The 57671-nt window shown below is 42.5% G+C and carries 52 protein-coding genes (2 of these 52 cut by a window edge); 25 read left to right on the top strand and 27 right to left on the bottom strand.

Features of this window, described 5'->3' with window-relative positions:
* Both NST57_RS17705 and tagD read right to left on the bottom strand, forming a co-directional pair.
* Positions 1 to 499: the beginning of an alpha-glucosyltransferase N-terminal domain-containing protein gene (locus NST57_RS17705; RefSeq protein ID WP_341298980.1), read on the bottom strand. It extends 968 nt beyond the left edge of the window; only the first 499 of its 1467 coding nucleotides appear in the window; its start codon is at positions 497 to 499; its stop codon lies beyond the left edge, outside the window.
* A gap of 97 nt (positions 500 to 596) precedes the next feature.
* Positions 597 to 986, bottom strand: a complete 390-nt coding sequence (gene tagD, locus NST57_RS17710; protein ID WP_008343212.1) for a glycerol-3-phosphate cytidylyltransferase — start codon at positions 984 to 986, stop codon at positions 597 to 599.
* 370 nt (positions 987 to 1356) lie between these two features.
* On the opposite strand from tagD, the gene NST57_RS17715 reads away from it, so the two are divergent.
* A complete protein-coding gene (locus NST57_RS17715) occupies positions 1357 to 2127 on the top strand; it encodes a WecB/TagA/CpsF family glycosyltransferase (RefSeq protein ID WP_341298981.1) in 771 nt (256 codons plus the stop codon).
* Between the two features lie 11 nt (positions 2128 to 2138).
* Complete coding sequence (locus NST57_RS17720) at positions 2139 to 3326, top strand: CDP-glycerol glycerophosphotransferase family protein (protein ID WP_341298982.1); 1188 nt, start codon at positions 2139 to 2141, stop codon at positions 3324 to 3326.
* A gap of 17 nt (positions 3327 to 3343) precedes the next feature.
* On the opposite strand, the gene NST57_RS17725 is transcribed toward NST57_RS17720, so the two are convergent.
* From NST57_RS17725 to NST57_RS17780, 12 genes are all read right to left on the bottom strand, one after another.
* On the bottom strand, positions 3344 to 5974 hold the full coding sequence (locus NST57_RS17725) for an N-acetylglucosaminidase (protein ID WP_341298983.1): 2631 nt from the start codon (positions 5972 to 5974) through the stop codon (positions 3344 to 3346).
* Between the two features lie 320 nt (positions 5975 to 6294).
* On the bottom strand, positions 6295 to 7245 hold the full coding sequence (gene manA / locus NST57_RS17730) for a mannose-6-phosphate isomerase, class I (RefSeq protein ID WP_142152858.1): 951 nt from the start codon (positions 7243 to 7245) through the stop codon (positions 6295 to 6297).
* A gap of 146 nt (positions 7246 to 7391) precedes the next feature.
* Positions 7392 to 8213: a carbohydrate ABC transporter permease gene (locus NST57_RS17735; protein ID WP_008343219.1), complete on the bottom strand. Its 822-nt coding sequence runs from the start codon at positions 8211 to 8213 to the stop codon at positions 7392 to 7394.
* Positions 8210 to 9181 (bottom strand): carbohydrate ABC transporter permease, encoded by a 972-nt coding sequence (locus NST57_RS17740; protein WP_341298984.1) that lies wholly within the window; start codon positions 9179 to 9181, stop codon positions 8210 to 8212. Before NST57_RS17740 ends, NST57_RS17735 begins: the two co-directional genes overlap by 4 nt.
* Before the next feature lie 57 nt (positions 9182 to 9238).
* Positions 9239 to 10507 carry an ABC transporter substrate-binding protein gene (locus NST57_RS17745; protein WP_341298985.1) on the bottom strand — a complete coding sequence of 423 codons (1269 nt, stop codon included), beginning with the start codon at positions 10505 to 10507 and terminating at the stop codon, positions 9239 to 9241.
* A 99-nt stretch (positions 10508 to 10606) separates the two neighbouring features.
* Positions 10607 to 12028, bottom strand: a complete 1422-nt coding sequence (locus tag NST57_RS17750) for a response regulator transcription factor (protein ID WP_341298986.1) — start codon at positions 12026 to 12028, stop codon at positions 10607 to 10609.
* Complete coding sequence (locus tag NST57_RS17755; RefSeq protein WP_341298987.1) at positions 12022 to 13464, bottom strand: sensor histidine kinase; 1443 nt, start codon at positions 13462 to 13464, stop codon at positions 12022 to 12024. Before NST57_RS17755 ends, NST57_RS17750 begins: the two co-directional genes overlap by 7 nt.
* Positions 13461 to 14462: a sugar-binding protein gene (locus NST57_RS17760; RefSeq protein ID WP_341298988.1), complete on the bottom strand. Its 1002-nt coding sequence runs from the start codon at positions 14460 to 14462 to the stop codon at positions 13461 to 13463. The genes NST57_RS17755 and NST57_RS17760 overlap by 4 nt, the downstream gene beginning before the upstream one ends.
* Positions 14463 to 14531: 69 nt before the next feature.
* Complete coding sequence (locus NST57_RS17765) at positions 14532 to 14987, bottom strand: GNAT family N-acetyltransferase (protein WP_341298989.1); 456 nt, start codon at positions 14985 to 14987, stop codon at positions 14532 to 14534.
* Between the two features lie 105 nt (positions 14988 to 15092).
* Entirely contained in the window at positions 15093 to 15701 is a 609-nt protein-coding gene (locus tag NST57_RS17770; protein ID WP_341298990.1) for a bifunctional 4-hydroxy-2-oxoglutarate aldolase/2-dehydro-3-deoxy-phosphogluconate aldolase, read from the bottom strand.
* Positions 15673 to 16689, bottom strand: a complete 1017-nt coding sequence (locus NST57_RS17775; protein ID WP_341298991.1) for a sugar kinase — start codon at positions 16687 to 16689, stop codon at positions 15673 to 15675. Before NST57_RS17775 ends, NST57_RS17770 begins: the two co-directional genes overlap by 29 nt.
* Positions 16690 to 16775: 86 nt before the next feature.
* A complete protein-coding gene (locus NST57_RS17780) occupies positions 16776 to 17786 on the bottom strand; it encodes a substrate-binding domain-containing protein (RefSeq protein WP_142152876.1) in 1011 nt (336 codons plus the stop codon).
* Positions 17787 to 18043: 257 nt separating this feature from the next.
* Between NST57_RS17780 and kduI the strand changes: the two genes are divergently transcribed.
* From kduI to NST57_RS17805, 5 genes are all read left to right on the top strand, one after another.
* Positions 18044 to 18871, top strand: coding sequence for a 5-dehydro-4-deoxy-D-glucuronate isomerase (gene kduI, locus NST57_RS17785; protein WP_017368169.1), 828 nt, complete (start codon positions 18044 to 18046; stop codon positions 18869 to 18871).
* Between the two features lie 4 nt (positions 18872 to 18875).
* A complete protein-coding gene (kduD, locus tag NST57_RS17790) occupies positions 18876 to 19649 on the top strand; it encodes a 2-dehydro-3-deoxy-D-gluconate 5-dehydrogenase KduD (RefSeq protein WP_341298992.1) in 774 nt (257 codons plus the stop codon).
* Positions 19650 to 19753: 104 nt separating this feature from the next.
* Positions 19754 to 21220: a spore germination protein gene (locus tag NST57_RS17795; RefSeq protein WP_041507873.1), complete on the top strand. Its 1467-nt coding sequence runs from the start codon at positions 19754 to 19756 to the stop codon at positions 21218 to 21220.
* A gap of 3 nt (positions 21221 to 21223) precedes the next feature.
* On the top strand, positions 21224 to 22324 hold the full coding sequence (locus NST57_RS17800) for a GerAB/ArcD/ProY family transporter (RefSeq protein ID WP_142152881.1): 1101 nt from the start codon (positions 21224 to 21226) through the stop codon (positions 22322 to 22324).
* Positions 22321 to 23466, top strand: a complete 1146-nt coding sequence (locus tag NST57_RS17805) for a Ger(x)C family spore germination protein (protein ID WP_226650564.1) — start codon at positions 22321 to 22323, stop codon at positions 23464 to 23466. Before NST57_RS17800 ends, NST57_RS17805 begins: the two co-directional genes overlap by 4 nt.
* Before the next feature lie 199 nt (positions 23467 to 23665).
* Here NST57_RS17805 and NST57_RS17810 read toward each other — a convergent pair whose 3' ends face one another.
* Together NST57_RS17810 and NST57_RS17815 are read right to left on the bottom strand one after the other, a co-directional pair.
* Complete coding sequence (locus NST57_RS17810; protein WP_341298993.1) at positions 23666 to 25063, bottom strand: bifunctional glycosyltransferase family 2 protein/class I SAM-dependent methyltransferase; 1398 nt, start codon at positions 25061 to 25063, stop codon at positions 23666 to 23668.
* Between the two features lie 136 nt (positions 25064 to 25199).
* The gene (locus NST57_RS17815) at positions 25200 to 26564 is read right to left on the bottom strand and encodes a sugar porter family MFS transporter (protein WP_341298994.1); all 1365 of its coding nucleotides are present in this window, start codon (positions 26562 to 26564) and stop codon (positions 25200 to 25202) included.
* Positions 26565 to 26835: 271 nt separating this feature from the next.
* Here NST57_RS17815 and NST57_RS17820 point away from each other — a divergent pair, with 271 nt between their 5' ends.
* The gene (locus NST57_RS17820) at positions 26836 to 27801 is read left to right on the top strand and encodes an LCP family protein (RefSeq protein WP_008343248.1); all 966 of its coding nucleotides are present in this window, start codon (positions 26836 to 26838) and stop codon (positions 27799 to 27801) included.
* Positions 27802 to 27968: 167 nt separating this feature from the next.
* Positions 27969 to 28850, top strand: coding sequence for a Cof-type HAD-IIB family hydrolase (locus NST57_RS17825; RefSeq protein WP_200831195.1), 882 nt, complete (start codon positions 27969 to 27971; stop codon positions 28848 to 28850).
* A 56-nt stretch (positions 28851 to 28906) separates the two neighbouring features.
* Here NST57_RS17825 and NST57_RS17830 read toward each other — a convergent pair whose 3' ends face one another.
* The 5 genes from NST57_RS17830 to pgsB form a co-directional block, all read right to left on the bottom strand.
* Positions 28907 to 30130 carry a C40 family peptidase gene (locus tag NST57_RS17830; protein ID WP_341298995.1) on the bottom strand — a complete coding sequence of 408 codons (1224 nt, stop codon included), beginning with the start codon at positions 30128 to 30130 and terminating at the stop codon, positions 28907 to 28909.
* A 106-nt stretch (positions 30131 to 30236) separates the two neighbouring features.
* On the bottom strand, positions 30237 to 30407 hold the full coding sequence (locus NST57_RS17835) for a hypothetical protein (protein ID WP_008343253.1): 171 nt from the start codon (positions 30405 to 30407) through the stop codon (positions 30237 to 30239).
* A complete protein-coding gene (locus tag NST57_RS17840) occupies positions 30404 to 31570 on the bottom strand; it encodes a CapA family protein (RefSeq protein WP_142152896.1) in 1167 nt (388 codons plus the stop codon). The genes NST57_RS17835 and NST57_RS17840 overlap by 4 nt, the downstream gene beginning before the upstream one ends.
* A gap of 18 nt (positions 31571 to 31588) precedes the next feature.
* Positions 31589 to 32038: a poly-gamma-glutamate biosynthesis protein PgsC gene (pgsC, locus tag NST57_RS17845; protein WP_007497520.1), complete on the bottom strand. Its 450-nt coding sequence runs from the start codon at positions 32036 to 32038 to the stop codon at positions 31589 to 31591.
* 15 nt (positions 32039 to 32053) lie between these two features.
* Positions 32054 to 33235: a poly-gamma-glutamate synthase PgsB gene (gene pgsB, locus NST57_RS17850; protein ID WP_142152898.1), complete on the bottom strand. Its 1182-nt coding sequence runs from the start codon at positions 33233 to 33235 to the stop codon at positions 32054 to 32056.
* Between the two features lie 747 nt (positions 33236 to 33982).
* Here pgsB and NST57_RS17855 point away from each other — a divergent pair.
* The 9 genes from NST57_RS17855 to rbsB all read left to right on the top strand — a co-directional run bounded on the left by NST57_RS17855 (position 33983) and on the right by rbsB (position 43434).
* On the top strand, positions 33983 to 35464 hold the full coding sequence (locus tag NST57_RS17855) for a spore germination protein (RefSeq protein ID WP_142152900.1): 1482 nt from the start codon (positions 33983 to 33985) through the stop codon (positions 35462 to 35464).
* Positions 35454 to 36551, top strand: a complete 1098-nt coding sequence (locus NST57_RS17860) for a GerAB/ArcD/ProY family transporter (RefSeq protein WP_142152902.1) — start codon at positions 35454 to 35456, stop codon at positions 36549 to 36551. Before NST57_RS17855 ends, NST57_RS17860 begins: the two co-directional genes overlap by 11 nt.
* Positions 36541 to 37683 (top strand): Ger(x)C family spore germination protein, encoded by a 1143-nt coding sequence (locus NST57_RS17865; protein WP_142152904.1) that lies wholly within the window; start codon positions 36541 to 36543, stop codon positions 37681 to 37683. Before NST57_RS17860 ends, NST57_RS17865 begins: the two co-directional genes overlap by 11 nt.
* A 117-nt stretch (positions 37684 to 37800) precedes the next feature.
* Entirely contained in the window at positions 37801 to 38787 is a 987-nt protein-coding gene (locus NST57_RS17870) for a substrate-binding domain-containing protein (RefSeq protein ID WP_142152906.1), read from the top strand.
* The gene (gene rbsK, locus NST57_RS17875; RefSeq protein WP_341298996.1) at positions 38784 to 39662 is read left to right on the top strand and encodes a ribokinase; all 879 of its coding nucleotides are present in this window, start codon (positions 38784 to 38786) and stop codon (positions 39660 to 39662) included. The genes NST57_RS17870 and rbsK overlap by 4 nt, the downstream gene beginning before the upstream one ends.
* Positions 39659 to 40051, top strand: coding sequence for a D-ribose pyranase (gene rbsD / locus NST57_RS17880; protein WP_017360008.1), 393 nt, complete (start codon positions 39659 to 39661; stop codon positions 40049 to 40051). Before rbsK ends, rbsD begins: the two co-directional genes overlap by 4 nt.
* Before the next feature lie 15 nt (positions 40052 to 40066).
* Entirely contained in the window at positions 40067 to 41548 is a 1482-nt protein-coding gene (locus tag NST57_RS17885; RefSeq protein ID WP_341298997.1) for a sugar ABC transporter ATP-binding protein, read from the top strand.
* A 1-nt stretch (position 41549) separates the two neighbouring features.
* Positions 41550 to 42503, top strand: a complete 954-nt coding sequence (gene rbsC, locus NST57_RS17890; RefSeq protein ID WP_341298998.1) for a ribose ABC transporter permease RbsC — start codon at positions 41550 to 41552, stop codon at positions 42501 to 42503.
* Positions 42504 to 42516: 13 nt separating this feature from the next.
* The gene (gene rbsB / locus NST57_RS17895; RefSeq protein ID WP_341298999.1) at positions 42517 to 43434 is read left to right on the top strand and encodes a ribose ABC transporter substrate-binding protein RbsB; all 918 of its coding nucleotides are present in this window, start codon (positions 42517 to 42519) and stop codon (positions 43432 to 43434) included.
* A gap of 235 nt (positions 43435 to 43669) precedes the next feature.
* Here rbsB and NST57_RS17900 read toward each other — a convergent pair whose 3' ends face one another.
* Both NST57_RS17900 and alsR read right to left on the bottom strand, forming a co-directional pair.
* A complete protein-coding gene (locus tag NST57_RS17900) occupies positions 43670 to 44287 on the bottom strand; it encodes a flavin reductase (protein WP_200831196.1) in 618 nt (205 codons plus the stop codon).
* A 59-nt stretch (positions 44288 to 44346) separates the two neighbouring features.
* Positions 44347 to 45234 (bottom strand): acetoin biosynthesis transcriptional regulator AlsR, encoded by an 888-nt coding sequence (gene alsR / locus NST57_RS17905; protein ID WP_341299000.1) that lies wholly within the window; start codon positions 45232 to 45234, stop codon positions 44347 to 44349.
* Between the two features lie 150 nt (positions 45235 to 45384).
* Between alsR and alsS the strand changes: the two genes are divergently transcribed.
* From alsS to NST57_RS17930, 5 genes are all read left to right on the top strand, one after another.
* Positions 45385 to 47085, top strand: coding sequence for an acetolactate synthase AlsS (alsS, locus tag NST57_RS17910; protein ID WP_142152918.1), 1701 nt, complete (start codon positions 45385 to 45387; stop codon positions 47083 to 47085).
* A gap of 44 nt (positions 47086 to 47129) precedes the next feature.
* Complete coding sequence (gene budA / locus NST57_RS17915) at positions 47130 to 47891, top strand: acetolactate decarboxylase (protein WP_445818829.1); 762 nt, start codon at positions 47130 to 47132, stop codon at positions 47889 to 47891.
* A gap of 152 nt (positions 47892 to 48043) precedes the next feature.
* On the top strand, positions 48044 to 48520 hold the full coding sequence (locus tag NST57_RS17920; protein WP_142152922.1) for an AsnC family transcriptional regulator: 477 nt from the start codon (positions 48044 to 48046) through the stop codon (positions 48518 to 48520).
* A gap of 37 nt (positions 48521 to 48557) precedes the next feature.
* Positions 48558 to 49118 (top strand): chromate transporter, encoded by a 561-nt coding sequence (locus NST57_RS17925; protein WP_142156122.1) that lies wholly within the window; start codon positions 48558 to 48560, stop codon positions 49116 to 49118.
* A complete protein-coding gene (locus tag NST57_RS17930) occupies positions 49118 to 49651 on the top strand; it encodes a chromate transporter (RefSeq protein ID WP_255816788.1) in 534 nt (177 codons plus the stop codon). Before NST57_RS17925 ends, NST57_RS17930 begins: the two co-directional genes overlap by 1 nt.
* A 38-nt stretch (positions 49652 to 49689) precedes the next feature.
* On the opposite strand, the gene NST57_RS17935 is transcribed toward NST57_RS17930, so the two are convergent.
* Both NST57_RS17935 and NST57_RS17940 read right to left on the bottom strand, forming a co-directional pair.
* On the bottom strand, positions 49690 to 51009 hold the full coding sequence (locus tag NST57_RS17935; RefSeq protein WP_341299001.1) for a UDP-glucose dehydrogenase family protein: 1320 nt from the start codon (positions 51007 to 51009) through the stop codon (positions 49690 to 49692).
* Positions 51010 to 51123: 114 nt separating this feature from the next.
* Positions 51124 to 51267, bottom strand: a complete 144-nt coding sequence (locus NST57_RS17940) for a hypothetical protein (RefSeq protein ID WP_003214884.1) — start codon at positions 51265 to 51267, stop codon at positions 51124 to 51126.
* A 186-nt stretch (positions 51268 to 51453) separates the two neighbouring features.
* Here NST57_RS17940 and NST57_RS17945 point away from each other — a divergent pair, with 186 nt between their 5' ends.
* Positions 51454 to 53061, top strand: a complete 1608-nt coding sequence (locus tag NST57_RS17945; RefSeq protein ID WP_142152930.1) for an SWIM zinc finger family protein — start codon at positions 51454 to 51456, stop codon at positions 53059 to 53061.
* The gene (locus tag NST57_RS17950) at positions 53048 to 55825 is read left to right on the top strand and encodes a DEAD/DEAH box helicase (RefSeq protein ID WP_341299002.1); all 2778 of its coding nucleotides are present in this window, start codon (positions 53048 to 53050) and stop codon (positions 55823 to 55825) included. Before NST57_RS17945 ends, NST57_RS17950 begins: the two co-directional genes overlap by 14 nt.
* A 72-nt stretch (positions 55826 to 55897) precedes the next feature.
* Here the strand turns inward: NST57_RS17950 and NST57_RS17955 are convergent, their stop codons facing one another.
* Together NST57_RS17955 and NST57_RS17960 are read right to left on the bottom strand one after the other, a co-directional pair.
* Positions 55898 to 56686, bottom strand: a complete 789-nt coding sequence (locus NST57_RS17955; protein ID WP_017360015.1) for an STAS domain-containing protein — start codon at positions 56684 to 56686, stop codon at positions 55898 to 55900.
* Between the two features lie 153 nt (positions 56687 to 56839).
* On the bottom strand, positions 56840 to 57671 hold the 3' portion of the coding sequence (locus NST57_RS17960) for a Cof-type HAD-IIB family hydrolase (RefSeq protein WP_341299238.1). The gene runs 29 nt beyond the window's last position; only the last 832 of its 861 coding nucleotides appear in the window; its start codon lies beyond the right edge, outside the window — the gene reads right to left on this strand; the stop codon is at positions 56840 to 56842.

Below are 57671 nucleotides of genomic sequence, written 5' to 3' on the forward strand. Positions count from 1 at the left end.
AATTGTATTCTTCTCTCTTCACTAATTGCTGCTCTTCATTATATTGATCAATCATACAGATTGGGGAAGAAGGCAGTGCATATCTCGTCACCTGAATGGTCGATGTATCTGCGGGGATAACTGCTTCATTGATTGATTGAGGTACTTCACCCGCAATAAACTCCGAATAATACCTTTTACTTCCGCTCTCTGGCATAATGTAATGTTCAAATACATTCAGGATGTCAATTTGAGGATGAAAGGTCTCCTCCAAGCGGCGAATACGTTCCTTCACATTTACATCGAAATTCAAAGTTAACATCGCAGTACGTTTATGTTTCTCAGCCAATGGCTCTATTCTTGCTTTTAAAGACTTCGTTAAGCCGTCTTCCTCATTTGGTACGTCACCTACAATAAAGTAGTAGTCCATGTCAGGAATTTCAACTAATGTCATCGTTTCATTTTGTTCAGGTTGATCCAATGTATCTTCAACTTTTTTCTTCATCCAATTTTGAAACAAAGGAAGCTCTCCTTAAAAATCATGATCACTTGCTCATTGTATTTTACATGAAAAAGCACTTCTCACCAAAAGATAAGAAGTACTTTTTTTCGATCTATTAAAGTCCCGCAATTTCTTCCTTAATTTGAGTTGTCGAGATACCTTCTGTTCTCTTCAAGTAAACGACTTCGCAATGCTCTTTCAAGAAATCGAATTTACCTTCCCAGTCATCTCCCATGACAAAGACATCAATGTCATGCTCTTGTACATCGCGGACTTTTTGATCCCAGCTGTTTTCTGGAATGACTTCGTCTACATAACGAATGGTTTCTAAAATCAGCTTTCGATGCTCGTAGCTATGATAAGCCTTTTTGGATTTTTGTAAATTAAATTCATCTGTCGAGATGGCTACCACTAAGTAATCTCCAAGCTGCTTTGCACGCTCTAGCAGCTTAATGTGCCCCCAGTGTAATAAATCAAATGTACCGTAAGTAATAACTTTCTTCATTGCAAACATAAACTCCTTTCTTCATTCCTTATTCGACTGCTTCAAGCAGTAATGTTTATCCGTAATCCTATTATCTTCGATCGTGTTTTTCGCTCTTCGGAACCTCATTATATCACAGCGCCTAACAAACGTTAAGCAGATGTAAAGACAAACTATTTCCAATTTAATGGGCACGGAACGTAAAGTCCGAAAAATCAATGTTTTATGAAGCACCTTCCATATGAAGTTATCAAAATGTCACGAAATTTAAAGGATTGTAAAGTTATTGTTAATATTTCATGGAGCAACTGTGATAAAATGATGAGTAGGCGAAGAATGAATTTACAATGAACGTTTCATAGATAACAAAATGAAAAAGGAGGTCTGAACAATGCAAACAGAAGTGGTCTCTAACCTTTCTTATGTTAATGGTGACTTAGATGAATTTATTAGCTATATCAACCAGCATCATATTTCCCAGAGAAGAGGCGCCATGATTGCGACAGTGAACCCAGAGATCGGCTATGCTGTCATGAAGGATGATGCATATCATCAAGTGGTTTCTTCCGCGGATTATGTACTGCCGGATGGTGTAGGCGTTGTGTTGATGTCACGCATGACGCAAAGTCCATTGAAATCAAGAATTGCAGGTTTTGATGTGTTCATGTCTATGCTTGATCTCGCAAACAAGCAATCTAAAAGTATTTTTTTATATGGGGCGAAAAAAGAAGTGCTTGAGGCTGTCAAACAGCGAATTGATACGGAATATCCGAATGTGGTGATTGCAGGCTGCTGTGATGGTTATCAAGCGGATAAACGGTTTGTGGCAAAACAAATTGCTCGTTCAAAAGCAGATATGGTATTTGTTGCTTTAGGTTATCCAAACCAAGAGAACTTTATTTATGAATACCGTCATTTGTTCCCCCAAGCTGTTTGCATCGGTTTAGGCGGAAGCTTTGATGTATTTAGCGGAACGGTGAAGCGTGCACCACGCTGGATGATTAAAACAAATACGGAATGGCTGTACAGACTCATTGTCAATCCGTGGAGATGGAAACGAATGTTGAATATCCCAAAGTACGCTTTTGCCGTATTAAAAGAAAACAAAGGGAAAAAGCGCTACTATCCTGAGCAAGTAAAAGATCAGACGAAGCAGCTGTGAGAGACTGATACATGATGAATATACGCTCAATGATCATCTCATGCTATGCAGCTTTTGTTTCTTTTGCTGGATGGCTCATGAGCGGCGTGAAACCTCGTGACAATCAGGTGACGCTGCTTGTTTCATTCCAAGAGAATGCAGCTGCTCTCATTGATACTTATCAACAACAGGCGAATATGACAATGAAGCTCACTGTCCTCTATACGAAGCATGCTTCCGTGATAGAAAAGGACGTGCCTCATGTGTCATTTCGCTATTTTCATGAAAAAAATCCCATCCATCTCATTCAATGTATCTATACGATGCTGAAAAGCAAAGTCGTCGTCACAGATAATTATTTTCTGATGACAAGTGTGCTAAGAAATAGACCTTCTACCACTTGTATTCAAGTGTGGCACGCCAATGGTGCTTTGAAAAAGTTCGGTCTTGAAGATGCTTCAAATCATCACCGTAGTTCTCGTGATCTGCAGCGTTTCAAGCGAGTCTATGCGTCTTTCGATTATATCGTTACTGGCTCAGATCACATGCGCGAGATTTTCAAAACTTCATTTGGCGTGAACGACGATCGTTTTTTGCCAACAGGTGTACCATTCACAGATGCGTACTACGATGAGCGCCCTATTTCCTTTCAGACGAATATTTTTCCAAAAGGCAAAAAAGTGCTGCTGTATGCGCCGACCTACCGGGACTTTGCAATGGACGGTCTTGTCTTACCTTTTTCTAAAGAACAATTGCAGAGTGAGCTGAATGGCGACTATATTCTGCTCGTCAAACTTCATCCTGCGGTGAAACATTTAGCCAAAGCAGAAACAGATGGTGAGTGGATCTTTGATGTATCCGATCAGCCGCTCTTTCCATTGCTCTCTGTATGCGATGTCCTGATTACAGATTATTCGTCTATTGTGTTTGAATATGCGCTGCTCCAAAAGCCTGTGTTGTTCTTCACTTACGATCTAGAGACTTATCGCATGAAACGCGGTTTAGTCGAACGTTATGAAGACATTATTCCAGGAAAGGCTTGCGTCACTCAAGATATGCTCTTAAAGGAGCTTAAGGGGCTAAACGAATCAGCCAATCAAGACTTATTGAAAACCTTTGCTGAGGAATGGAACCAATATTCAAAAGGGAAATCAAGTCAGCAGCTTCTTTCCTTTATTGAACATCAGATCTTACACAAAAAACGTCCGGCTTCTCATTAAGAAGCACGGACGTTTTTTTATTTGTTATACACGGGGATATCATAATACAGCGTATAGTTATCAAGTAAGTTATACAAACTATACATACGAGTGACCTGTTTAGAAGCCCAGCCAATATCCGTTGCATATTGGTGAGTGGCTGCCGCAGACCAGCGCATTTTATAAATGGTATCTTGTTTGTATGTGGCGTTATTGATATAGCTGTTGCCAATGAATTTTGCCCCGCCAATAATGGCCGCCTCAGGCGTGAACCATTGCTGTTCATACGCATACTTTGCACCGAGGTAATTCGGGTTGCTGTCATATGCACCAATGCCATACATGTTGTACACGATTCTATCATTAAACTTCGTACCGTTCGCTAAAATGGAACTGCCGTTGCCTGTTTCAAGCAATGCATGTGAAATCAGATAGATTTCGTTAATATGATACGTTTTCGCTGCGGTAATAAAGGCCTGTCCTTTGCCGGCAAGAATCCCTTTCCCTGCTAAAATCTTCGTATTCACTTCAGTCGGGTTGAGATTTGCAGCTTCAGAGAGTTTGAGAAATTGAAAATAAGATTGAGTGCCCTCCACGATATTCGCTGGGTCTACATATTTTAATACTTCTGCTGAACTCGCATTTCTCCAGCCAAGGTTGATCTTGATCCAGTTGCCTTCTTTTCCAAGCTGCTTCACTTTTGTTCCTTTGTTCAGCTGTGCGACGATGTTGCTTGCCGAACTTGAATCAGGTGTAGAACGTACATTTAGCCCGTCTGTATTCACTGTGGACGTTGCTGGGTCTACATATGTCGCATAGACATAGGCTGCACCGTCTGTCTGCGGCGATACCTTCATTTGTTTGTTTACCATCTCATTGACTGTGAGATTATAATTCGTCTGCATCACCATTGGACCATTTTTGATTTTTGTCGCTGTGGCTGGCCAGCCGTATTGGCTTTTCACAAAAGCAATGGCCGCATTCGCATTTGGTAATCCTGTAAACTGCTGTGTGATGTTGATTTTATATGCCGGTTTTGTCGTTGTTGTATAAGCAGCTGGTTCATTTCGTTTTTTGAAGAATGTCATGCCTTGATCTCTTAAGGCAACAGTCGAAATGACCCCAGTCTTGATCTGATATTGACCATAATCAGTTGCTCCCGTTTTTTGGGCGGCTGCTTTCATTTTTTGTTTCGTTAAATAACTTAAGGCTTGATTCAGTTTTGTCTGATTCACAGTCGCCTCTGTCGTAATACGGTATTGCTTAACAGCTTCTGTTAATGTTTTTGTACTGCTGGCAACTCCATTTTTTTTCATGATCTCTTGCGCCTGCTTCACTTTGCTTTGATCATATACAGGGGTTGTCTTTAGGCTGTATGCTTTACTGACTGTTTGTCCCTTGCCTGTTGTGATGCTGCTTGTCACCTTTTGTGCTTTTAAGTATGCAGCACCTTTATTTATTTTTGTCTGATCCGTTGCTTGATTCACAACAAGTCGATACGTGCTGTCTGATGCTTTGCCTGTTTTTTTCGATGTTGCGGATACTTTTTTCTTTTGGAAAAATGCCGTTGCTTTTTTCGCTTGATCATCACCCAAAAGATTCCCAGTCACTACTTGATATGGCTGTGTAGAGGAGATCTTTTTAGACGTATAGCGCCATTTCTTTTTCTTGAAAAAGGCAACTGTTTTTGCGTAAGTTGTGTCATTTAATTGATTGAGCTTTACGATATAATTTTTCGTTTTTCCTACTCGCTGCACAGTCCCTGACGCACCAGCTTGTTTCTTGATCTGAGCCGCCGCTGAGGCTGCTTGTTTATTGTCTTTGAAATAGCCTGATTCCATGCTATACACATTTTTAACAGCTCCAGCCTTCTGAATCTTCCCACTGATTTTCGCTTCTTTTTGTAGCTGGGTCAGAAGGGTTTGCGCTTTAGACTGATTCGTTTGTGCAGCAGATGTGACGATGTAATACGGTTTGCCTGCTGCTACCGTTTGGAGTACTGCTTTTAAACCAGATTCCTTTTGAAAACCTTGCAGGATGGTATTCGCCTTACTCTGTCCAACAATATTGCCTGAGATCAGCTGATACACGGTGCCCGCTTTGTTTTCGGTTTGGTATGTACTAGTGACTCCGGCCTGTTTTTGCAGTTCGGTTTGGATACTTTTGACTTTCGTTTCAGAATCAATGGCTCCTGATATGACCTGATATGATGGTCTGCTTTGATTGATAGCTTCATAAGCGCTATTGAGTCCTGATGTTTTCGTCAGCTCGAGCGTCAGTTTTTTCGCCTGACTTTCATCGTTGATTGGATCAGATACGATTTTCTGTAAAGGAAGGCGGTCACCTACTGGAGACACCGTACCGCTCATGCCTAACTCTTTTTTTAATGCAGCGGCGCTTGCACTCGCTGCAACTTGTGAGTCATATCCTGAGGCAGTCAGTTGATAAGTTGATGTACTTCCCGACGCTTGATAAGTGGCTGTCCACTTCTTATCCTTTTTCAACGTGTCAACCGCTTTTTTCACTTCTGCTTCTGTTGTAAATACTTTTGAGGTGCTAATCGTATAAATGGATTGATCGACATAGGAGGCTGCTTGCGCTTCTTTGCCCGTGTGTAATGTCATACCAAAGGCAGCTGCGAGTAACATAATCTTGATGGTTTTTTTCACGTTCCCTGTCCCTCTCTTAACTTTGCATAATAGTCTACTAATCTCTTTATCGACAAAAACAAGTCTCTTTCAAGTCCTTTATGCAATAGAAAAATAGAGGACCTCTTGAAGTCCTCTCAGATTGTTGACAAAGGGCTAAAATGAACTTTATTTTAGCCCTTTGTCTTCTTTTCAGCGTGATAGAAAGCCTTTGCAGTCTAGGAAGGACGAGCACCGGAGCAGAGCGAATTTGACATTCGTGAGCACCAGCACGCAGGACTGACAAAGAATGCGAGGGTTTGTCTACACGCTGAGAGGACCCCTTGAAGTCCTCTATTTCTTTATATATGTGACACAATCAGTTCACAAGATCCTTCAATTGTGAAATTCCCAGTTTCAGCAGGCAGGATAAAATGAGCTCCTTTTGGCAGCGGGTATGTATGCCCATTATGCTCTAAGGACCCTTCCCCATTGATAACGCTGCACAGCAAAAACGGATAATCTTGCGATAGCTCTACTTTTTGATCAATTTCCCATTTATACACAGAGAAATATTCTGCTTCTACAAATGTTCTAATGGTCACCCCTGGACGAGTTTCTACTGATTCATCTGCATAACCGTCTACATGAGGAACCGTTGTAACATCAATGGCTTGCGCAAAATGAAGTTCACGTTCTTTGCCATCCTGGTCTTTTCGTTCATAATCATATACGCGATAGGTCGTATCTGAGCTTTGCTGTGTTTCTAGGACCAGTGTACCTTCACATAGCGCATGAATGGTACCGCTTGGCACATAATAAAAATCACCAGGCTTAATCTTCACACGACGCAAAAGACCTTCCCAATCTCCGCTGTTCATCATGGTCACAAGCTCAGTTCTCGTCCTCGCATTATGACCGTAGATCATTTCTGCGCCTTCTTTGCAGTCAATGATATACCAGCACTCTGTTTTCCCAAGCTCGCCATTTTCATGTCTTTCCGCATAATCATCATCTGGATGAACTTGAACGGATAAGTCTTGGTTCGCATCTAAAATTTTTGTTAAGAGCGGGAAGCGATCGCCTTCTATTCCCCCAAACAATTCTCTGTGATTGTCCCATAGTTCGATCAGCGTTTTCCCTTTATATGGACCGTCTTGCACGACACTTGGTCCGTTTGGATGAGCAGAAATTGCCCAGCATTCTCCCGTTTGATCAGAAGGAATATCATAGCCAAATTGATCCTTTAAGGCTGTACCTCCCCATATTCTCTCCTTCAATTCAGGCAGTAAAAAAATTGGTGACTGCTTCATTCAGGATGACTCCTCCCTTTGCTACCCTTTATAATCCTTGCCTAGCAAGATGAAAACTAGCAAGTCTCAACTTTTATTATGACGCTATCTAAAGAGAAGTCAATCCTTTCAATACACCAAATGAAAACGATAACAAGAAAATCAATTCACCCTTTGACAGAGCCTGCAAGAAGCCCTTTCACAAAGTATTTTCCGAGTAGAATATAGACCAAAAGTGTCGGCAGTGCAGCCAAGATGGCACCTGCCATTTGAACATTCCATTGCACAATTTGACTGCCTGATAAATTTTGCAGTGCGACCATAACCGGCTGATTCTCTGCCGTGGTCATAGTGACCGCAAATAAAAACTCATTCCACACATTTGTGAACTGCCAAATGGCAACCACAACAAACCCTGTGATGGAAAGCGGCAGAATCATATGTCGGAAGATCCCGATAAACCCAGCTCCATCCATCTTTGCCGATTCAATCATTTCATCAGGAATGCTCACATAAAAATTGCGGAACATGAGTGTTGTGATTGGCAGGCCATATACGACATGGACAAGCACAAGTCCCGGAATGGAGTTATACAAACCGATTTCACGCAAAAATTGAATGAGTGGAATGAGGATGCTTTGATATGGAATAAACATACCGAACAACATGAAGGTAAACACCACTTCTGATCCTTTAAAGCGCCATTTAGACAGCACATAGCCATTCATCGCACCTAATACAGCTGACAATAAGGTAGCAGGAATGACTAGATAAAGAGAATTCATTAAATTGGGTGATAACTTTTCAAAAGCGATTTTGTAGCTTGAGAAATCGAGTGTAGATGGAAGCGACCACATTCGCTCAAGGGTGACTTCACCTAATGGCTTTAAGCTCGTGACAAGCATGACATAAACAGGCATGAGAAAAAACAAACTGCACAGTATTAATAAAGCATAAAGAACTGGACGGACAAACCCTCTTGCGGTCATGATGAAGCCCCCTTCCGGCTAGACAGGAGATACGGCACGATAAAGACCGCAACAGAAATCAGCATGACGATCGCAATGGCGGCACCACCTGCATAATGGTTTCCTCTAAAGGTCATTTCAAACATATAAACACCTGGCACATCGGTGACAAAATTTGCACCTGGTCCTGTCATCGAGTAAATCAAATCGAAGATCTTTAAAGAAATATGTGCCATGATAATGACGACGCTCGCTGTGATTGGTTTTAACAGCGGGAAAATGATTTTCCAGTAGATTTGCCACTCGGTTGCGCCATCCATTCTAGCAGCCTCTCTCACTTCCTCTGGAATTCCTCTAAGACCAGCCAAATACATCGCAAGTGAGAACCCTGTCATCTGCCACACAGCAGCGATGACAACTGCAATCATTGCTGCTGGTACACCAAACTCAATTTTCCCCCAGACAAATCCAGCTAAAATGTTCGTATCCGTGTACCACTTGGGCTGGATGCCGAGTGTTTTTAAAAACAGATTCACCCCAGTTGATGGATTTAGGATCCATTGCCACACAACACCCGTGACAACAAAGGAAAGGGCCATCGGAAAGAAAAAGAGATTCCGAAACAGTGATTCCCCCTTGATCTTCTGGTCTAGTAAAATGGCCAGTACAAGCCCAGAAGCAATGACTGCTCCAATAAAGAATAATGTAAAAAAGACCGTGTTTCGAAGATCTGACTGAAAGCGAAAATCTTGAAACAGCATGACATAATTTTTCATACCTGCGAAAGAAAAATCAGGAACAAGCGAGGTCCAGTTCGATAATGAAACATATCCTGTCCAGCCAATAAAGCCGTAAACAAAAATGAATAATAAAACAGCTGACGGTGCTAAAAATAGCAGGGCAAGCAGCTGGTCTCCATTCCATTTTTTCCGAACACGTTTCACTTTTACTGCTGGTGTTTTTGTGATCGGCGATGTGTCCATGCGCATGAAGCTACACTCCTTTTTTAAAAAAGAGGCGGTGCCTAACGGCCGCCTCTTTCGTCTTTATTTCATTGAATCTTTTAAAGAAGAAACGAACTGGCTGCTGTCTTTTTGTGTCACGAAAATATTGACGGCTTGGTTCGCCTTCGTGACAAAGCCTTCATCAGCAGCTGAGCCATGCGCAAGAGACGGTGCCAGCTTTGACTCTTTAAACGCCTTCATGGCCGATTTTCCGTATTCATCATATTTTGATACGTCTGCATCCACACGTGCCGGTATTGACCCTTTTAGCGGATTAAACGCATCCTGTCCTTCCACAGATCCTAAAACAGATAAGAATTTTTTCACGTTTTCTGGCTGTTTGACACCCTTCGGCAGTCCGAATGTATCCGTGATGACCATAAAGCTGCCTTCCGTACCAGGAGTTGCCACGTATCCAAAGTCTTTATTCACCTTCAAATCTAGATCATTCACAAAATATCCTTTTGCCCAGTCGCCCATGACATTCATTGCAGCTTCCCCTTTTGCCACGAGTTGTGAGGCATCCTGCCAGTTACGCGAGCTATGATCGTCGTTGACGTATTCGAGCATACGTCCAAAGATGTCTGCTGCTTCCTTCACTTTTGCATCATCCATTTTTAAGTCGCCCGCCCAAAGTTTTTGATAGTCATCTGCACCTAATACACCTAGAAGAACGCTCTCATACAAATGAGTCGCTGCCCAAGGTTCTTTATCCCCAAGCGCAAGTGGTGTTATCCCTTTTTTCTTTAAGGCATCGGCTGTTTTGAAAAATTCATCAAACGTCGTTGGCGGCTCTAAGCCCTGATCTTCAAATACTTTTTTGTTATACCAAAGCACATTGCCTCTGTGAATATTCACTGGAACGGAATAGATTTTCCCGTCTTTGCTCACAAGGTCAATCAGTGATTCTGGAAATTTATCCTTCCAGCCTTCTTTTTCATAAAGATCATCCAGCGGTTCCATCTTGCCGGCGGCTACCCAGCTCTCATTCAGCTCTGCTCCCCCATGTACTTGGAACGTAGCCGGCGGATCATCTCCTTGCATCCGGCTTGTTAGAACAGCCTTTGCATTCGTACCAGCGCCACCAGCGACAGCTGCATTTTCAATTGGAATGTCTTTATTTTTCTCTTCAAACAATTGAATGAGTGCCTTCAGCCCGTCTTCCTCACCTGCACCAGTCCACCAAGAGAAAATTTCTAGCTTCTCCGCTCCGCCCTCTTTTTTTGCATCTGAGTTCGTCGATGAACTGCAAGCAGAGACGACCAGCATACAGAGTGCCAATAAAGTAAAGCCTATTTTAAACTTCATCATGGATCCCCCATCCCTATTTTGTAAGCGTTATCAAAATAAGTATACTGGCAGATCCTTGCCTTTTTTCAGGCAAACTTCTTCACTTTTTTATGAAATTCTTCATTTTTTTACGACCTGTTTTCGATATTCCTTCGGTGAACAGCCCACCATTTTTTTAAACACACGACTGACGTAATTCGGATCAGTATATCCTGCTTGATAGGTGATTTCTTTTAAACTAAGCGAACTCTCTTTCAGTAGCTTCTTCATTTTATCCATCCTACAGGTCGTCACATATTCTTTAAACGTCAGACCTGTCTCATCCTTAAAGCGTTTGGTGAAATACGTCGGGCTTAAATCAACATAGGCGGCCGTTTGCTCCAGCGTGATATGTTCGCAAAAATGTGTTTGAATGTATCGTTTCGCCCGTTCTATATCATTCACCGTCTGGGTTCTTGCTTCATACAGATCAAATAAATGGTCACAGCATTGGCGGCATTCTGTTTCTGTAGTGATAGCCAGGATAGGCACATCTGCACGAAGTCGTGATTTGAGTAAAATGAGCAGCTCTTTCACATGAGAAATGGTTGCCCCTTCTAATTGGAAGGCATCATAGTAAGCAAGAGCATCATCTCTTCTCCCTTCTTCTAGTGCCAGCATCATGTCATCGGCAAGCTCAGGCAAGTTGATCAATACGTAAGATTGTCTATCTGTATGGTAAAAGCCATAACGAACAGCGCCGTCATCTTTTTTCCGCTGATAATAGGACAGCTTCGCTTCTGCCGCACTTTTCTGAAGTTGAAGTGGATTTGAGACAGGATGACCCATGCCAACAATGACAGGGGAATGCTGCTCGCTTGTCATGGCAGCGCGAATGGCTTGCAGTACATTCGCCTTTAGATGACCAGGTGACTGACGGCTGTAAATCAAGCATGTAAACAGCTCACCGCTCACTTTGATAGGCACTGCTTGAAAAAGCGCAGACTCCTGCAAATGATTCAGGAGTTGATCCCCGCCTGTCCGCTGAACAGCGATCACTAGACCTGCTTGAAAATCCTGAAACAGCCGCTCAAACGCTGTGGAGGAATAAGATTGACCATTCAACACATGGGCTTCCAGCCATTTTGACTGCTGATTGACTTTCTCCGCCTGCCGCAGGGAGACCTCCTGCTGAATTTCTGCCGCAACAGAACGAATCGCTGTAATGGTTTCGTCTTTATCAGCTGGTTTGACAAGGTATTGTTTGACCCCTTCCTGCATGGCTTGCTTGGCATAATCAAATGTATCGTAGGCTGTCAGCATAATAAATTTAGTATAAGGGCAGCTTGCTTTGATCTGTTTGATCGCTGTGAGTCCATCCATGCCAGGCATCTGAATATCCATGAGCACAAGGTCAATTGGCTGAGACCGCGCCAATTCCACCGCCTTTTTTCCATTCGCAGCTTCCCCTGCAATATGACAGTCTGGCAGCCATTCGGTCATGAACTTACGCATCGCCATTCGTTCAATTTTTTCATCATCTACAATCAGCACGTTCAGCATGCTCGTTCCTCCTTGATTGGTATTGTCAATTGAATGGTGGTTCCTTCGTTTGGCTTTGAATCAATTTGAAGGGCATCCTGCACTCCGTAAAACAAACGCAGCCTCGACATCACATTTCGAAGACCAATTCCTGTCGAGTGACCTTTACTACATGTATCTGGATGATCTTCTTCCTCTTGCGATAGCAATCTTTTTTTCTCTTGATCACTGATGCCAAGTCCATTATCCCGAATCCGAATCATAACAAAGCCATCATCTCGATCAATAGAGAGCTCTACAAGCCCCCCCTCCTCTTTTGGTTCTACCCCATGAATAAAGGCATTTTCGACAAGCGGCTGCAATGTGAGGCTCGGAATGTGTACAGATAGACACGATTCATCTATGGTCGTTTTGCATGTAATACGATCGGAAAATCTTGTTTCTTGTATATGAAAATATTCTTTTACCACTTTCACCTCTTGTTCTAACGTAACAGACGTGCTGAGAGGAGATAGTGAATACCGCATCAGCGTAGAAACGGATTGTATCAATCTCGATGTCGCATCAGCTGATTCTAAGTACGCCATACGTGAAACGATGTTTAATGTATTAAATAAAAAATGTGGGTTCATTTGATTTTGCAGTGTTTTCAGCTTCATGTCTTTAATTTTCTGATCTAAAGCGGCCTTTTGCTTCATCTCTTCAATCATTACCTTCATCTCTCGCCGCATTCGCTCAAAGGCATGATTTAACACAGAGATTTCGTCCTTTGATGACACATGCAAATTCGGACCATCAAAATTTCCTTCTGATACTTCTTTAGCACTTCGAGATAGATGAACGATCGGTCTTGAAATCCCGCCCGCAATGATATAGGCCATCCATAAAGCGATGCCTATCGATAATGTAAACAGACATAGAGTAAAAAGCGCATACGTTTGATGTCTTTTTTGAAGGGATTGGTAGAGTACTTGATACTCAGATAATTCATCATCCAAAAGAGTCATTGTCTGCTCTTGGATATAAGAGGACACGGTTCTTACTTCTTTCACACTTGCAGCATATTCTTTGATTTTCCCTTCTTTGACATGATTCATTGTCGCATCACTTTCGTTTATGAGCGTCCGCATCATATATTGATATTTTTCAATGGAGGGGATGGCGGCATGAAGCCCTGCATCTTTGAGCAATGCTTGATCATATGATGTCATTTTCTGTTTTGATTCAGCATACCCTTTGGCAAACGCCTGATCCTTTTCGATGGCAAAGGCGTTGACCTTTTCATACATCGTTTTTGCCTCTGTCGAAATATCATTCAGCAGGAGAAAGGAACGAAAGCTCTTGCTATATTCTGATGTGATTTTTGAACTGCTCCAATACACAAAAAAAGCGGCCACATTGCCAAGGAGCACAAGAATTAAAAAAGCCAATAATAACTTACTTCGAATTCTCTTCATGGCTGAACCCCCTGCAGTCTTTCCGTTTGATGAAGGGGCAGGTCTCCTCGCCGAATCACACTCGTCCCTGTGTACTGAAGCGGTTCTTCTTTATCCCCTTGCTGCAAACGAACAAGAGATTCAACCGCTTGATAGCCCATTTCATAAGGGTGCTGTACAACCACTGCATCGATTTTCCCATCATCCAGCGCTTGAATCGTATCAGGCAATGTATCAAATGCCAGCACATAAACATCTTTAGACGAATGATATTGCTCTATTGCTTGAATAATGCCGACACCGTCTAATGCGCTTGTTCCATAAAACGCGGTGAGCTGCGTATGATCATTTAACAATTTATACGCAGCACCGGAAGCACCTGATTTCGTAATCGCCGACTCTTCTATTCCAGCAATATGAATGCGTTTCTCACCAGAAACGGCATCTCGAAACCCCTTCACGCGAAGCTTCTGGTGAATCGCATCAAGCCGTCCCGTCACAATGCCCACATACTGCTCGCCTTTTGTATCAGCGATGAGTGCCTGTCCGGCGATAAAACCGGAATAATAGTTATCTGTTCCGACATACACTTGACGCTTGCTCCCCTCTGCATCGGTATCGACTGTGACGACATCTATACCTTTCTCTCTTGCTTTTTGAAAGAGCGGTTTGTATTTCTTTGCATCAAGCCCTTGTGTCATAATGCCGTCCACATGACCAGCAATCGCCATATCAATGGTTTTCAGGTGATCATCCAAATCAGCCTGCTTTGGACCTAGGTATTCAAGATACACCCGATGAACTTCCGCCGCATCAGCAGCTCCCTTTTGCACCAATTGCCAATATTCATTATCAAGTTCCTCTGGTACAAGAACAAAGTGATATTGATAAGTTGATACCGCCTCGTCGGAAGCGCTTTCAATTTTAACTAAATCTTGACCTAATACAGATAAAAAAAGAACAGATATAACACAAAATGTGAGAAATGCGCCCATTCCGAACAGCTTCGACCATTTCATTCACATCCCCCTCCTTTCATTGTTGCCGCATAAAAAAAGAGCTGCTATAAAAGCATACTCTCTCGACCTCTATAATTCCTTTGTCATAAATAAACTGTTTGGATCTTCTTGGTATGAACCAAAAGGCGGACAATATTGAAATCCAAAGCTTTCATATAATTTTCTTGCCGGTTCAAAGAAAGCGATCGCACCTGTTTCAAGGCTGACTCTTTTATAACCCCGCTGCTTCGCCTCATGGAGAAGATGGGTCAACAGATGCTTCGCCACGCCTTTTCGCATATGGGTTGCTGCCGTCCTCATCGATTTGAGTTCACCATGTTCACTTGATAGCTCCTTGATGGCTCCGCAGCCAAGAAGCGCCTCTCCATCCCTTGCACTCCATACTGTGACATCTTGTTTTTTCAGATCGTCTAACGGAAGGGCATGAATGCTTTCTGGCGGTGAATGTTTTTTCATCTCTTCTAAATGAGCTTTAATCAATTGTTCAATTTGACCATCTTTTAGTTCATCTTGTTGAATGTACATATCGACCTCTCCTTTATGCTCATTTTACTTGAAAAGATGCGTCTTCTGAGCTTTTATGTCAGATAAACGAACAAACAACCGGCATCCATCCGCCGGTTGTTTACGTTATCTATATGATGGTTGAAGAACAGCCTGTAATTCTTCTGCTGTACTGCTTTCAAGCTGGCTGCCGACACCTACTGCCACAGCTCCTGCTTCAAGCCACTTTGGCACATCGACTGGATGAATGCCTCCTGTTGGGATGAACTCAATCTCTGGAAACGGGCCTTGCAAATTTTTCATATAGGACAAACCGAAGGAGCCGCTCGGAAAAAGCTTTAACACACTGTATCCATTTGCTTTTGCCTGCATAATTTCACTCGGGGTCAAAACGCCCGGTACGTAAAGTGTATCGTGAAAGGATAGGTGTTCTCCGATGATAGGAAGATATCCAGGGCTGACGATAAATTGAGAGCCGGCTTCAATGGCTGATTGTGCCTGCTCAAGCGTTGTAATCGTTCCGGCTCCGACAATCAAGTCGTGGTCATGCTGGTAAGATGCAATGATCCGCTCTGCTTTGGGCGTGGTATATGTCACTTCGATGGCCCGCACCCCTTTTTTCTTTAAACGACCAATCATCTCTATCCCCTCTGCCTCACTACCTGCTCTGACCACCGCAATGAGTTTACAAGCTGCGAGCTTCTCTTTAACGCTCATACTTGCTGACTTTCCCATACCTCTCATCTCCCTTCATATCGTGTCGCCTTTGATATCGTTTGGCTTCTTTTATAAATGCCTGAAGCTCTTCCCGTTTCGGCAGTCCCTCGTGATCTCCTGGGGACATGACTGCAAGTGCTCCAATGGCATTGCCTCTTGTCACCGATTTTTCATATGATAATCCGTCCAGCAGACCGCTCATCACTCCCACTGCAAATCCATCACCAGCTCCGACTGTATCCACGACATGAGACACATGGAAACCATCCACTACACCTTGGCCGGATGCACTTTTGAAATAGGCTCCTTCCGCTCCCAGTTTAATGACCACAAGCTTGACACCTTTTTGCAAATAAACATCCGCAATCGCTTCGGGCTCATGACACCCCGTGAGTCTTTGACCTTCTGCAAGCCCTGGGAAAAACCAATCGACTTGAGCAGCCATCTGGTTCACCGTATGAATCATGTCTTCTTCCTCTTCCCATAGCTGAAGTCTAAGGTTCGGGTCAAAGGAAATGGTTTTTCCTGCTTCTTTCATTTCTTTAAGGGCATGAAAAGAAAACGCTCTCATTTCACTAGACACAGCAGGTGGGATTCCGGTCATATGAAGATGTCCTGCCTGCTGAAAATAAGTGGACGGGAAATCGCTTGGGTTCAATGTGCTCGCAGCAGAGCCTTTTCGGTAGTACGTCACATCAGGGTCTCCATCGATGACTTTTGATTTCAGCAATATCCCTGTTTTGGCTCCGTCATTTGAACGGAGTACTGCCTTCGTATCGACCCCTTCTTTTTGAAGCTCTTCTAAAATAAATGTACCAAGTGAGTCCGCCCCGACCTTGCTCATCCAGCCTACGCTAAAGCCTAATCTTGCCAAGCCGACCGCAACATTACTCTCTGCACCAGCAAGTGCTTTTTGAAACGTATGCACTTGGTGAAGCTCGCCAATTTCTTTTGCATAAAACATCGCCATTGATTCCCCAAATGTGATCACATCCAATGATTTCACTGATTTCTCCCCTTTCTTGGTACCGGTTTCAAAACAGTTGAAAAAGAGAGAGCATGCACGTATGTATACTCTTCTCTGCCTGACGTTTATAAAGATTTTCTCACAATGATTTCACCATCAAGTTGAATGGTCTGGGGTGCACTCTTATCCCCTTCAAGACGCGTCTTGATTTTTTGCATCGCTGCTTTCCCCATCTCATGAGATGGCTGCGCCACCGTAGTGATGCCTGGCCCGATGAGCTTATACCATTCTGTATCATCAAATCCGGCAATGCCTATCTCCTCAGGAATCTTCACCCCGAGATCGACGAGTTCACTGATGAGCTTCAGCATGAGCAATCCATTGGCTGCTAAAATCGCTTTTTTCTGATGGTTTGCTTGTAAAAAACGAAGAATTTCATCTCGCATTTGTTCCTTTTGCTTCAAATTGATTTCTGCAATCATAGGTTTCTTATGTTGACTCATGGCCGTCTGTTCATAGGCTTCTTTTCGTTCTTCACGAGGACTAATCCCATCGACCGGCTCAGTAAAGAAAGCGATATGTTCGTAGCCTTTTTCATACATTTGATGAAGTAGACGAGCCGTGATGTCACGGTTATTCGTTGTGACGGTATCGACCTTGAGTTCAGGTAACTTACGGTCAACAAGAACAATCGGTACACCGTTTTGCTTAAAGTCTTGCAAAATGTCATTGTTTTGACCGGTCGTATTCATGATCAGCCCTTCAATATAATGCGCATTCAGCTTCAGAAGCATTTCTCGTTCTTTTTCTGGACGATTATCTGTGTTGCACACCATAATGCTGTATCCATATTCATCACAAATCTCTTCCACACCACGAAGTGTCGCAACAGAGAAAGGATTCGTAATATCAGCCACAATAAAACCAATGACCTTGCTCTTTCTTACTTTCAATCCTTGGGCAAGCTGACTCGGACGGTAATGGAGCTCCTCAATGGCTTTTTTAATCTTTTTTACCTTTTCAGGAGAAATTTCATTTGTTCTGCCATTGATGTATCTGGATACCGTTGATTTTGAGACACCTGCATATGCTGCAACTTCGTTAATGGTGACTTTCGTTTGCTTTTTCTCTTTCATACAAAAAACTCCCAAGATCGATCTTCTCATTTGTTTCGAAACCGATTTCAAATAAACTTAAAAAAATCATACCACAAGTTAAGCTGTATCAGAAGATTTTTTTCATGAACATGAAGAAAAAAAGCTTTTATACAAATAAAGAAAGCGATTTCAAATTAACGGTTGACGCCGCTCTCTTTTTCCTCTAGAATTTTCCTTGAAACCGATACCAAATAAAACAATCATATGTTTCAGATGGAAAGGGAGGCTTATCTCAAATGGAAAATCGTTATGCTGTACATCCTGAGCAGGTCAAGCGTTTTACAACAGAGGAACTTCGTCGTCATTTTCATATTCCGACACTTTTTGTCAGTGGTGAATTGAAGCTGTATTATTCGCATGAGGACCGCGTGGTGATTGGCGGCGTTATGCCGACATCAGAACCGATCAAGCTGGATGCCGGCGACTTTTTACGTACAGAATATTTCCTTGAAAGACGGGAAATTGGCATTGTAAATGTCGGCGGCCAAGGTACGGTCACAGTCGATGGTGAGTCATTTGTGCTGGAGCATAAAGATTTCTTATATATTGGACTTGGACACGAACATGTACAGTTTGCTAGTTCATCAGGTGAGCAGGCCAAATTTTATCTTGTGTCAGCCACCGCTCATAGAGCGTATCCGACACAAAAGGCTGCGATCGCTGAATTAACACCGAATCATTTAGGGGAAGCATCCGCCTCAAACGTACGCAATCTGTATCAGGTCATTCATGCAGACGGCATCCAAAGCTGCCAGCTTATGATGGGCATCACTCAGCTTGAAACCAATAACACATGGAACACGATGCCTGCTCATATACATGACCGGCGGATGGAAGTGTACTTATATCTTGATATAGAGGAAGACGCACGTGTCTTTCATTTTATGGGGGAGCCATCTGAAACGAGACATCTCGTTGTGGCAAATGAAGAAGCCGTCATCTCACCTGCCTGGTCCATTCATTCAGGCTCAGGTACAGCAAATTATTCATTTATTTGGGCAATGGCGGGAGAAAACTATACGTTTAAAGATATGGACTTTGTCCCGATGGACCAGCTGAGGTAATGAAATGACGACGACATCATATGTAGCGTCCCTCTTTTCCCTCGAAGGCAAAACAGCTCTTGTCACAGGTCCTGGAACTGGTATTGGGCAAGGTATTGCCGTAGCGCTTGCCCGTTCAGGTGCAGATATCATCGGCACCTACCACCATACGCCGCTTGATGAAACAAAAGAACTTGTCGAACAGACCGGCAGATCATTTCATGCGATTCAAGTAGACTTTTCAGATCCTAATTCCGCCAAGCGAGATGTTGATGCCCTTTTAAAGCAGCATACAATTGATATTTTGATCAATAATGCTGGGACCATTAAAAGAGAAGAGGCCGCTCAATATTCAGAGGAAAACTGGCATACTGTGATGGATGTGAATATCAACAGTCTCTTTTTCCTCACGCAAAAGGTCGGACAGCAGATGCTGAAAAAAGGGCAAGGGAAAATTGTCAATATCGCTTCCCTTCTATCATTTCAAGGTGGTGTCTTTGTTCCCGCTTATACAGCAAGTAAGCATGCTGTCGCAGGTTTGACGAAAGCTTTTGCAAATGAATGGGCAAGTCAGCATATTCAGGTCAATGCGATCGCGCCTGGTTATATTGCAACCAATAACACGCAAGCCATTCGTGACGATGCGAACCGGAATGAAGAGATTCTGAAACGAATTCCCGCTGGACGCTGGGGACGGCCTGAAGATCTAGCTGGTGCTGCCGTCTTTCTCAGCTCCCCTGCTTCCGATTATATGAACGGTCATATTTTAGCCGTAGATGGCGGCTGGCTGGCGAGATAAACATGTGAAGAGAATTCCTATTTTAGGGGATTCTCTTTTTTCTATTTGCATAATTCTTCTCCTTCCGAGTCACTCTATAAAAAAAGACATGAGGGTGAGGTATTATGAAAAGTCGTATTGAACAAGATATAGAGTCCGTCATTCAGCGTGTCAAAAGCTTTGCAGGTAAAAGTGATGATATCGTGTTCCACTCTTTTTCATTTGGTCCTTCCGCTGTCTCTGCATGTCTCGTGTACGTTGAAGGACTCACAGAATTTGAGATGCTTTCCAAACAAATCATTTCACCTATGCAAAAGGAACTGACCATCACCGAGGTCGACCACACCACACTTTCTTCCCTTTCTAAAACGTTCTTTGGTATTCAAAATGATGTGCTGGAAGATATGAACCTTGCCATCGAGCAGTTATACAGCGGCAGGGCTATTTTATTTGTGGATCGAGCCACTCAAGCGCTTGCGCTCCATACGAATCTCTTTCAATTTAGAGAAGTTGAGGAGCCGCAATCAGAAGTCCTTGTCAGAGGACCCCGGATTGGATTTATTGAAAATCTTGAAAAAAACACGGCATTGCTTCGTGAAAGAGCAAACGATCCGAATCTAGTGATACAAAAAGTCAATGTGGGTACTCGGAATAAAAAGTCTGCCGCTCTCGTGTACGTTCGAGATATAGCAGATCCAGCACTTGTGGAAGATGTTGTTTCACGAATGAAAGAGATCAAGATGGATGATATTCCTGAAACCGGCTATATTGAACAGCTAATCGAGGACAGCCACCTCACTATTTTTCCACAGATACAAAATACAGAACGACCTGACCGGGTCATCGCTGCTGTGCTTGAAGGCAAAGTCTCCATTTTGCTAGACGGCACACCTTTTGCCCTCATCATGCCGATGACACTGACTGCCTTGATGCAATCACCTGAGGATTATTATCAAAGGTGGACAAGCGCGACCCTTTTACGTCTGCTTCGTTATATCGCTGTGCTTTTGACTATTTTTTTACCTGGTCTCTACATCGCCCTTGTCTCCTATCACCCAGGTTTATTACCGACTCAGATGGCACTCACAATCGCAGGCAGTAGGCAGAATGTTCCGTTTCCTCCTGTAGTTGAAGCCATTCTCATGTCTTTTACGATTGAACTGCTGCGGGAAGCTGGGCTTCGTCTTCCTAGGGCGATTGGGCAGACGATTGGACTGATCGGCGGCGTCATTATTGGGCAGGCGGCTGTCCAAGCGAATATTGTCAGTGCCTTAATGGTCATTATTGTGTCTCTGACGGCACTAGCCGATTTCACTGCTCCATCATATGATTTCAGCTTTCCCTTACGCATCCTGCGGTTTATGGCCATCTTCAGTTCAGCCATGTTTGGATTATATGGCCTCATCATGTGTTATTTATTTGTACTTTGTCACTTGATGCAGCTAAAGACCTTTGGTTTTGACTATTTCACACCTGTTTTGTCTTCACCGTTTTCAGATTTAAAAGATACGTACGTTCGTTTACCGATAGGGCTATTTAAATCGAGACCGAAAACAGCCAAGACAAAAAATCTCAAAAGACAAGGAGAGTAAACGATGTACAGAGCTGAGAAGCTATCATTGTTACAAGTCACCATTCTGTGCAGTTCTACAATGATAGGCGCTGGAATTTTAACCATTCCACGCAGTTCTGCCAATTCAGGATTCCCTGATGGCTGGATCATTGTATTAATACAGGGAGTCATCTTTGCTTTCATTGCTTTTTTGCTAGGTTGGATTGCTGAGAAGAATGCGCCGGATACCATTTTTGAATCGAATACAAAGGGAGCCGGTGCCTTCTTTGGCACGATCTTTAATTTGATGCTGGTCGGTTATTTACTAGCCATTGTAGGCTTTGAAGCTCGTGTACTTGGGGAAGTGGTTCAGTTTTTCCTTCTGCAATCGACCCCCATGACAGTGATTGTGATGATTTTTTTACTTGTGGCGATCTATCATTTAAAAAGCGGGATTTTTCCAGTAGTGAAAATGGTGACATACATTTATCCGATGACGATGATCATTTATATTGGGCTCATGCTGTTCAGTTTGAAAATATTCGATTTTGATTACTTACGCCCGGTAATGGCACACGGGTTTAAAGATTTTAGTAATTTGTTCTCTCAAACATTTATTCAATTTACAGGCTTTGAAGTCATTTTGTTTGTCGTACCGCTTGTCTATAAGGACAAATGGTCAAAAGCGAAATGGGCAGCAGCGATCGGTGTAGGGATCACCACACTTATTTACTCTCTCACGCTTTTTATTGTGATTGGCTCCATGACGGTTGGAGAAACAATGTCACTTACATGGCCCACCGTCTCACTCATTCAAGCGCTAGAACTTGAAGGGGTGTTCATTGAACGCTTTGATATTTTCTTACTGACGATTTGGACATGCCAGCAGTTTATTTGCATGCTTGGCTTTTTCCAATTTGCCATTAAAGGGTGTCACACAGTCTTTAAAACGACCAATGTAACAAGGTTGCTATGGCTGTTGTTTTTCTTAACCTCTGCCCTATCTCTTTTCCCAAAAAATATTAATGAAGTCTTTTATTTTTCCACTTTACTCGGCTACGCTCTGTTCATTATTTTAGCCATTCCCTTCATCACATTTTTGCTGCTCACGATACGTAAAAAATGGGGAGGTGGTTCTGCATGAGGCGAAGGCGTTTACTTTTATTCTGCTTGTCCAGTCTTCTTTTTCTTCTAACTGCAGGGTGCTGGGACATAAAAGACATTGAGACATTAACGTTTGTGCGTGGCGTTGGCATCGATGAAACAGATGATCAAGGCGTAAAGCTCACTTACCAAAACCTTATACCAAATATGGGTGGAACAAAAGAAGCTGCTTCAACAGGCTATGTCAATGTCGTATCGAAGGGGAAAAATGTGCTAGAGGCTGTCAGTCATGTCGCCTTAAAGGATCAGCCGATCTACAGTGATCATCTTAAAATCTTTTTGTTCGGCAAAAGTCAGGCAGAGCATCACGATATTCAAGGAACACTTAATCACTTTATACGAGATGATGAGGTTCGAAGAAGTAGCTATCTACTAGTGACTCGTGATAATGCATCAAAAGTGCTCAATCAAAAATTAAATTCGCAGCAAAAGGTTCCAGTTGAGCATATCTTTGAAACATCAAAAAACCGAGACTATAACGGGAAAATTTTACTGCCGGTACGTATTGGGAGAGCGTCCGATTACTTTCAGATGGGCGTAAGCTTTCTTGTCCAAAGTGTGGATGCCATTAATGACGGGCTCGTCTATGATGGAGCAGGTATCATTCATGGAAAAACACGAAAACTCATAGGGTTTATTTCAGCAAATGACGTTCAAGCTTTAAATTGGATGATGAATCGTATCTCAGGCGGAGTAGTTCCTGCAACGTACAAAGGCTTTCCTATTACGTATGAAATCAAGAAAGCCGCTTCCAAGGTCGAACCTTATCTAAAAGATGGAAAGATTTCCTTTAAAGTCAGTATAAAAACAAATGGTAAACTATCTGAAGATCAATATCCTTCTGAGAACTCATTCGATGAACAGTACATCAAGCGTTATGAGCGCATCTTTTCAAAAAAAATCAATGAGCAGATTCACAAAGCTGTCCGCCACATGCAAAAAGAAGTTGGCGTTGATCCGATCTTTTTAAATCATCAGGTGCGCATCAAATATCCTGACTTTTGGGAGAAGCATCGTGACGAATGGGACACCCTATTTCAAGAAGCTGAAATTCATTACGATGTGAAAGTCAACATCTTGAACTTTGGTGCAGAAGGGGCAACGAAAAGCTTTAAATGGTAGTGCAGAAGGCGAATGACTGCCTTAGATGGTTGACAAAGGGCTAAAATGAACTTTGTTTTAGCCCTTTGTCTTCTTTTCATCGTGATAGAAAACCTTTGCAGTCTAGGAAAGACGAGTACCGGAGCGAATGAGAGATTCGTGATCACCGGCGCAGAGGACTGACAAAGAATGCGAGGGTTTGCCTACACGCTGAGGCGGATTACCCGGAGGGGGAACCGCCTTTTTTACGTGCAACGATCAAAAGCTGATAGAGCGTCACTTGATCAGATAATGCTTTTGTTTGAAAGCCAAGTGACTCTCCTACTCTCGCCACTTCGTCAAAAAACAATTGAACGTTTTGATCAATTGGCACATTGATCCGCTGTTCGATCACACGATGGAATAAATGGTCTGGAAAGAGCGCCCGCATCGTATTTGGTGTGAAAAATCTCATATGTGTTCGATCTAAAATCCCCACATCTTGATACGTAAAATCACCTGCCATTAAAGGCAGCAGTACTTCCGCATGCATCATATTAGGTAGGCAGCAAATGATCACACCACCTGGTTTTAAAGATGCATGCGCTTGAGCAATCATCTGCCATGGATCAGACACATGCTCTAACACATCAGAAAAGATCACAGCATCAAAAAAAGCTTCTTTCTCTGACCAAGGATACGTCTCCGCTTTTGTCTCAATCACTTCTTTGTAATACGCCTTTGCCATCTCTGCTTTTAATGCATCCGCCTCTACTCCGTACATGTCAACGGACTGCCGGTTGATCAGTTCCAGCCCTGTCGCCCCAGCACCGCAGCCAACATCCAGCACACATCTGGCATCCTCAGGGAGCAGTGCTGCAAAATATGGATGGGGGGAGATCAGGTTTAAATCAATGCCCCATTTATCTAAAAATCGAAGCCTGTTCTCCGCAAACAATGTAGAGATGTTCGTTTCTTCATTGGCATTGAAGGTAGCATGACCGTGATGATGCACAAAAGAATCATGGACGATTTGTAGCTGGTATCCCTTCAGCAATGAACGCAGACAAAGGTCATCATCCTCAAATGATCCATATACGAACCGCTCATCAAATAATCCTACATCCTCGATCAGCTCTCTTTTAACCAGCAGACAAAAACCAACAAGTCTATGCACATATGTCCTTTGACCTTTTCTCGCAGCCGTATACGCCTTCGCAAAGGCAGGAAGCTCCTTCACATCTGTGTAAGATGGCTGAACGAGCTGAGGACCACTCACATAATTGGAAACAGGGCCTACCATACCAATACGATCTGATGCAAAAAGAGCTTCTTTTAATGGTAAAAGCCAGTTTTCGGTCACAATCGTGTCGTTATTTAAAAAAAGAAGACTATCTCCTGTTGCTTTTTTCGCACCTTGGTTACAGCCCTTAGCAAAGCCTTGATTCTTCTCGTTATCAATCAACACGACATCTTCCAGTTTTCTCACATATTCCTTTGTTCCGTCTGATGAAGCATTATCCACGATGATGAGTTCATATTCATCACGCCGAGTATGCTTCTTGATACTGTCGATACATTTTTTCGTTAGGTGCAGTTCATTGTACGTCAGTATCACAATGCTCGTTTTTCCTTTCATCTCATTTCCACCTTTCGCCCGCCTGTTCCATATGTATGTCATAGGCAGCACGTTCAGAAGATGAGTGATTGTCCTTTCTTGATTAAACGTTTGTTTAACAAAGGAAGACCAGCTGCATGAGGCAGCTGGTCTTTTTTCATACCATTTCCCCTTCATCATTGACGACGGCACGGTTTCTCTTTTTTAAATCTTCTTCAATCTCTTCAAGACTTTTCCCTTTCGTTTCTGTGACTAAATATTTCACAAATAAGAAGGCACCTATGCCGATGGCCGCATAAATAAGGAAAAGGTTACTGATGCCAATTGCACTTAACAAGGTTGGGAATGTGAGCGAGATGATCAAATTCCCTGTATGCAGCAGGAAGGTCGATACCCCCGTACCAATTCCCCGGACATGTACTGGGAACAGCTCCGGCAGCATCACCCATACGACCGGGCCCCAGCTGACAGCAAAAATGACGATAAAAAGTCCTAAACATATAATCGTCGTCCACCCTGCAGCTGTTGACCCCTCGAAAAAACGGTTGACCACTGCTAGAACAATCAAACTTAGAACCATCCCGACATTTCCAAATAGGAGTAACGCTTTCCGCCCGACACGATCAATGATTTTAATCGCTACAAACGTCATAACAACATTGACTGCACCAATTCCTACAGTTCCTAAAATCGCTGCTGAATCGCCAAAGCCGACACTTGTGAATGTTTTTGGTGCATAATAAATGATCGTATTTGTCCCAATAAACTGCTGTAAAAAGGCTAAACCGACACCAGCAACTAAAGCTGGGTGCACCCACGGTTCAAATAATTCTTTAAGACCGCCCTTTTCTTCACTTTCTGCTTTTTGAATATCCGCAATCTCGTCTTCAACTTCTTGCTTACTTTGTCTAAGTTTTGACAATATTTCTTTCGCCCGTTCCGCCTGTCCTTGGACAAACAGCCAGCGAGGACTTTCTGGCATAAACAAAATACCACATAACAAAAGAACAGAAGGAACAACGGCAATTCCAAGCATCAGACGCCATGCCTCTGCATCCGCTAAAACGTAGTTCACCATATAGGCAAGAAGAATACCAAATGTGATCATGAGTTGGTTTAATGAGGAAAGTGCCCCTCTTGATTCCTTTGGCGCAAGTTCAGATAAATATAATGGAACAATCGTCGTCGAGCATCCGACAGCAAGTCCTAGCACGATTCGGAATAAGACCATGACCTCCGGATTCGGTGCAAGGGCTGTTCCACATCCGCCGATAATAAATAAAATGGCCGCGGCGATAATCGCTTTCTTCCGTCCGAATTGATCTGTCAGTTTTCCAGAAAGAGAAGCCCCGAACATCGCCCCGATTAAAATCGAGCTGACCACAAGTCCCTCTGTAAATGCATTTAAACCTAAATCCTCTTTCATAAATAAGATAGCGCCAGAAATGACACCTGTATCGTAACCATATAAGGCGCCGCCAAGTGCGCCGAAGAAATAAAGCCACCTATTCCGATTTTTCATGATCATAACCCCTCTTTTATCTATGTAATGACTGGATGTTTCTCTATGAAAAATCCTTTTCCTCACTTCCTGTCATTTCAAACATTTCGATGTTTTATGACAAATATATTTCATTTGCGTATCATTGAAACTTTTTTAGATAAGGAAACGTCAATTAAGCGTTAGTGAAAATAATGTCGCACTATATCCCGTTTTAAGGTATATTTGTTTTAGTTTGTAAGCATAAAGAAGGACATCTTTACTATAAAATCATAGCGAGGGTTTAAAATATATGGATCAAACAAGAAGTAAACGCAAAGGCAAAAAGCGTTTAAAACCATGGGTGAAAGTCACTCTTTTTATATTTGGTATTCTTTTACTGACAACCGCTTCTGTCACCGGCTATGCCTACTATAAAGTGACTTCGGCTGCGAAAAAAGCACAAGTCTCTCTAGACCGCGGTGCACAATCTGTCAAACGGATTGAAGCATTTGATCCTGGGAAAGACAGCTTTTCTGTCTTGCTGCTTGGCATTGACAGCAGACCCGGCGAAACAGTCAAACAAGCACGAAGCGATGCAATGGTCTTGGCGACAGTGAATCGTACGAATAAAACCGTGAAATTATTAAGTATTCCAAGGGACTCATATGTTAATATTCCAGGTCATGGTTATGACAAAATCACACATGCACACGCATTTGGTGATGCAGACCTCACGGTGAGTACAGTTGAAAATTTACTAGATATTCCTGTCGACTTTGTGATTGAAAGTAATTTCAAAGCATTTAAGGAAATTGTGAACGAATTAAACGGTGTTTCCGTTAACATTAAAGATGAATATGTTGTGAAACAGATTCTTAAAGATACAAAGGGCAAAGTTCAGCTGCAAACGGGTACTCACACACTAGATGGTGATCAAGCTCTCGCTTATGTGAGAACAAGAAAAGCAGACAGTGATCTCATGCGCGGACAGCGTCAAATGGAAGTTTTAAAAGCCATTTTTGATAAATCAAAATCAGTAACGTCCATTCCGTCTTATGACAATATCATAGATACTCTAGGTGATAACGTCTCAACTAACCTGTCAATGAAAGAACTAGTCGGTCTTTTCCCACTACTCACTTCATTAAAATCTGTTGATACGATTCAACTAAAAGGATCTGATTACCAGCCAAATGGCGTTTATTATTACCAATTGGATCAAAACCAACTGAACGAAGTCAAAACGGAATTGAAGAAACAGCTTGAATTATCATAAAAACAGAAAGCGTCCTTTTGGGCGCTTTTTCTCATGTCCTTGATCATTTGACCATTTTTGTTTAGCCTTAAAGAGAGGAATCCACGATCCGACTCTTTCATGAGAATGAAGGAAATCGTACATACTTTGAAGAGGCTATTGCATGAATGAAGGAGGATGTAACAGCAATGAAAAAAATGATTGCGATTGATTTAGACGGTACACTCTTAAATACGAAAAGTGAAATATCCGTTCAAAACCGGCAGGCATTGATTCGTGCGAAGGAAGCTGGATATATTGTGACCATTTGTACAGGGCGCGCGACTTTTGATGTAAAAGAGCTTCTTGGGGATTTGGACATTCCCATTATTGCGGCAAACGGAGGAACTGTCCATACAGAAGGGTACAAGCTCTTCAGCAGAATCACCCTTGATCAAGAAGCTGGAAGACGTGCTGCAAAGGAATTGGTGGAACGGAACATTTATTTCGAGGTCTATACAGACGATGCCCTCCTTTCCCCATTTGATGGAAAAGAAAAGCTCAAAGCTGAATTTGATGTGATCAAAAGCGCCAATCCTAACGAGGATGTAGCTGATTTATGGGAAGGGGCGATGACTCAATTTAAACAGTTTGGCATCAAACCTGTCGATGACATCCGTCAAATTTTTGAGTCGAATGAACCAACTTATAAATTACTATGCTTCTCATTTGATATGAATAAGTTGCAAGAAGCACGAGAACTTCTTTCTGAGATGCCTGAGCTCTCACTGACCTCATCTGGAGAACATATCATTGAGGTATTGCCAAAAGAGTCAGGCAAAGGACATGCCCTCAAGAAACTTGCAGCCCATTATGGCGTAGACCGGTCCAATATATATGCGATTGGTGACAGCCCTAATGATCTATCCATGTTCGATGAAACAGGACACAGGATAGCGATGGGGAATGCGGTGGATATCATTAAAGAAAAAAGCACCTATATCACAAAAGGCAACCATGAGGATGGCGTCGCCTATTTTATTGATCTGCTGCTGCAGAATCAATTTCAAGAAAAAAAGACGCTTGTCTGATCAGCGCCTAGTGAGAAGTCGAGAAGTCCGATCCGAGCATTGATCGGGCTTTTTCTTTATTTTTTGATTCTAACAGCCGTCTCATATTTATCCTTCCAATACGTACTTGTTTTCATATTGGTAATGACAACGCCATTTGAAACCGTCACATGAATGACTTGATTTGAACCAGCATAAATGGCTGGCAGCAACGAAGTCCCTTTAAAAAAGACAAGATCTCCCGGCTTTAGTTCCGATCGTTTCACAGGTGTACCTGCTTTAACTTGACCCGGCGCATAGCGAGGCATCTCCATTCCAAGCACTGCTTGATAGATATACTGCGTGAATCCTGCTGTATCAAAGCCTTGCTTTGGGCTCGCGCCACCTTTTACATAAGGTACTTCTCCAATATACGTAGCGGCTTTTGATACGACTGGGTCTTCTTTCGCTAGTTTCAGCTCAGTTAATCGTTTCGCACCTGTCCATTTCTCACGCCAATACGATTCAGACAGATAAGAAATCGTCACACTTTCCGAACGGCTCGCATGAATAAAGCGGTCTCCTCCGATGTACATGCCTACATGTGAAATTCCTTTTTTATACGTATTGCTAAAAAAAACAAAGTCTCCAGGGCGAATATCGTCTCGTGCTACTTTCTCTCCAACCATCCATTGCTGCTCAGCACTTCTTGGCAAATAAATCCCAAGTGATTTTTCAAATAAATATTGTAAAAAGCCTGAACAATCGAAGCCTACTTTTGGATCTGCCGCCCCGAATACATAAGGGATTCCTAAATATTTCATCGCATCTTTCACCAGTTGATCATCCGATATCTCTTGAGAAGCGGGCAGCCGTTTGACCGCATAGAACCGATCAGTCCAATATTTACTTTTGCTGACATCTGTTTTCACCACTCCTTGACTGAGTGTGATATGGATCACCTGATCATTTCCAGCGTACAAAGCAACATGTGTCGGGATGTCCTTTGTTTCTTCAAGACTGCGAAAATAGACAAGGTCTCCGGGCTTCGCTTTTTCCCATGATATTTTTTCACCGAGTTGGTATTGATCCATCACCTTTCGCGGCAAATCAAATGCACCTGTTGTTTTGTATATATATTGTATAAAGCCAGAAGCATCAAAGCCCGTTTTCGGATTGATTCCTCCTTTATGATAAGGGGTGCCTATCAGCGTTTCCGCTTGTTCTAAAGGAGTTGTTGTTTGAGCAGACACCTCTGTTTGGGACATAAACATGAGTCCTGCAATGGCACATCCTCCAAGCAGTATTCCTTTCCATTTCATCCTCTCTTCCTCCTTTCTTTTATAGTTTCGACATGATCCCTTTCATTTTACACTTTTTTCCGACAAAAAAGAGCACGCCTCGCGTACTCTTTTCATCATCATTTCTTTATTTACTTGCTTCCGCTTTTGATTGCTTTTGCTGTTCAATTTTCTGCATTTCAACCGAGATCTTTTGTTTCTCATGATCTGTGAGGCTGTCACTAAATTTAAAAGCAGACATAAAGACAAAGACTAAAATTAACGCAACAAACGGCCAGCTTGCTTTAAGGAATTTCATTTTTTATCCTTCCCCTCGTTTTCTTTTAATGCTTGAACTTTATCAGAATGATCGACTTCAAAGAAAATATGTCCGTCTTTTTCTTTCCAATCCGCATTCGTGCCATTTGTCAGCATACGGATAATCGATTTTGATTCAAGAGATCCTGCTTTGACTGGAGCAGGTGTCGCTTCTTTGATGTACATTGGAACCACTTCAAATGTCGCTTTTCCATCTTCATTCAGATGATACTGAACAATGGCAGAATCACGTGTTCTTGACCAGCCTTGGTCAAAAATAAAGTTCCCCAGGCTATAGAAGATCGCTGTTCCGTTATAGACTTCCATCGGCTCAAGAACGTGCGGGTGTGCACCGATAATGATATCAGCACCAGCCTTTGACATCGCTCTTGCCAGCTCTCTTTGTCTATCGTTTACTTCATTGTTATATTCCTGTCCCCAGTGCGCATGAACAACAACGATATCTGCCTTTTCAGCAGCTTGTGAAATCATCGGAATAAAGATAGATGGATCAGCTGGCAGAATACCTGCCTTGCGATTTGTTGCTTTAAAACCTTTTCCATATACATCTGTAAAACCAAGGGTAGCGATTTTAACGCCATTCACTTCTTTGTACGAAATATTCTGCTTCGCCTCTTTGACGTTGCGCCCTGCCCCTGTATAATCCATGTCAGCTTTGTCAAAGGCATCAATCGTGTTATTTAAGCCTTTTTCACCGTAGTCTGCCGCATGGTTATTCGCAAAGTTTAGTACAGAGAAATTCAAATCCTTTAACGCTTTTACAGAATCTTCATCTGTTTTCAAATGAATATTCTTTTGTGCTGCTTGTTCCTTATCTGAAGCCACTGGATGCTCAAAATTTCCTGTTACATAATCTGATACATCAAAATATGGCTTCGCATAGCGGAACAGATGCTGCTTTCCATAGCGGTCTGTTACTTTCTCTACATTTCTTCCAAACATAATATCTCCGACAAACGAAGCGGTCAGGATGTTTTCTGGATTCTTTTCTACAGTTGGCACTTGTGCTTTCCCGATAAATGTAAATAGAAATGTACAAGCAATGACAATCGGTAAAGCAATCAGTACGTGTTTATTCGTCTTTTTCTTTTGGTTCTTTGTGATTTTCAGCAGCTTTTCCTGAAAGCTCAATTTTTTATTCATCATTGGACACACCTTATCTTAAAATAGATAGTAAACATACATGATGGCAAATGTTGCACCACTTAGAAGTAATGTGCTTCCAAGGGTAATCGTAAGACCTTGCTTTTGAATCGTATTCGCAATCAATCCAGGCACGATGATTCCGATTCCGCGGAATTCTGCTATTTCAAACGGAACCACTGGATAGAAGAAATCAAATATGAGCTTTAAGGCAATCCCTGTAATCAGCATTGCCGCAAACTTTCTGCGTCCGTACAAAATCATAAATTTCGATAGACCAAAGCGAACGATCACATATGTCAGCAAGCTGACAGATAACACGACTAAAATGAAAACCGGCTGGTTAAAAACGAGCGCCAGATAACCCGGAACAACCAATCCAGCTGGTACGATTCCTGTTTTTTCTGCAAAGATTAAACTGAGTAGAACACCTAAAATTAACGAGATATAAAGATCTGATCCGAACATTTTCTATATTTCCTCCTAGCTGACAAGCTGCTTAATTTTGTATTCTTGAATTTTTTCGATTAAAGGTTCAGCGGCGCCGTGAATATTGCCGACTCCATAAACCACTCGATTATGAAGCTTTTTCTCAAGCATGTTCATAATTTGTTCTGTAGATTGATATTCAAGGTTGTGTAAGTGGTCAGCCGGAATTTTTCCATCCTCAAATGCCTTCACAATTGGATCTGTCGTTTCACCAATTAAGACAAGATCACTTGCTTCAATATAAGGAAGTACATCTTCCGCAAACTGGATCGTTCTATCTACGCGATCCGCACGACAGTTCATGATAATAATTGGTTCATCTGTTGGATATCCAATTTCCTTCACACGCTTCCAAATGTTCAATGTAGATGCTGCGTCATTAGCCGCAAATCCATTTACAAAATGTCCAGGTGTTTTTGCGTCCATTAATGGAAGAATTCTCATCGCTCCTGGATCAGGCGGCGCATTTAACATGCCTTTAAATGCTGTATCTTCATCAATCCCCAATGCTTGAGCGACACCAAGTGCAAGTGAAGCATTATCTGGGAACACCATGTACTCAAATTTCCGTAAATACTCATCGGTAATCTTGGAATTATCTGCAACAATCACTTCAGTATTGCGTTTTTTCGCAATCTCTTTAAAGAAATCTGTATATTCACTATCCGTAATAACCAAGTGCCCATTGTAAGGAATTGTCGCTGTAAAGGCTTCAGCTATTTCATCAAGAGTTGGCCCCATCACATCCATATGATCTTCAAGAACGTTTACAATCACGCCAATATTCGCTTGAAGCAGCTCTTCCTGAAAGATAATTTGGTAATCTGGATTCACCGCCATACATTCACTGACGATGGCATTTGCTCCTCTTTCAACGGTTTCTCTCATAACTTCTTTCTGCTCTCCGATATTTGGTCCTTGCGGTTTCCTTTTAATCGGTTTCTCTTCTGGCGTATCCCAATAAATCATTCTTGCATCCGTTCCTGTTGTTTTGCCGACAGTTTTATAACCTGCCTCCATTAAGATACCGGTTGTCAATCTTGTAACGGTAGACTTTCCGCGTATACCATTAATATTGACGCGTACCGGCAGGGCATCGATATTTTTCTGATGACGCTTCTTTTCAATAAAGCCAATCCCTAACATGATGACACAGGCTATAACGATTAACCACATCGCTTATCTACATCTCCTTTTTTTATGAGTGTGATATGTAAATTCAATCAACAGTATATAGGTTCAGCATAAAATCACAATCGGTATTATGTAACATAATCTTTCACTTCCTCGTATGCCAAATTCCTCTAATCAGAAGGTGTATTTGCCTATCTCACGTTCAAATGAAAAGGCCAAAAGACGGACAAAATGACGACTGAATTTCTGCTTCAAACAAGAGAAAGCGTTACCATCGAACAGTGAAAAATCTTTTGTCCTTTTCTCCCTAAATTTTTCGACAATTATTAAGATGTATTTTGAATCAATGTTTTAAAACCCTTTCATCTCTAAGAAATCAGTCATATCAGTGCTTTAAATGAATAGTGCGTGTTTTAGAATATTTTATATTTTTAAATGAACAGGTTAGAAAGTCATCCTCATTGGTCAGAACGCTATGTGTTGACCCATGACAAAGGTCACCTCTCAAAAAATCAAGTCATCTGCTTATTTTCAGGTCACAAAAAATTGGGATAAGATGGCAAATATTAATCATTTTGTTATAGACTCTCTTTACGATATTCGCTCCTTATGACCTAAACAATGAAACATTATTCATTTCTTTTTATCAAGATTCATCATTTCTTAACATTTTTAATGTGATTTTAGTTGAAAGTTGTCGGTGCGTGTCATGCTTTCCCCAAAGATGACGCATAAAATCATCTTCTCGGCTTACACTATGGTTAAAAAATCTGTGAGAGGAGGCTAAAGATGCCAAATACGAATGAGCAAACACGCTTACACTTTTTATCAGGCGGTTTTGAGGAAAAGATTCGGATTCTGAAAAAAGCATTTCAGCAAAGCGCTGATTTTGAATACCGGGAATTAATGGTGAATGAAACGAAATCAGTGCTGTTTTTTATTAAAACAAGAGTGGATGAAAGTAAATTAAACAACTTCATTATTGGCAACTTGCTTGGCCCTCCTGGAAAGCAGGACTATGCAAAATCTCTTAGTACACTCGAAACAGGTGACTTGACGTTGATTGTCGACAGCATTATTGCCGGAAGTATTGCCTTCCTTGATGAAAAATCCGCACAGATCAAAATATTTGCTGTTGGGCAGCCGCCTCTGCGTTCCATTTCTGAGCCTTCTTCTGAAAGTATTATCGCAGGCGCACATGATGGGTTTGTTGAGAGTTTAGATACCAATTTATATTTGCTTCGTTCACACTTAAATGATCGAAAACTTGCAATCCAGTATCATAAGGTCGGTACAAAATCTGAAACAAAGGTTGCGACAGTTTACATATCTGATATTGCCAACCAAGAAAAGATAGATGAGGTCAACAAACGAATTTCTTCTATTAAAGTAGACACACTGCTCAGCCCTGGTTCTATTGTAGAGGCGATTGAGGATGATTCGTATTCCATCTTCCCGCAGCTTATTGACACAGAACGACCTGACAAAGTGAGATCCGCTATTCTTGAAGGAAGAATTGTCGTCTTAATGGATGGCAGCCCAATGGCTATTATTCTGCCTATTACGTTCTTTAGCTTCTTTCAATCACCAGATGACTATAATAGCCGCTGGATTCCGGCTACATTTATTCGTATTCTTCGCTATGTTGCCTGTATCATCGCAGTGATTTTGCCTTCTTTTTATATTGCGGTCATTGGGTTTCATTATGAGGTGGTCCCGGATGAATTAGCGCTTACGATGAAAAATTCCATCATCGGCATCCCTTTTCCGCCGTTAATTGAAGCAATGCTGATGGAGATTACGATTGAGCTTATACGAGAGGCAGGGGTGCGACTGCCAAAGCCCATTGGTCAGACGATTGGGATTGTGGGCGGTTTGGTGATTGGAGACGCTGTTGTAAAAGCTGGACTCATTTCGAATGTTCTTGTCATTGTCGTTGCCGTGACAGCTGTTGCATCCTTTGTCCTCCCATCCTTTGAAATGACATCAACCATTCGTATGCTGCGTTTTCCCCTCATGTTTATGGCATCGATGTTTGGGTTTATTGGCATTTCATTCGGCCTGTCGATCGTACTGATGAATTTATGCCGCCTTGAATCACTAGGTGTCCCGTACTTATCTCCAGTGGCTCCATTTAACTGGCAGGACTTAAAAGACACTGTGATTCGATTACCGATGTGGATGTACAAAAAGCGCCCTGTTTACTTAAATCCAAAAAAGAAAGAGCAAATTGAAAATTTGAGAGGATGGAAAAATAAAGATGAAAAATAAAATATCTCCACCTCAAGCTGTCTTTTTTATCATTCAATCTCAAATTGGTGTCGGTATTTTAGCTCTTCCCCATTTGCTGATGAAAGACATGGGACACGATGGGTGGATGGCGATTATCTTAGCCTGTGTTTTCATCCAAATCATTAACACCATTTTTATTTACATCATTCAAAAGTATCCTGATACATCATTTTTCCAAGCTTTAATCGAGGTGTTCGGAAAATGGATCGGACGGTCATTGGTGGCACTTTATACGTTATACTTCGCCTCCGTCTGTATTGTTGTCTTATCCATTTTCACAAGAATTCTTGGCATTTGGGTACTGCCGCTCACACCAAATTGGGTCATTAATCTATTACTGATGATCTCCATTATTTACATTGCAAAGGAGCAAATTACGGCCATTATTCGATTTAACTTCATTTTGACGCCCTTTTTGCTCATGCTGTCTCTCTTAATGCTCTATTCATTAAAAGGAACCAATATCGACTACCTCATGCCTTTTTTCCAAGTGGACATTTCTCAATTTTCACTCGGATTAAAGGACGTCGTTCTATCTATGAATGGGTTCGAGATGATCCTCATTATCTCGCCGTTTATGAAAGGAAGTATTAAAGAACGATACAAAGTGATGACCATTTCAAATATTTGCACGACACTTTACTACCTATTTATTACATTGATTTGTTTTATGTTCTTTAGCCCGATTGAGCTTAAAATCATTCCCAATCCTGTTCTTTATCTGTTAAAAACCATTTCGTTCGGTGTAATTGAACGGACAGATTTGATTTTTCTCAGTTTCTGGGTATTTAACATTCTTGCCACACTCAGCAATTACCTTTACTTTTGTGCGAATGGCGTGGCAAGTATTCTTAAGAAAAAAGAACACAAAAAATATGTCTTATATTTTGCCATTTTGATCTATGCGGCTAGCTGTTATCTTGCAACCGATAATTTTAGAATACAGCGCTTTAATGACTTTACCACCATCGCCCAATATTCATTTATTTACACACTCCCAATCTTTATGGCCATTATCATCTTTTTCAAACATCGTAAAGGGAAGGTGAAATCACATGCGTCATAAGTACATACTGACGTTGCTCATGTGTGTTTCTCTCATATTCATGCCTGGCTGCTGGGATCAAAATTTATTAAAGAACATCTCTCTTGTGTTAACCTCCGCTGTTGATCAAGGAGAGGATGAAAATGCAAGATACTCGATTACTTATCGAAAGGTGCAGCAGTCTCAAAGTATGGAACAAGGAAATACAGGTAGCTTTTTAACCACTCTTCTCACAACTGAAGCCCCTACTTTAAGAAAAGCAAGAACCAACTTCAGCCGGATTGTGGATCAAAAAATAGACATGTCGAAAATGCGGGTGATGCTGATCGGTGATGAATTTGCCCAAAATCGTCTTCTGCCCTACTTAGATATGTTTTATCGTGATCCAAAAAGCCCTCTCCTTGCAAATCTTGCCGTTGTTCAAGGGGGGACCTGTGAAGAAGTGATTAACTCGCTGCTGAAGGAAAAGCTCATCGTGAGTGACTATTTAAATAACTTGATCACAACCGCATCACGCTCCTCCCAAGTAGCACCTAAAAACATCCAAAGTATTCGATCTAAGATGCTCCAAACTGGAGAGGACTTCACACTGCCGTTAATTCATTTCGATCAATCGAAGAAATTAATCAGTGTGAAAGGTGTTGCCCTATTTGATAATGAAAAAAAGAAAGGCGAGTTGTACGGTCAAGATGCGATCTTGCTCACCGTCATGGACGGAAAAATGGGCAAGTATGCCAACTTTACAAAAAAAGTGAGAAGCGACATGAAGTCAAAAGAAAACAATTACATCACCATCCAAGTCACTGATGTGAAGAGAGACATCGAGATTCTGAATCCTGATCATCGAAACTTAACATACTCACTCAAATTTGAATTTAATACTTCTGTCATTGAGTACCCAGAAGATAATCTAGATACAGACAAAAAAATTGAAATGCTGAACAAAAGACTTTCAACCATCTTGACAAAAGAAGCAGAAAAAATTGTTGCTGCATTACAAGAAGCAAATTCTGACGTCTTAAGCCTCGGTAGAAAATACCGGGTCAGACATTATGATGAGTATATGAAAATGAATTGGGTCACCGATTATCCAAAAGTGAAAATCATTCCAAAAATCAAAGTAAACATTACACAAACAGGCATTATTAGTTAAGAAAAGGAAGAAGTCATCTTTCTTTTCTTTTTTTATTTTTTTAAGATTGTCTTTTCAATGCTTTCGTGATAATCTATTTGTGTAAACGGTTACACACCAAAGAAGGGAGGCACTCCATTGGCTACAATTAAAGATGTTGCAAAAGCTGCACAAGTGTCTGTTGCGACTGTTTCACGCGTGCTCAACGATACTGGATACGTCCATATTGATACGAAAACCCGTGTGACACAAGCGATGCAGGAGCTGAACTACTTCCCCAATGAAGTGGCACGATCCCTTTTTAAAAGAGAATCAAGATTAGTTGGTCTCATTTTACCTGATATCACAAACCCCTTCTTCCCTCAGCTGGCTAGAGGCGTTGAGGATGAGATTCATGCACACGGCTTTCGATTATTATTCGGAAACAGTGATGAAGATCGCGAGAAGGAGATGGCCTATTTACAAACCTTTAAGCAAAACCAGGTGGTCGGTGTCATCGCTGTCACAAACGAACCTGAATCGGATTTGTACAATGATGATGAGATGCCTGTTGTCTTTTTAGATCGTACCGTTCCAAATGCGCCTTCTGTGTTTGCAGATGCTACGTCAGGCGGGAAAATGGCTGCAATGGAATTAATCAAACGCGGCAGCCAGCAGATCACATTGCTAAAAGGGCCCGCTCACCTTCAAACGGCGCGGCAAAGATTCAAAGGCGCACTTGATGTTCTGACTGAAGAAGGTGTCAACTTCCATGTGATGTCTAACGCTTCTTTTTCTTTTCAGGAAGCCCGAAAGAGCGCCAAGGCTCTTTTCAAGCTGTACCCTGAAACAGATGGCATCATTGCCAGTAATGACATCGTCGCAGCAGCCGTCGTACACGAAGCGCTTCGCATTGGAAAAACCATTCCAGGTGACGTCCAAATCATTGGATTTGATGATATTCCGCAAAGCGAACTGCTCTTCCCTTCTCTATCAACAATTAGGCAGCCTGCCTATGATATGGGGAAAGAAGCAGCAAAGCTGATCATAAAAGCCATTCAAAAACAGCCAATAGATCAAGAAGTTATTCAAATGCCCGTCTCTTTTATTGAACGAGAGACCACAAGAAAGGTGGATTCACAATGAGTCAAATTGTTGTCGTAGGAAGTTGTTCCATGGATTTAGTTGTTACATCGAATAAACGTCCCAGTGCCGGAGAAACCGTTCTAGGCGAATCATTTAAAACGGTTCCTGGGGGAAAAGGAGCAAATCAAGCAGTGGCAAGCGCAAGGCTCGGTGCAGATGTATATATGATCGGCCGGGTTGGGGATGACGCGTATGGTCAGGAGATTATGAGCAATTTGCAAGCACAAGGTGTTCTTACCACCTATATGAAACCGGTTACCGAAATGGAAAGCGGAACAGCTCATATCATTTTAGCTGAAGGAGATAACAGCATTGTTGTCGTCAAAGGAGCAAATAATGAGGTGACACCTCACTATGTAAAAGATGCTCTTTCTTCTATTGAAGATATCGGAATCGTCCTCATTCAGCAGGAAATTCCTGAAGAAACCGTCGAAGCCGTCTGCGCCCTTTGCAGCGAAAAAGGGATTCCAGTCATCTTAAATCCCGCACCAGCTCGCAAAGTCTCTCAGCAAATATTAGATCAAGCTACTTATATTACACCAAACGAGCACGAAGCAGCTCTTATGTTTGATGGTCTCACCATAGCAGAAGCTTTGCGACAATATCCAAACAAATTGCTTATTACAGAAGGAAAAAGTGGTGTTCGTTACTTTGACGGAACAAAAGAAGTGTTGGTGCCGGGCTATCCTGTGAAAGCCGTCGACACAACAGGGGCTGGTGATACTTTTAACGGCGCTCTAGCTGTAGCACTAACAGAAGGAAAATCACTTTACGACGCACTTGCCTTTGCCAATTTGGCCGCGTCTATCTCAGTCACAAAATTTGGCGCCCAAGGCGGCATGCCAGCAAGAGAAGAATTGGAGAATAAGAAATGAAGAAAAATGGTATTTTAAATAGTCATATCGCCAAGGTGCTTGCTGACCTCGGTCATACAGATACAATTGTCATCGCAGACTGTGGCCTGCCCATTCCAGAAGGCCCGGTCAAGATCGACCTTGCATTATCCATCGGCACACCATCCTTTCAGGAGGTTACTTCCCTCCTTCTTGAGGAAATGGCCGTTGAACACATCACGATCGCCAGTGAAATCAAAGAAGCCAATGAGAGAGATCATTTATTTCTAAAGAAAGCGTTCTCACATCCGTTAGATGAAGTCGATCACGAGACGTTCAAAGACATGACCAAACAGGCAAAAGCAGTGATTCGCACGGGTGAAGCCACCCCATACGCAAACTGCATTCTTCATGCCGGTGTCATCTTTTAAAAGGAGGAGCCACTTATGAACATTGAAATGCATAACATCCATAAGGCCTTTGGAAAAAACACCGTTCTCTCCGGGGTCTCCTTTGACCTTGTCACAGGTGAAGTCCATGCACTTATGGGTGAAAACGGGGCAGGAAAATCAACGTTAATGAATCTGCTGACAGGACTCTATTCCCTGGATCAAGGAACGATTCAAATCGACGGAAAAGAAACCGCTTTCAAAAATCCAAAAGAAGCCGAGCAGAACGGGATTGCCTTCATTCATCAGGAGCTGAATATATGGCCTGATATGACGGTACTGGAGAATTTATTTATCGGGAAAGAAATCTATACAAAACTTGGTCTCCTAGACACTAAAAAAATGAACGCCCTCGCTCAAGCGCAGCTCGACCGATTGTCTGTCAACCTCTCGCTCGATCAAGAGGCAGGAAGCTGTTCTGTCGGCCAAAAGCAGATGATTGAGATTGCGAAAGCGTTAATGACCGATGCAAAGATCATCATTATGGATGAACCAACAGCTGCTCTCACAGACCGTGAGATTGACAAGCTATTTCAGGTCATCGAATCACTCAAAAAAGAAGGCGTGTCTATCATCTACATTTCTCACCGTATGGAAGAAATCTTCGCCATCTGTGACCGGATTACCATCATGCGTGATGGTAAAACAGTCGATACAAAAGCGATACCAGACACGAATTTCCATGAAGTCGTCAAAAAAATGGTCGGCCGAGAATTAACCGATCGTTACCCTGAGCGTACACCTTCTACAGGAGATATCGTCCTAGAGGTGAAACAAGCAACAAGGAAAGGCCGCTTTCAAGATGTCAGTTTTTCCGTCAAAGCCGGGGAAATTGTCGGTGTTGCAGGCTTAATGGGCGCTGGCCGGACGGAAATGATGCGGTCGCTCTTTGGACTCGACCCCCTTGATCAAGGAGAAATCTGGGTTCATGGAAAAAAGGCTGTCATTAAAAAACCAAGTGATGCGGTCAAGCTTGGCATCGGTTTTATCACGGAGGATCGCAAAGATGAAGGACTGATGCTGGATGCATCCATTCGGGAAAACATCGGTTTACCTAACTTAGACAGCTTCTCTCCAAAAGGTCTGATTGATAAGAAAAACGAACAGGATTTTGTTGACTTGCTCATCAAACGACTCACGATCAAAACCGCTTCATCCGACATTTCGGCACGCAGCCTGTCTGGTGGAAATCAGCAAAAAGTCGTCATCGCCAAATGGATCGGCATTCAGCCAAAGGTGCTGATTTTAGATGAGCCGACAAGAGGTGTCGACGTCGGAGCGAAACGAGAAATCTATCAGCTCATGAACGAGTTGACAGATCGGGGCGTGGCGATTTTGATGGTCTCCTCTGAGCTCCCAGAAGTTCTTGGGATGAGCGATCGAGTGCTTGTCATTCATGAAGGAACCATCAGCGGAGAATTAAGTAAAACAGAAGCTACACAAGAACGAATTATGACACTAGCTACAGGAGGGAAGTAACATGAAACCACTTACTTCAAATGGACGATTTGACCACATCATGCAAAAGCTTGGGCCATTCTTAGGGCTCATCATCCTTATCGCCATTGTTTCTATATTAAACCCGGCTTTTTTAGAACCGTTAAACATCTTAAACTTACTGAGACAAATCTCCATTAACGCCCTCATTGCCTTTGGCATGACGTTTGTTATTTTAACCGGAGGAATTGATTTGTCTGTCGGTGCCATTCTAGCGCTGTCTAGTGCTCTGACTGCCGGCTTTATTGTATCTGGTTTGGACCCGATTCTTGCCATCATCGTTGGATGTATCATCGGTGCCATCCTTGGAATGATCAACGGTCTTTTAATCACAAAAGGAAAAATGGCTCCTTTTATCGCAACACTTGCGACGATGACGATTTTCAGAGGATTAACGCTTGTTTATACAGACGGAAACCCTATTACGGGGCTTGGCTCTAACTATGCATTCCAGCTATTTGGCCGTGGATATTTCTTAGGGATTCCTGTTCCAGCGATCACCATGCTTCTCACCTTTATCGTACTTTGGGTCTTGCTTCATAAAACACCTTTTGGCAGAAGAACGTATGCTATTGGCGGAAATGAAAAAGCAGCCCTCATCTCAGGCATTAAAGTACCACGCGTCAAAATCATGATTTACTCATTAGCCGGCTTTATGTCTGCTTTAGCAGGTGCGATCTTAACATCTCGTCTCAACTCAGCCCAGCCAACAGCTGGTACGTCGTATGAACTTGATGCAATTGCTGCCGTTGTACTTGGCGGGACAAGCCTGTCCGGCGGAAGAGGACGAATTGTCGGCACACTCATCGGGGTGCTCATCATCGGTGTCTTGAACAATGGTATGAACTTACTTGGTGTTTCATCATTCTATCAATCTGTTGTCAAAGGGATTGTCATCTTGATTGCAGTCCTACTCGACAGAAAGAAATCTGCTTAAGGAGGCAGCTGCTATGAAAAAATATGTAATCCTGCTCGTGACTCTCTCATTATTCATGCTTTCTGCCTGCTCGCTTGAACCGCCAGAGTGGGCCAAATCAACAAAGGATGGCAAGAAAAAAGACATGAAAATCGGACTGTCGATCTCGACTTTAAATAACCCATTCTTCGTTTCTCTCAAAAACGGTGTGACAAAAGAAGCGAAAAAGCTTGGCATTGAAGTTGTCATTGCCGATGCACAAAATGATTCAGCGAAACAAACGAGTGATGTAGAAGATTTAATTCAACAAGGGGTTGATGCATTACTCATTAACCCAGCCGATTCCTCTGCCATATCAACGGCTGTCGAATCTGCGAATGCTTCAGACATACCGGTCATCACATTAGACCGCTCCGCAGAAAGCGGAAAGGTTGAAGCGCTCGTTGCTTCCGATAACATCAAAGGCGGCGAAATGGCAGCTAACTTTATCATCGACAAGGTTGGTAAAGGAGCAAAAGTGGCTGAACTAGAAGGTGTACCAGGTGCTTCTGCGACACGTGAACGAGGAAAAGGCTTCCATCAAATCGCAGACAAAGAGTTAGATGTCACAGCAAAACAAGCTGCTGACTTCGACCGGACAAAAGGGCTCAACGTGATGGAAAACCTTCTTCAAGGAAACCCTGACATCAAAGCCGTTTTTGCCCACAATGATGAAATGGCACTTGGCGCATTAGAGGCCATCCAAAGCTCTGGAAAAGACATTCTTGTCGTCGGTTTCGACGGTAACGAAGATGCACTCAACTCGATCAAAGCAGGAAAACTATCTGCAACGGTCGCGCAGCAGCCAGAGCTGATCGGTCAACTGGCAGTCGATGCTGCTGGCGATGTATTAAAAGGCAAAAAGGTAGAAAAAAATATCGCCGCGCCATTGAAACTAGAACAAAAGAAATAAACACTAAACCCCCGATAGCCTCGGGGGTTTTAGATTGTAAACAAAGTGCTGAAATGAACTTTATTTTAGCACTTTGTCTTCATTTCAGCGTGATAGAAAACCTTTGCAGTCTAGGAAGGACGAGCACCGGAGCAGAGCGAATTTGACATTCGTGAGCACCGAAGCGCAGGACTGACAAAAAATGCGAGGGTTTTTCTACACGCTGGACCCCCGATAGCCTCGGGGGTTTTATACGTTATTCTGGTCTCTTCAGTACAAATGGCGTACCTAGATGGGCATAATCATTTCCAGCTAAACGTGCAACTGGCTTTAATTCATTCGTAAAAATATATCCTTTGTCTGCATCATAAACGGACTCATCTAAATGCGCGCACACCACCCGGCCAATGATATGATCGACTGTGATCTCCCCTTCATCATTTTGAAAGGTCAGATGTTTTTCGAGCTGACATTCAAAGCGAATGCGTGCTTCCTTAATGCCAGGCACTGACACCACGCTGCTTTTCACTTGATGAAGACCGGTGCGAGTCAGCTCGCTCTCTTCCTCTGGCATTGTAGCAGCTGTTTCATTAATATCTTCAATTATCGTTTCATCACTCACATGGACAACAAATTCTTCCCTGTCGATGATATGTTTTGCTGTATCTTTCATCTCTCCTTGACGACGTCCAATAGAAACAGCGATGAGCGGAGGATGGCCGCTAATGACATTAAAGAAGCTAAATGGTGCAGCATTGACGACTTCTTCTTTAGAAAGGCTTGTAATAAATGCAATGGGTCTTGGAACGACGGAACCAGATAATACTTTATATGCTTCTTTTCGTGACAACTGATCCATTTGTAATGTAATCACTTCAGACACGCCTCCTCTTGTATGTAACGACATCATACCATATCCCGTTCTCTCTTCCCTTACTCCGGCTCAGCGCGATGAAGAATATGATGGACAAGATGAAACAATGCCGGATTATGATTTTCTCGTCTATAAGAAATGGTCCATTCTGCGAGTAGCTGCTCACCTTCAATTGACCGATACACTACATCTAAATTAAATAAACGCCGGGCCGATGTTGGAATGACAGCAATACCGATTCCCGCTGTGACAAGACCAATAACCATTTGATATTCTGCTGCTTCCTGCACGATATTGGGTGAAAATCCGTACTTTTCACAAAGTAGGACAAAATGCTGATAAAGGGACGGCCATGATTCCTTTGATAAGGAAATAATCGGTTCATCACGAATATCTTCAATCGTAACCGCTTCTTTTTCCGCCAGCGGATGGTTTTTCGGAATCGCAAAAATACATTCACTTTGCTTCATTAAACGACTGACCAATTCTTCTTGCGGTGAGGTAGGATGTAAAAAACCAATATCAATCTCACCATTCAAAAGCGCCTCAAGCTGATGCGAGACAGAGAGCTGTTGCAGCTCAATACTAACAGAGGGATACAGTTCTCTGAATTCACGAACAACTGGCGGCAAAATATCATATGTCGCTGTACCAACGAAACCGATGATAATCTTCCCAAGCTCTCCTCTTGCCGTATGCCGGGCATGATCAACGGCTTTATCAAGCTGGTGCAGCACCCCCCGGACCTCATGTAAAAAAACCTTTCCAGCAGCTGTTAACTCCACCACCCGTTTAGACCGATGAAACAAAGGAAATCCCAATTCTTCCTCAAACTGCTTAATTTGCTGACTAAGTGGAGGCTGTGTCATGTTCAATCGTGCGGCCGCTCTGCCGAAATGCAGTTCCTCCGCGACTGTGACAAAATACTGCAAATGTCTCAGTTCCATCCTTTCACTCCTCACACACTTATTCGTGAAACATATTAAAACCACGTTAAACATATATTGGAAAATTTATTTTGTGAAATGTATAGTAAATCATATCATGAAAATATATTTTCATAAAAAATTTTACTTGCCGAAAGGAGTGCGGGGTATATGAATTCTCAAACACAACCCCTAACAAAACGAGGAGCAGAGTTGATTGTCGATACGCTCATTGCCCAAGGTGTGACCCATGTTTTTGCGATTCCAGGTGCAAAAATTGATGCAGTATTTGATGTATTAAAAGACAGAGGTCCAGAGCTTGTGCTATGCAGACACGAACAAAATGCGGCATTCATGGCAGCAGCTGTCGGTCGGTTAACTGGCAAACCAGGCGTTTGTCTCGTCACATCAGGTCCTGGCGCATCCAATTTAGCGACAGGTCTATTAACAGCCAATACAGAAGGTGACCCTGTTGTTGCAATCGCTGGAAACGTCATCCGTGCGGATCGGCTCAAACGAACACATCAATCACTCGACAATGCGGCATTATTCAAACCAGTGACAAAATATAGCGTTGAAGTACAAGACGTAAACAATATACCAGAAGCATTAACAAATGCTTTTCGCGCGGCACAAAGGGGGCAAGCTGGAGCAGCATTTATCAGCTTTCCACAAGATGTCGTGACCGAACACACCACACAAACACCAGTGTCTGCTCACCCTTCTCCAGAACTAGGTCCTGCACCGGATGATCTCATCAGTTCGGCCATCGCCAAAATTCAAAATGCGCACTTACCTGTTGCAATTGTGGGAATGAAAGCTAGCCGTCCAGCTGCGGCAAATGCGACAAGAACATTATTAAAAACACTTGGTATCCCATTTGTCGAAACGTACCAAGGAGCCGGCGTTCTCTCAAGAGAGCTTGAGCCTCAATATGTGGGCAGAATCGGCTTGTTTCGTAATCAGCCAGGGGACCTTCTCATTGAGCAAGCGGATGTGATTTTAACCATTGGCTTTGATCCAATCGAATACGATCCAAAGCATTGGAATTTGAAACCGCAGCAGCGCCAAATCATCCATGTTGATGACATGCAGGCAGATATTGACCATTTCTATGAACCGACGCTTGAGCTTGTGGGCAATATATCTGAAACGGTGCAACATCTAGCCCATGACAGCGTTCCACTTTCATTATGCAAAAAGAATGTAGATCTCGTCACAGAATTACAAGAGCTGTTAAGTGACATCGAAAAAGCACCAGAAAGAGAACGTCATTTATCACACCCGCTGGATGTCATTCATACGTTGAGACGTTTCATCCCAGATGACACGAAAGTGACATGTGATATCGGATCTCATGCCATTTGGATGTCTCGCCACTTCCGTGTTTATGAACCGAACACGTTCCTAGTGAGTAACGGAATGCAAACACTTGGCGTGGCATTACCATGGGCAATTGCAGCCTCCATCTTGAATCCAGATGAAAAAATCATTTCAGTCTCAGGTGATGGCGGTTTTCTCTTCTCCGCCATGGAATTAGAAACAGCCGTGCGCATGAAAACAAATCTCGTTCATCTCGTTTGGAACGACAGCACATACGATATGGTGGCATTCCAGCAGGAAATGAAGTATGACCGTACGTCTTGTGTTGAGTTCGGTCAGATCGACTTAGTGAAATATGCAGAAAGCTTTGGAGCAACTGGATTACGTGTCAACTCACCTGAAGAGCTTTCAACTGTCCTTCAAAAGGGTATAAACATAGAAGGACCCGTTATTATTGATATTCCGATAGACTATCAAGACAACCCAGACCTCGCCAGTCAAAAATGGCCAGAAGTCTTTCGTGAAAAACACACAACGAACGTCAGATAAGACTTCGATACATTACGTTAAAGGAGTGAGCGGATATGGGTATGATGCACCCAATGAATCAACAAAATAACACAATACCGCAGGACAAAAAGCAAGAGGTCTATCAAGTATCGACCATGACCTCCTTGCTGGAAGCCGTATACGATGGAGATTTCTCCCTATCACATATTCCCGAGCACGGTGATTTTGGCATTGGCACATTCAATCAATTAGATGGAGAACTGATCGGCTTTGATGGCGCTTTTTATCGACTGCGCTCTGATGGAACAGCCACGCCAGTAACCGATCAAGATTATTCACCATTCTGCTCTCTAGCATTCTTTGACACGGATATCGTTCACCGAATTGATGCACCAATGACGTCCAAAGAGTTAGAGGAAGAAATCGACCGAATCTTACCGAGCAAAAATGTCTTTTATGCGATCCGCATCGATGGGTCATTCAAAAAGGTTCAAACCCGTACGGTTGAAAAACAGGAAAAACCTTACGTTCCGATGGTGGAAGCAGTCAAGTCACAGCCTATTTTCGATTTTGAAAATATTCGCGGGACGATCGCAGGATTCCGAACACCGCAGTACGCACATGGCATTGCGGTGAGCGGATATCATCTCCACTTTATTGATGATGATCGCAGTGTCGGCGGACACGTATTTGATTACACTGTGGATCAAGTGACCATCCGAATTTCTCAAAAACGTCACATGAATTTACACCTTCCAAATACGCAGGAGTTCTTCCAAGCAGACATTGATCGTGCTGATCTTGCACAGCAAATTGCCAGTGCGGAAAGCAGCCCAGATCAATAAAACGAAAACACCCCGGTGATCCGGGGTGTTTTTTCATGCAAAAAGATGTTTTATATTCCTTTATTATTTCATTTCGTTATTCAATTAAAAATCAGACATTCTATTCGTAATGAAATATGATAGAATATCAACAAAAGAAAGGTGGTTATACGGTGGCACATGAATATCGCATTCCAAACTTAACATTAGATGAAAGAGATAAAGAAATTCTTTCCTTATTACACGAGGATGGGCGTATGTCCTATACAGATCTAGGGAAACAAGTCGGCCTTTCCCGTGTTGCTGTACAAGCCCGTATTCAGCAGCTCATTGAAGCAGGTGTCATTGAACGATTCACCGCTGTCATTAATCCAGCAAAAATCGGCATTCATGTCTCTGTCTTTTTTAACGTAGAGGTTGAGCCGAAATGTTTAGAAACAGTCGCCCTTCAGCTTGAGCAGGAAACAGCCGTCACAAGCCTTTATCATATGACAGGACCAAGCAAGCTGCATATGCATGGCATTTTTCAAAATGAACAGGAAATGGAGACGTTCCTGACAAAGAAGCTGTACCCGCTTGAAGGCGTCGTCAGTGTTGACTGTCAAATGCTCATTAAACGATACAAAAGCCGAATGGGCATGAAATTGTAGATAGGAGTTGAACCACTTGCAATCATATTTTGAACTCATGATCGCCATGGTGCGAACCGGTATTCTGGGATTTGGCGGAGGACCTTCTGTGATCCCGCTCATTCGTCATGAAGCGGTCGTCAAATACAAATGGATCAATGATGACGAATTTGGAGAAACACTCGCCATCGCCAACGCATTACCTGGACCGATTGCTACGAAAATGTCGGCATACCTCGGCTATCGATTAAAAGGTGTATCTGGCGCCATTGTTGCAACAGCTACACATATTTTACCGACATGTCTCGCTATGGTGGCACTTGTTACACTTGTCAGCGTCTTAAGCTCTTCAGTCATCATTCAAAATATGATCGGTGCTGTGACACCAGTGATTGCCGTTCTGTTAGGAATCATGGCATATGAATTTGGACAAAAAGCGTTGAAGGGCTTCGGCATGATCTTCGGAATCGCCCTATTCCTTTTGGCATTTGTCGGTCTTCAAGTTCTCTCGATTCATCCAGGAATCATTGTCATCATCTTTTTATGTTATGGCGCCTTTCATTTTAAACTGAAAGATCGCTGGACTCGAACAAATAAAGAGAAAGGAGTGTCTTCGTGATGCTGATTCTCTTTTTATTCTGGGCATTCTTCTTATCCAATCTGTTAGGGTATGGCGGAGGACCTGCCTCCATTCCGCTCAATTATGAAGAAATCGTCAATCATTTTCATTGGATGACGAACGAAGGGTTCTCCAATATGCTCGCATTAGCCAACGCACTTCCAGGTCCAATCGCTACGAAAATTGCGGCTTATGTAGGCTATGATGTTATGGGATGGCCAGGCTTTATCGTTGCACTACTTGCGACGGTACTGCCGTCTGCTATTGGATTGATTTTATTGCTAAAACTCATTGACCGTTTTCGCCAATCTCCTGTCGTCAAAGGCATGACCCTATCTGTGCAGCCTGTCATTGCCATGATGATGCTTTTATTAACATGGGAAATTGGCGGGGATGCCGTGAAAGCGATTGGCTGGACACAATCGCTCGCCATTGCCGCCATTTCATTTTTCTTTATGACCAAGTTCAAATTGCACCCTGCTTTTCTAATAGTGGCTGCATTTTTATATGGCGGATTCATTCTTCCTCATTAACGAAAAAAACCGATAATCTTAGTTATCGGTTTTTTCGTTTACATATAAATAGGAGAAACAGGCCTGCGCCCAATAGAATGATACTCGACCCCAGCTACTTCTGCCGCTTCAAGCGTATGACAATTCCGGCCATCAAAAATGATCGGCTGCCTCATGAAATCTTTATATGCTGAAAGTGGAAAGGACTGAATATCCGCCCACTCAGTTAATATACAGACAGCATCAGCATCCTTTATCGCCTCTTCAATCGTTTGAGCAAAAAAGACTTGATCAGGCAGTTCTTGAGCCGCATTGCGAGCGGCAGCAGGATCATAGGCTACAATTTCCGCTCCTAATTGATGGAGCTGATGAGCGATCGGGATTGACGGCGCCTCTCTCATATCATCTGTATTCGGCTTAAAGGAAAGGCCAAGAAGAGCCATTCTCTTCCCTTCCAAGTTTTCTCCCATTCGCTCCTTCACACTTCGAATAAAGCTTGCTTGCTGCTCATTGTTGACTTTGATGACAGCCTTCAATAGCTCAAAATCATGGGACACATGCCCTGCAATTTGGACAAGGGCATTTGTATCCTTCGGAAAACAGGAACCTCCGTAACCAATACCTGCCCTAAGAAACGAAGCACCAATCCGCTGATCGAGTCCCATCCCCTCTGCGACTCTCTCCACATCAGCTCCCGTTTTTCCACAAATTGAAGCAATTTCATTCATGAAGCTGATTTTTGTGGCAAGAAATGCATTTGATGCGTATTTGATCATCTCTGCGCTTTTCCGATCTGTTCTCACGAATGGAATGTGGAAATCCGCATACATAGACTCTAGCTGATCTAATCCGTTCTTTGTTTCGGCTCCAATCACCAGCCGATCCGCTCGCAGCGTATCTGAGATGGCAGACCCTTCTCGTAAAAATTCTGGATTAGATGCGATAGATAATGGCTCCTTACGACCTAATACGTAATGAATCAAATGATCAATTTGATCACCCGTTCCGACAGGCACTGTACTTTTCACGACAAGCACTGCGCCTGGCTTTGCTTGTAAACCCATCTCCTTTGCCGCTTGAAAGACATACTGCAAATCAGCTTGACCGTCTGCCTGCTGCGGCGTACCAACAGCAATCATTAACACGTCAGCCTGCGAATAGGCTGATGCTCCATTGATGTGAAAAGAAATGCGTCCTTGCTCAATATTCCGTTTGAGCAGTTCTTTTAATCCCGGCTCGTACATCGGAGGCTTCCCTTGCTTCAGCTGTATGATCTTTCGCCGATCAATATCAATACATGTCACATCATGTCCCGCCTCTGCTAAACACACCCCTGTGACAAGCCCTACATACCCACAGCCTGCAATCGCAACCTTCATGACACATCAGCTCCCCATACTCCTTATGCTTGTAATGTCATCGTATGCCGGGGGTTTTCGTTCCATTCATAAAAGCATACAAAAACCCCCTGCTGAGAGAGCAGGGGGCTACTTTTATGAAACAAGACCATTTCGAATATGAGCAATCAAATTTTCAAGCATTTCTTTTGTTGTGACATCATTTGAATTTTCCCCAATATCATGAGCGTACATCAAAATCTTTAAAAACTCTTCTTGATTTAAACCCTTATTATCCATGTCTGTATCCTTTCGATTCCACTAATTTCATTATTATATGCTGTATGGTTGGTTTATGCAATACTCTAATACATCATTCGACAGCTTTTGAAATTTATGACCATTTTCATGAAAAACTTTTTTATAAATCACCATTGAGCTATAATAAAAGAATTGGAATCTTTTACTTGGTTAGGAGCGGATCAAATGCTTCAGCACAACATCAACGAAGAAGAAATCGAACAAACAGCCGAACAGATCAAAGAACTTCTTCCTGCGACAGATGAAAACAAGCAACTCATCAAAAAAGCATTGATTACTTATAGACAGGACAGCGTATATCGGCTCAAGCAAGAGTCTGATACCGAATGGTCAGCTTATGTACATGATGTCGTGGCAGCAAGAGTCCACCTTCATGTGTTGTTTCCAGTGAGAAGCAGCTGTTCATGTCCAGCTGATGGACTATGTAAACACATCCTCGCTGTCTTCTTTTCGCTATACGCTCAAGTAGAGAGTGTGACCGCCTTTACAGAAAATTGGTCAGAGAAGGATGAATTACAGCGCAGCAAAGAACTCATTCGTCAGCACTTTCAAGTGAAGCGCCCAGATGAACAATCACTTCAGAGCTGGCTGAATTTTTTCCAGGAGGAATTTCACCTCTGGCTGAAACGGACACCGAAGCACCAGCAAACACCGCAGCATTTGTATTACGGCTATTTATCGATCCTAAAAAAACACGCACCCACTTCACCTGAATTCAAGAGTTTGTATGCGATTCATACGTCCATCGATGTGTGGTTAAGGCTCCATGAGCTAATCGACCTCGGCCGCCTTGATGCCGAAAAAGACTTTTATTCGATGAATCCATATGTAGAACAGCTCATGAACACCATTTTTGATTCAGTGGATCATTTGAGGACATACGCCCTTTCCTTTTCCCTCGATCCGTTTCTTGAAAACACACCAACTGCCGTTCGGACACTTCTTCAAATCAGCGGACCTTTCCAGCATGAACGAGTTGCGGTCTTTATGGAAATGTGGGGAACTATATTAAATAGAGGGAAATGGGTCAAAAAAGAAACAGAATTACTCAAGAGCGCCCAACAGCAGGAGCAAACGGTTGAGCGTACCATTGGGCTGATGCATATGGATTATTTGCTAAAAGAAGACGAAAGACTTTTCCAGCAATTAAAGTTGCTCAATGCACATATGCTGCCAAATGTGCTCAATTGGTTAAAAGATCTCACAAACCGCAAGGACTGGAAGCGTCTCAAACTTTGGTATCAAGAGATCACATATGTATTAGAAGAATATTGCCAGCTTGACCTATCTTATAGAGAACTGCGTGGAGCCGTCAGCGATTTCTTCTTTTATTTAGATGCGTACTTTAAACAGACGAAAGATCATTTCTTGTATGAACGCTATCTTCAAATCTGTATGCCTTATGCCTTTACTGAATATAGTCAGCTCTTATATGCACAAGAACGCTATGCAGAATGGATTGAAATACACAGCCTCGTTGGTTTCTCCATCAGTGAATTGGAGAAAGAACTGATCAAACAGATTGCAAAGGAAGAGCCTGAAGCACTCATTCCTTCGTACCATCGGGAAATCTCACTGCTTCTCGATCAAAAGAATCGAAGTGCTTACCGAGAATCTGTGAAAATGCTCAAAAAACTGCGTACGCTTTATCATAAAACGAAAAAAAACGCGATGTGGGAAAGGTATTTACAGCAGCTGCAAGATTCAACAAAACGGCTGCGTGCGTTCCAAGAGGAAATGAAGAAAGGAAAATTAATTGATGACACGCCATAAACAAATTGTCATTCATGCAGAACAAACCGAAGATTTCTCTTTCACCATTTCAGCGCAAGCAGAGGACGGACAGCCTGTACCGCTAAATGAAATGAAGAGGCAGCTTTTCCAATGGCACGAATCATCTTTTTACGGAACATTCTTAGAAGATGTGAGCTTTATTGGCACACCTGCCTTCCTGTTAAGTCCTTGGATGACCGTTGAATTGCTAGGGAAAAATTCATTCAATACTTTCAGCCATGTGACGTTAACGGATGAAACAGAGCCGCTTATGAAAACAGCCTCAACCATTTACGAATTCATCGAGGATGAAGATTTTGTCCCAGATTACGAGGCATGGACAGAAGGGATGCTTCGCTTTAAAGACAAAGAAGGCCTGTTAGATGGCTACACAGCTGATTGGTTCTCCTTTGCCGTACAGGATTACATTCAATATGATGATGCCCTGCAGCACAAATGGAACCGAATGACTGCACAATCGCCTGCTCTTTCATCCTTCCAAGGACATTTTTTAGATGAACAGGATTTCTTGGAGACGATTGGCTGGATTGATGATGAGACGCCTTTCACTGTCGGCTTGCGTTTAAATGAGCCTGATTTCGACGGAGATGATTGGAAGATTGAATTGTTTTTGCGTGATAAGAAAAACAGTGATCTTCATTTCTTTGAAGGCATCCGTTCTTTAAAAAAATCATGGCGCCCGTTTCAAGAAAAAATCACCAGAGAGCTGGAGCGGTTCGGTCAGATTGTCCCATGGCTCTCATTTACATCTGGTACGACCCTCATGTCAGAAGAAGAAGCGTGGCTCTTCCTATCTGAAGCAAGTGAAACACTTGTGAACATGGGTATTGAGATCCTGCTCCCATCATGGTGGCAGATCGTCAAAGAAAGCACAATGATGCTAAAAGCACGGATTTCCTCCACACCACGTGGCGAATCGCACGTTGGAATGGATGCCCTTATGGACTTTAATTGGCGTTTTGCCACAAACGGTATTGAGCTGACAGAAGATGAGTTCAACGAGCTTGTTCAAAGTAAAAGGCGCCTTGTCAACATTCGTGGACAATGGATTAAAATCGATCCGACATTTATCCAGCAAATGAAGAAATGGATGGAGCGCGCCGAGAATGAAGGACTTCATATGTCGGATATTTTGTCACGTGAACTCGCAGACCAAGAAGCCTCCTCTGAGTCGATTCCTGAGCTGCTAGACAGTTCGGCCTTTACCCATATTCAATTTGAACTTTCGTCTCAATTACGAGGGCTTGTTCATCAGTTAAATGATACACAAGAGCTGCCATCCTACGAGATGAGTGAGTCCTTTAAGGGCACACTGCGCCCGTATCAGCAGCATGGTGTCAACTGGCTTCTGTTCTTAAGGTCTCATGGATTCGGGGCTTGTTTAGCAGATGATATGGGACTTGGAAAAACGATTCAAATGATCGCTTATTTCACCTATTTGAAAGAACATCAACAAGACGCCGCTCCATCTCTCATCATTGCACCGACTTCCGTATTAGGGAACTGGCAAAGAGAGCTTGAAACATTCGCACCACATTTAAATGTCGCTCTGCATTACGGACCGTCACGTCCACAAGGTGAGCATTTTACAAAAGCATACGAGTCAACAGATATCGTCCTCACTTCGTATGGCCTCTCACATTCTGACCGTGATGAATTAACAGCAGCCAAGTGGAATACGATTTGCTTAGACGAAGCCCAGAATATTAAAAATGCCCATACGAAACAATCGAGAGCCATTAGGCAATTAAAAGGACAGCACCACATTGCCCTCAGCGGGACACCGATGGAGAACCGCTTGACAGAGCTTTGGTCTATTTTTGACTTCGTGAACAAAGGGTATCTCGGCAGCCTGACCAGTTTTCATAAAAAGTTCGTCCTTCCGATTGAAAAAGACCGTGAAGAAAAAAGAATCCAACAGCTGCAGCAGCTGATCAAGCCATTCTTATTAAGACGAACAAAACAAGATGAAGAAGTTGCACTCAATCTGCCAGAGAAACTAGAAGAAAAAGAATTCATCCCGCTATCTGCAGAGCAGGCATCTTTATATGAACAGCTGGTCAAAGATACATTCGAACATATGGCCTCATTAACAGGGATGCAGCGGAAAGCCATCATTTTAAGTATGCTTGGCAGACTCAAACAAATTTGCGATCACCCTGCTCTTTATTTAAAAGAAAGCGGGACAGACGTGAAATTGTTGAAACGTTCATTAAAAATGGATAAATTAGCAGAGCTTTTAAAAGCCATACACGAACAAGGAGAAAGCTGTCTCATTTTTACGCAGTATATTGAAATGGGCAACATGATCAAACAGCTGGCTGAAAAGATGTTTGGAGAACCAGTTCAATTTTTAAATGGGAGCTTATCAAAACATGAGCGGGACAAAATGGTGGAACGCTTCCAGAAAAAAGAGTTCAACATCTTAATTCTTTCTTTAAAAGCAGGAGGAACCGGACTAAACTTAACCGCCGCCAATCATGTCATTCACTACGATAGATGGTGGAATCCTGCTGTAGAAAACCAAGCAACAGACCGTGCTTACCGCATCGGACAAAAGCGGTTTGTTCACGTCCATAAGATGATCACAACCGGCACGATAGAGGAAAAAATTGATCAAATGCTCGAAACAAAACAAACGTTAAATGATCAAATTATCCAAAGTGAAAGCTGGATTACAGAGCTGTCAACGAACGAACTAGAAGATCTATTCACGTTAAGTGCGGCCGCTCAATCATCTTAATGACAGCAAAAAGAGGACTTTTCTCAAACTTGATGAAAAGTCCTCTTTATTTCATCTCATATAAAGGAATGCTTAAATTTGCAGCTTTTTCAATGCAGATTTCACATTCATATACGTATTCAACTCACGGAAGTCTTCTCTCATTTCTCCCATTTTCATCGCAAGATTTGGTTTAATACCTGTCACGATCAGTTCTGTGCCAGTCATTAAAATCAAATCGTTTAGCTTAAAGATTGCATCCGCCACAAATGAATCCACCTCTAATAAACCAGACAGATCCACAATGAAGTAATCGTCTTTGGATTGAGAGATATAAGTGGAGACTGTTGAGATGATTTTATCAAACCTTGGCGCTGTTAACGTACCAATAATCGGCAGGACAGAGATACCATCCTTCACCGGAACAATCGGGACAGAAATATTCAATACTTCATCAATGGATTGCTCAAGAAGTTCCTGCTGTTCCTTCTCTTTCGTAACATCCTTTTGCAGACCAACGAAATAAAGGCGTTTCCCTTCATTTTCATCAATCCATAGAGGTGCCACACTCAATTCGTTCCAAAACATTTGACCAGATTTTTTATAGTTTTTCAACTGAACAGTGACAGCCTCTTTGTTTTCAATGGCTGCCCTAATTTGTTTGAGAGCAATCTGTTCAGTTTCATCTCCTTGAAGGAAACGACAGTTCTTTCCTAATACTTCGGTTTCTTGATAGCCTGTCATATCTAAAAAGCCCTTGTTCACATATATTAAAGGATTATCAGGTAAAGACGGGTCCGTCACCGTCAGGCCAACCTGAGTATAGTCTAAGGCTTCCTTGATTAAATGCAGATTGTCGGACTTATAAGATTCCAGCGCCATTCGTTTACTCTCCTTCACTTCCTTACGAGCGGGTTATATTCATAATTAAATTATATGATGTTCCACAGCAGGTGTAAATAGACGTAGTTCTGAATTCCTCTTTTGTAGAATGCGCTTCACCCTATGTCATTTATACAAATACCTACAATTCGATTATTTCAAAAGATGTTGAATCATATGTGCCACACCATGTTCATCATTTGTTAACGTGACATGATCAGCTAATTCTTTTATATCCTTTCTCGCATTCCCCATTGCGATTCCAACCCCAGCTGCCCGAATCATCGATTCATCATTTAAACTGTCTCCTACAGCCGCTGTTTGGCTTAATGGAATACCGAGCTTTTCTGCCAGCCTGGTTAACGCCTGCCCTTTCGACGCATCCTTTGCACCAATTTCAAAGTTGTGATCAGCCGAACTAACCAATGTTAATTCAGAATCATGTCCAAACGTATCCCATCCGGCTTTCAATCTGTCTTGAAAAAATGAGAAACCTAAGATGTTATAAAATGAAAGCTGCTGATCCTCACGAAACAATTCTTGATATGTATCAATATAAGCAAAACCTGACTGGCTGTATTGAACTTCAGCCGCTTGCTCGAGAACACGCTGATCCGTTTCTGGATTTGCACTCTTTAAGCGGTCTATTTCTATCGCCAGAAGCTCTCTGCCGCGGTTTGGTGTGTAAATGGCTTCATTCGTAAACACTTCATAGTAATAATCACGCTCCTCAAGCCATGATAAGATGTGTTTTGCTTTTTCTTCTTCTAGAACAGCCGAATGATATACCTGACCTTTTGGATCATGAATCACAGCTCCATTTGCACTGATGACCCACGTATTCATCCCAAGCTGATCAAAAATAGATTTCACATCAAAATACGCTCTTCCTGTTGAAACGACAACCTCAATCCCGCTCGCTGCTGCTTCCTTTAACGCCTGCTCGTTTTCCTGACTCACTTTGTGCTCACTGTTCAATAAAGTT

Source organism: Bacillus sp. FSL M8-0077, from assembly GCF_038050255.1.
Taxonomy (GTDB): Bacteria; Bacillota; Bacilli; order Bacillales; family Bacillaceae; genus Bacillus; species Bacillus altitudinis.

What these genes read in the sequence shown, in the direction of transcription:
- rbsD (WP_017360008.1), top strand. Translation starts at nt 39,659, where the DNA reads ATGAAGAAAAATGGTATTTTAAATAGTCATATCGCCAAGGTGCTTGCT.
- NST57_RS17760 (WP_341298988.1), bottom strand. Translation starts at nt 14,462, where the DNA reads ATGAAATGGTCGAAGCTGTTCGGAATGGGCGCATTTCTCACATTTTGT.
- NST57_RS17945 (WP_142152930.1), top strand. Translation starts at nt 51,454, where the DNA reads ATGCTTCAGCACAACATCAACGAAGAAGAAATCGAACAAACAGCCGAA.
- NST57_RS17885 (WP_341298997.1), top strand. Translation starts at nt 40,067, where the DNA reads ATGAACATTGAAATGCATAACATCCATAAGGCCTTTGGAAAAAACACC.
- NST57_RS17855 (WP_142152900.1), top strand. Translation starts at nt 33,983, where the DNA reads ATGCCAAATACGAATGAGCAAACACGCTTACACTTTTTATCAGGCGGT.
- NST57_RS17830 (WP_341298995.1), bottom strand. Translation starts at nt 30,130, where the DNA reads ATGAAATGGAAAGGAATACTGCTTGGAGGATGTGCCATTGCAGGACTC.
- NST57_RS17840 (WP_142152896.1), bottom strand. Translation starts at nt 31,570, where the DNA reads ATGAATAAAAAATTGAGCTTTCAGGAAAAGCTGCTGAAAATCACAAAG.
- NST57_RS17860 (WP_142152902.1), top strand. Translation starts at nt 35,454, where the DNA reads ATGAAAAATAAAATATCTCCACCTCAAGCTGTCTTTTTTATCATTCAA.
- manA (WP_142152858.1), bottom strand. Translation starts at nt 7,245, where the DNA reads ATGAAGCAGTCACCAATTTTTTTACTGCCTGAATTGAAGGAGAGAATA.
- NST57_RS17780 (WP_142152876.1), bottom strand. Translation starts at nt 17,786, where the DNA reads ATGAAAGAGAAAAAGCAAACGAAAGTCACCATTAACGAAGTTGCAGCA.
- tagD (WP_008343212.1), bottom strand. Translation starts at nt 986, where the DNA reads ATGAAGAAAGTTATTACTTACGGTACATTTGATTTATTACACTGGGGG.
- NST57_RS17770 (WP_341298990.1), bottom strand. Translation starts at nt 15,701, where the DNA reads ATGGGAAAGTCAGCAAGTATGAGCGTTAAAGAGAAGCTCGCAGCTTGT.
- NST57_RS17800 (WP_142152881.1), top strand. Translation starts at nt 21,224, where the DNA reads ATGTACAGAGCTGAGAAGCTATCATTGTTACAAGTCACCATTCTGTGC.
- NST57_RS17950 (WP_341299002.1), top strand. Translation starts at nt 53,048, where the DNA reads ATGACACGCCATAAACAAATTGTCATTCATGCAGAACAAACCGAAGAT.
- NST57_RS17745 (WP_341298985.1), bottom strand. Translation starts at nt 10,507, where the DNA reads ATGATGAAGTTTAAAATAGGCTTTACTTTATTGGCACTCTGTATGCTG.
- NST57_RS17805 (WP_226650564.1), top strand. Translation starts at nt 22,321, where the DNA reads ATGAGGCGAAGGCGTTTACTTTTATTCTGCTTGTCCAGTCTTCTTTTT.
- NST57_RS17825 (WP_200831195.1), top strand. Translation starts at nt 27,969, where the DNA reads ATGAAAAAAATGATTGCGATTGATTTAGACGGTACACTCTTAAATACG.
- NST57_RS17715 (WP_341298981.1), top strand. Translation starts at nt 1,357, where the DNA reads ATGCAAACAGAAGTGGTCTCTAACCTTTCTTATGTTAATGGTGACTTA.
- NST57_RS17930 (WP_255816788.1), top strand. Translation starts at nt 49,118, where the DNA reads ATGCTGATTCTCTTTTTATTCTGGGCATTCTTCTTATCCAATCTGTTA.
- NST57_RS17835 (WP_008343253.1), bottom strand. Translation starts at nt 30,407, where the DNA reads ATGAAATTCCTTAAAGCAAGCTGGCCGTTTGTTGCGTTAATTTTAGTC.
- NST57_RS17925 (WP_142156122.1), top strand. Translation starts at nt 48,558, where the DNA reads ATGATCGCCATGGTGCGAACCGGTATTCTGGGATTTGGCGGAGGACCT.
- NST57_RS17750 (WP_341298986.1), bottom strand. Translation starts at nt 12,028, where the DNA reads ATGCTGAACGTGCTGATTGTAGATGATGAAAAAATTGAACGAATGGCG.
- NST57_RS17815 (WP_341298994.1), bottom strand. Translation starts at nt 26,564, where the DNA reads ATGAAAAATCGGAATAGGTGGCTTTATTTCTTCGGCGCACTTGGCGGC.
- NST57_RS17735 (WP_008343219.1), bottom strand. Translation starts at nt 8,213, where the DNA reads ATGACCGCAAGAGGGTTTGTCCGTCCAGTTCTTTATGCTTTATTAATA.
- rbsK (WP_341298996.1), top strand. Translation starts at nt 38,784, where the DNA reads ATGAGTCAAATTGTTGTCGTAGGAAGTTGTTCCATGGATTTAGTTGTT.
- NST57_RS17935 (WP_341299001.1), bottom strand. Translation starts at nt 51,009, where the DNA reads ATGAAGGTTGCGATTGCAGGCTGTGGGTATGTAGGGCTTGTCACAGGG.
- NST57_RS17795 (WP_041507873.1), top strand. Translation starts at nt 19,754, where the DNA reads ATGAAAAGTCGTATTGAACAAGATATAGAGTCCGTCATTCAGCGTGTC.
- pgsB (WP_142152898.1), bottom strand. Translation starts at nt 33,235, where the DNA reads ATGTGGTTAATCGTTATAGCCTGTGTCATCATGTTAGGGATTGGCTTT.
- NST57_RS17810 (WP_341298993.1), bottom strand. Translation starts at nt 25,063, where the DNA reads ATGAAAGGAAAAACGAGCATTGTGATACTGACGTACAATGAACTGCAC.
- budA (WP_445818829.1), top strand. Translation starts at nt 47,130, where the DNA reads ATGCACCCAATGAATCAACAAAATAACACAATACCGCAGGACAAAAAG.
- rbsB (WP_341298999.1), top strand. Translation starts at nt 42,517, where the DNA reads ATGAAAAAATATGTAATCCTGCTCGTGACTCTCTCATTATTCATGCTT.
- NST57_RS17955 (WP_017360015.1), bottom strand. Translation starts at nt 56,686, where the DNA reads ATGGCGCTGGAATCTTATAAGTCCGACAATCTGCATTTAATCAAGGAA.
- NST57_RS17755 (WP_341298987.1), bottom strand. Translation starts at nt 13,464, where the DNA reads ATGAAGAGAATTCGAAGTAAGTTATTATTGGCTTTTTTAATTCTTGTG.
- alsR (WP_341299000.1), bottom strand. Translation starts at nt 45,234, where the DNA reads ATGGAACTGAGACATTTGCAGTATTTTGTCACAGTCGCGGAGGAACTG.
- kduI (WP_017368169.1), top strand. Translation starts at nt 18,044, where the DNA reads ATGGAAAATCGTTATGCTGTACATCCTGAGCAGGTCAAGCGTTTTACA.
- pgsC (WP_007497520.1), bottom strand. Translation starts at nt 32,038, where the DNA reads ATGTTCGGATCAGATCTTTATATCTCGTTAATTTTAGGTGTTCTACTC.
- alsS (WP_142152918.1), top strand. Translation starts at nt 45,385, where the DNA reads ATGAATTCTCAAACACAACCCCTAACAAAACGAGGAGCAGAGTTGATT.
- NST57_RS17820 (WP_008343248.1), top strand. Translation starts at nt 26,836, where the DNA reads ATGGATCAAACAAGAAGTAAACGCAAAGGCAAAAAGCGTTTAAAACCA.
- NST57_RS17765 (WP_341298989.1), bottom strand. Translation starts at nt 14,987, where the DNA reads ATGTACATTCAACAAGATGAACTAAAAGATGGTCAAATTGAACAATTG.
- kduD (WP_341298992.1), top strand. Translation starts at nt 18,876, where the DNA reads ATGACGACGACATCATATGTAGCGTCCCTCTTTTCCCTCGAAGGCAAA.
- rbsC (WP_341298998.1), top strand. Translation starts at nt 41,550, where the DNA reads ATGAAACCACTTACTTCAAATGGACGATTTGACCACATCATGCAAAAG.
- NST57_RS17720 (WP_341298982.1), top strand. Translation starts at nt 2,139, where the DNA reads ATGATGAATATACGCTCAATGATCATCTCATGCTATGCAGCTTTTGTT.
- NST57_RS17865 (WP_142152904.1), top strand. Translation starts at nt 36,541, where the DNA reads ATGCGTCATAAGTACATACTGACGTTGCTCATGTGTGTTTCTCTCATA.
- NST57_RS17740 (WP_341298984.1), bottom strand. Translation starts at nt 9,181, where the DNA reads ATGCGCATGGACACATCGCCGATCACAAAAACACCAGCAGTAAAAGTG.
- NST57_RS17940 (WP_003214884.1), bottom strand. Translation starts at nt 51,267, where the DNA reads ATGGATAATAAGGGTTTAAATCAAGAAGAGTTTTTAAAGATTTTGATG.